The following is a 56,335-nucleotide window of genomic DNA, read 5'->3' as shown; positions in this document are numbered from 1 at the left end:
TTCGACATCAAGCCGGACGATGTCTACTGGTGCACCGCCGACATCGGCTGGATTACCGGTCACACCTATATTGCCTACGGCCCGACAGCTGTCGGCGCCACCCAGATCATTTTCGAAGGCGTGCCGACTTATCCTAACGCCGGCCGTTTCTGGGATATGGTGCAAAAGCACAAGGCCACCATTTTCTATACCGCACCGACCGCGATCCGTTCCCTGATCAAAGCTGCCGATGCCGACAAGAACGTGCATCCTTCGCAATACGATTTGTCGTCACTGCGCTTGCTGGGCACGGTGGGTGAGCCGATCAATCCGGAAGCCTGGATGTGGTACCACAAAAATATCGGCGGTGAGCGTTGCCCGATCGTCGACACCTTCTGGCAAACTGAAACCGGCGGCCACATGATCTCTCCGCTGCCAGGTGCTACGCCGCTGGTACCGGGATCCTGCACCTTGCCATTGCCGGGTATCCAAGCCGTGATCGTCGATGAAGCAGGGCAGGAACTGCCAGACGGCCACGGCGGCATCCTGGTCGTCAAGCGTCCGTGGCCATCGATGATCCGCGCCATCTGGAACAATCCAGAGCGTTTCAAGAGCGCCTACTTTCCGCCCGAGTTCGGCGGCAAGCTGTACCTCGCCGGCGACGGCGCGATCCGTAACAAGGATACCGGCTATTTCACCATTACCGGCCGTATCGACGATGTGCTGAACGTCTCCGGCCACCGCATGGGCACAATGGAAATCGAATCGGCGCTGGTCGCCAACCCGATCGTGGCCGAAGCCGCGGTAGTCGGCAAGCCGGATGAGACCACCGGCGAAGCCATCTGCGCCTTCGTCGTCCTCAAGCGCAGCCGCCCCACCGGCGACGAAGCCAAGAAGATCGCCAAGGAGCTGCGCGACTGGGTCGCCAAGGAAATCGGCCCGATCGCCAAGCCAAGGGAAATCCGCTTCGGCGACAACCTGCCGAAAACCCGTTCCGGCAAGATCATGCGGCGTTTGCTGCGAGTATTGGCGAAAGGCGAGGAAATCACTCAGGACATATCAACTCTGGAGAATCCAGCCATCCTGGATCAACTCAAGGAAGCGCAATAAGTGTTTTAACGGCGTATGCGACGAGTAGCCAGAACTAACCGAGGTCAGAGTGAACTTTCGGCATGTTTCACCGCCGAAACTTCACTCTGACCCCGCTTAGTGGGCCACGGAGCAGAAGTAGTAAAACGGAAAGAAACAAACCTGCGATAAGTGAATTGCCTTTCTCCGACCCCAGATCACTATGTCGTCAGTTCGCATCTTTAATGTTGCAATCACCTCTGAATAAGGCTTTTTACAGAAATTTCGATTTCTCCCCGATTTGTTGCTATAATACGCGGCTTCGTGAAAATCAAATCTCACGAAACGCTGTTGTAGTTGCAGGAGAGATGGATGAGTGGTTGAAGTCGCACGCCTGGAAAGCGTGTATAGGTTCATAGCCTATCCGGGGTTCGAATCCCCGTCTCTCCGCCAGGAACATGTTTTAAGAAGTCCAAAGAAGTCCAGAAACCCGCCTCAAGCCCAGTGCTGACGCGGGTTTTTTGTTCTATACTGTCTATAGATGTCTAACGACATCCACCTTTTTTGGGGGCATGCTTCGGGGCATGTCCCCACATCCAGCAATAGGATGCCCCCAAAATGCCGAAACTTGCGACTCCCTTGACCGATTTACAGGTAAAGAACGCCAAATCCAAAGCCAAACCTTACAAGCTGGCAGACGGAGGAGGGTTGTACCTTGAGGTGATGCCAACTGGCGCAAAGATCTGGCGCCTGAAGTATCGACAGGATAATGGTAAAGAGAACCGGTTGACCTTTGGTCCTTACCCAGAAACATCTTTGTCCAAAGCAAGAGACCAGCGAACTTCGGCACGCAAGTTGCTCAGTGATGGTGTCGACCCAGCGAAGGCGAGAGATGACAAAAACTGGTTGGCCGAAGAAAAAGCAGCGCACACCTTTGAGAAGGTGGCGCGAGAGTGGCACCAGAACAAAATCGCTTCATGGCACCCGAGTACAGCAAAAAATACATTGCACCGCCTGGAAGTAGATGTTTTCCCCGCAATTGGCAATAACCCGATCTCGGCCATTACGCATAAGGAGTTAATTGCGGCGTTGCGTAAAGTTGAGGCGCGCGGTGCCCATGAGATCGCGCATCGTATCAAAGCGATTTGCGCTCAGGTATTTAGGTACGCGATTCAATGCGGACTGACAGACCGAAATCCGGCTGCTGATATGACGGACGTGCTAAAGCCTGTGAGGAAGGGACATTTTGCTGCAATCAATGCCGATGATTTGCCCACCTTTCTTAAAGTGTTGAATGAAAACGAGGCGCGCATGCTAAAGCCTACGCGTATCGCCTTGCGATTAATGATGCTGCTGTTTGTTCGCACAAGTGAGCTAATTGAAACCCCCTGGAGCGAGATTAATCTAGAAACCGGCGAATGGGTCATTCCTTGGCAACGTATGAAGCGTGGCAAGCTAACTGTAAACCCTGACAAAACGAATCATCATGTGTGTCTCTCTACTCAAGCGCTTGCATTGCTAAGGGATCTGTACACAATCACAGGGGGTGGCGGGTACTTATTCCCGAACCAGCGCGATCATGAAAAGCCGATGAGCAAGAACGCCATATTGAAGGCACTTGAGCGGATGGGTTACAAAGGCAAGATGACCGGACACGGGTTTCGGGCGCTGGCCATGAGTACCATCAAGGAAAAGCTGGGCTACCGGCATGAGGTCGTTGATCGCCAGTTGGCACATGCTCAAAAAGACAAGGTTGCGAGTGCCTATGATCGCGCCCAATTTCTGGACGAACGCAAGGTAATGATGCAAGCTTGGGCTGATTATCTTGACCAACTGGCAAGCGGCGCGAAGGTTACGCCAATCCGGCTCGGAGCAGCCTAGCGATGAAATCGGCGTGACCCACATGAGCATGGAGCGGAAGACAACCACAACGGTAACGCGATCACTATCATTGAATCATGTAAGTGATTGATTATATTTACATATTTAATCAACCATGTTTCACTAGAAAGACTCAAAAATGGGCAAAATCAAGGCATAGGGCTACTGACAAGGGAGGGCATATGTCGGAATGGCAGCCTAAATGCGCCAATTAAGCTGCAAATGCCAGTCTGACAGTGTCACTTGATTTTTGTGTCGCCGGAATGGAGCGGTGCTATTTGCCCCCTAGACTACAGGCGACCGTGTATCCAATGCATGGCTGGTTCCTGTCGGCCTCTGCCGGTTCAGCCTGGCGTCCCGTGCTGGGTTTCGCTGGTGTTACTCCAGCAGTGATTGGGGGTATGTACGGTCACGGCCCACTTCGGTCCCTCATGATCTTGAGACGAAAGGTTTGCTACATGCAGTTTGAGTCTGTAGTGGCCCCCTAATCATGCAAAACTAGTGACTGGCATCCAGCTTTTTCTCTGATAAATCGTTCAATCAGGCACCTACTTGCCGAATCCAGTCGCGTATTGCAGTGCCTATACGTTCGATGTCCTGAAGCCCAAGCTCTCCGCTGTGCATGATGACGTTCCTCGAACGCTCTAAGGTCGCAATGATTTGTCGAACCCAATCTTGCGATTCAAGATGATTTTCAAAAAGGCCCCAATTCTGCCCTACGATTGCGGCCAAATCCCCGAACTCAGTGTAATTCAATGGATCATCGCCTCTAGGTGCGTGCCAGCGAACTTTTTCCTCTTCCGTCTGACGGGATTCCGCACGAGACCTGATTTTGTCAGACACTGACTTCTTCCACCAATCCTCCCCAATTTCCTCCAGAAGGCGCGTTGACACGAAATCTCGAACAGTATTTTCAAAAGCTGTGATAGCAATATAAACGGTTGCCATGCGCTTCGCCCGGCAAACAAGATCCTCCTCGATAAGTTCAATCGGGAGTCTCCGCGCCACGTCATGGTCAATATTGCTCGTCAGCGATAAGCGATCGATCCGGGGAGTTGAGTCGAGCGCATTCTCTGTCAGCAGACCTCGAAATGCAAATGAATACAAGTCAGAAGAGGTACTCATGGACCAATGTGTACCCTCAATGCTTGGAATATCGCGTCATAGACTGCAGGATCGCGAGATTCCGGTAAGTGAATATGGAAGTCGTAATGCAGCTTCATCGGCCCCGAAACATTTGCTGCAGGTAAAGCGGGAATTGGTTTTGGTGAATCCATTGACTTTTGATGCTCCAATGGGGCATCGGCGTGTGCAAGACCATGCGGTGGCGCTGTCCAATCTGCAAGTTCGCATAATGCCTTAAATGTCGCCGACATGAGACCGATCACATTATCCGACTTCTGGCCCTGCGTAAGAGTCTTGAGCTTATTTTTGATGTCTTCTGCAGATAGAAGATGCGCCTTCTTATTTATGGCGAACAGGTCTTCATACCCTTCGCGGATTGAATCTGCGAGAATCCGTCCCGATTCCCCTTGATCAAGATAGGCAAAATAGCGCTTAGTAGGCACTCCTGACTCATCCAAAAAACCAAGTGCCTTTAGCACGCCGATCACAAGTCTATCGTTACTGCTTGAGAAGCCAAGATCTGTCAAGAACTTGGTTGAAAATCGTTCTGGTGCTTTTGCACTCTGCAACGAGGTAAGGATCGATGCGAGATTCTTTGTTGTTGCTAGATACGAATTAGTAAGTGCCATTGAGGACCTTCCGCATGAATCGTTTTACCGCTTATCTAACACGGCGGATGATGAACAGATTAAATTTCGTAAAGAACATCGAGTGATTTTACTTGCTTATAGTAAAAACAGTCAGTTGTTTTTTGACCCACAGAACACCGCTTCGGCACAAAGGAGTTTATAGAAAAAATGGGCGTCTTAATGCGCCCATATCGGTTGATTTGCCACGCGCTCCTCGCACGGCGGTTCAAACAATTCCGGCAATGGTTGCAATTGGCCCAACAGCGGATAGTCGACACGCGCGCTAATTTTCAAAATTGATTTCTAATAGACAATTAATTGATCTTTGCGTAAGCTAGGCATGGCCTAGAGTTATCTCTTCTTTCACGTTTGAGAGCTCAGCAATTATGGTTATTGACGAATAATGAGAGGTGCTACAAGTTCCGGCGCAACCTGTTGTCGTAAGGGGCTGGGAAAAATTGGGGGCTGATCACGGAAAATTCGGAGAGCCACTATCAAATGACTTTATGTAGTTCATTGAGCCAAATTAGCACCTAAGGGAGACCATTTGAACTTGGCACTCGCGCGCGCAGTCGTCGTAACGATATTCCTCTATAGCTGCACCGTTTCTTCGTCGCTAGCTTTGGGCGTTCCCGTTGCAACCTCGGCCGGTACAACACTTACTCTCCCTAAGCAGGCAAAGAACACCGAACCTTCGGCGGTGTCCCCTACGTTGGTACAGCCAAACGCAACGTATAGAGTGCAAGAAAAACCAGAACAAGATCCGGAATCAAACGTTGAAAAGCGCCTAAGTGACATTTGGGGGGTGGTGAATTTCCTTGGTTATATCGCAGGTTTACTCGGAATTCTCATTACCATAACGGTTCTTTTTTTCAGTTTTAAATCCACTAAATCAGCAGTCGCAGAGGCGAAAATGGAGGCGCGGGAGTATCTTGAGGAGTGGATGAAGACGAACGGCGAGGAGCTTCTGCAAAAAGAGACCATTAAGGCTATTGAGCCACACTTGAACAAAGCATTGCAAGAGATACGGGATAAATCTACGGCCACGCTCGTCCAACTCGACGCCCACCTTCAGAAGACTGCTCAGCTAAATCAAAGTTTAGAGGCGTTGTCGGCTAGCAAAATAAACCTACAGGAGCCTGACGAAGCTTCTGTAACGGAAGTAGAATTGGCACCTGCTTCCGAGGCAGCAGCGGAAAAGACTGGGACACCTATTGTTGCATCCCCCCCTATGGTCCGGTCGAACGGTTCGAAGCCGTCAAAAATACGCGATGCCGTATCGCTACGTGGTGAGCGTCCAGCAGAAGCCATCGTAAAGCTAGAGGAAATAATCGAAAGTATGCAAGGCTCGGAATCACCTGAAGACATTGTGTTGATTATCGACGCGGAGACGGAACTTGCGCTTACATTTGACGGGCTGGACAATATAGACAAGGCAGCAGAATTTTATGATCGCGCAGTTAGAGAATATGCGGACACGAATACGAAGAAAGTGGCGATTGCAATTTCAAGAGCCGCTAGTCTAGCAACTCAGTTTTTTGAACGAATAGCAGACTATGAGCGGGTAATAAGTATCACAGAGGTCTACTTGCCGCTTTTCACGAGACTGGAACTTACAGGTCTTTCGGCTGTTCGAGCGATACGCTGTTTGAACGTGAAGTCCCGTTGCCTCTTCAATCTTTCTAATTATGAAGGCGTGTTAGCAACACATACTCAGTTTGAACAGATTTTCCCCGACAGAGACGGCGCGGCTACCTTCACTTCGGTGGCAACCACACTTGACCTATCAAAAGCTCGCGCTCTTGAATTCCTTTCGCGAACCGCAGAAGCTAAGAGTTACTTACTTGAGCTACTCAGTAAAAGTTCAAATAAGGTAGGTGTGAGACCTTCGAGGCAAATGAAACATCGGGTCGTAAGGTTGGAGTTCGCTTTGGCCAGATTGTATGAAAATGAGAAGAACTTCCCACAGGCCTTGGCATATTACGGAAACGTAATTGAAAACCAGTTGGAAGCCGAATCAGGCATTTCTTTAAAGCTACAGGCAATGCTTCACAAAGCAACTATATTGTCCGAATTGCAGTTGCGGAACGAAGAATTGACAACGTATGACGCAATAGTCGACTTATGGGAGAAGAGCGGGAGTTCAGACGTTTATGCGGTCTTCGCCGCAGCAGCACTGGTGAATAAGGCGATTGTGCTGTCAAGGCTGGAACGTACGGATGAAGCTTCAGCAGTGACCAATCGGGTATTGAACCTGTTTAGCACCAACACAGAACCAGAAGTGATAGAGCAGACAGCGAAAGCTGTGAGATTGAAGTCTCTCTTAGAACGCTAATTGCTGATGCCCTTTGATTTTGCTCCCGCTCACCCACTTCAAATGTGATCATTGGACGGAAAAGGTCGCGCCCCAGTTAACCTAGTCTTATGGAAGCCCCATCTCCTACCTGTTAGCAGCAAATGCTCGGCTTGGTAAACTGTTAGAGCGTCTAGGCATAGCGTGTCGAGCTGAAAGCTGCAATTTCATAGATCTGAGTTTTTTGCGAGACAAATCCGCACATGAGCTTGGCCACTAGCACGTTCCACAGAGAGGGAGGGGGCTTAAAAATTCCCCCGACGAAACCTCGCTGTTTGCCCTTGGCATAACTCTGCTCGACCTATTATTGGAGGTTGAGCAGTTGAAACCCGCATGGATAAAGGCTCTGCACAACCTACTCGACCTGCACGACACTTTTTGAGTAAAACGCTCCGGCAGAAAATAGAAGGGCAGATCACTTTCCCTCTTCCACTTATATTTATTTCTTCTTCTGACTTCTAAAAATTGGTTAAGAAGGTTGTGCAAGTCAAGCAGAGCTAAGCTGGGTACGGCTCTCCGCTACACGACCTCCTAGTAACTGGCTGGGGTAAGTCAAGCAGGTTGTGCGGATCGGGAGCAAAGGCCCAAGCCCAGGCAAGACCCGGCTTGCCGCTTTTTCATGCCTCCCTCCCTACTGTGCAAGGCGCTATTGCAGCTCCCAGTCGATTGGCTGCCCCATCACATCTTCAAAGTGTTTTCGGCATTCCGCCAACGGTGGAAATTCCCACACCCACACTCGCCGCTTGATCGTCTCACTGCCCGAGCCAAATCGGACGGGCTTGGCGACGGTGGCCTGCTTCGACTTCAAACCCGGTACTAGCTTTTTGAATCGGATGCCGATTTCGGTATCTGCTGCTTTTCGGTTGATTCCCTGCCTACCAGCTTTGCATAAATATTCCTCATATATCTCGTCTTTCTCAACCTGGCTTTGCCATTCGCCCATCTCACCAATCTGTAAGCCTCGCTTTAAGCAGTTAAACCAATATTGGTCAAACGAGTGAAGCCCTTGCAGTTTTTGTTCGAGCAGGGCTGTGGTCTTCGGAAAATCGCGCAGGTTAACTTTTGACAGATCATAGTGCTGCAGTAGGTAAAGCAGGGCCTCGCGTCCACCGTTGTTCATCTGGTCAATCATAGCTTTGAAGTAGGTGGCATCCTGCATTTTTCCCTCGCCAACATCAAACACACAAAAGCGGCGCTCGGATTCGCCAGCCGGAACGACCCAATCATTGTTGGAGCAAACAATCAGCCGGATATGGTTGGCAACCGTGATGACGTTCTGGCCTTTGTACTCGATTCGCATCGTTGGGCTCGTGGTCAAATCTTTGAGTACTCCTTCAGCGCTCTTATCACCTGCCCAAAATGCTTCCTCGCTAAGGACCAGAAATGCACTGGCAAGATGCGCGTTGAAACTACCGGTAAGATGCTTGCCGTTTGAGACTGTGACAAAGTGAGGACCGAACAGCGAGCCGAAAATTGTAGCGAACAAGCTCTTGCCAGTCCCCTGCTGGCCACGTAAGGCTAGAGCGACACCAGGCTTGTCGGCGGGTTGGTTGCCCGGCAGCTGCACGGCCTCAGCCATCCACGCTATCAGCCAATCGTACTTTGCTTGATCACCCTGACAGATATTGTCTCGGATATGTGCGAGATAGAGTTCACAATTGCCTTCCTTCGGTTTGACCGCGAAGCCCTTCCACAAGTTGTAATAACCCTGGATGAGTAGATGCTTCGGATCGAACACAATTCCTTTGGCATAAAGGCGGCAGCTAGGATGTTCCATCCAATAGTCAACCAGACGCTTGCCTCCTACTTTGCGCTTGCGACATAGTGTATGGATGTCATCCGACTGCGAAAACTGGATCTCCGGATGATCTGTGGCCGCACTCACGACCTCAGTCAAGATGACTGCCCGGCCTGACAAGTTGACGACCGCATGCTTGTTGTTCATCTCGATGATCAACTCATCCAAGGCAGTCTGTGCATGTTCGATTTCCTTCTCAAGCTTACCGATTCCTTTTTCGCGGGGCCTCTCACTAAGTCCATTTGCTGGGTGCATCAGTACTTCCACGATAATGTCGGGAGTGTGCCCTCCAACGAGCATCGCTTCAATAGCTCCGCAAACTGCCTCACTGCGTTTTCCCTTGACGGTTCCTTCCTGAATTGATTTCTTCATACTCGGGCTGATGTTTAGCCTCGTTAGTTGTGACTTAGCCTGCGCGGGCGTCATCGTAAGCACTGGTTTCCTTTGGCTCCCCCGTCCCCCCGTCGGGTTCGTTGCGTCGAACAGGAAGTCAAAATCCTCAAGCTTGTACGAACCATCATCTTGGTGCACGAGCACAGCAGGGCAGATAGCTCGGCCTTTTGCCAGCTTCGCCTCATTCGGGAAATTGGTTGTACCTGGCAGCCGCATCAAGTGTTCAAGGCTCCAGCAGTGATCTCCTCCCAAAGCATCGGCTAGTGCTTTGTTGTACCGCTCCAGCTCGGCGGCATTACCATTGACTGCAATAGGCTCGGCCAGCCGCCAGAAACACTGGTAACCATTGCCCGAATCAACCACCGCATTTGGCTTGAGTGGGAATGATTCAATAACCTGAAGAATACGCTTACGCTCTTCGTCAAGGACGTGGCCATCGCGCGGATCAATATCGGCACACAAACAAGACATGAAGCCAATATCCGTTTTTCCGGCCTTCCGATTTAGGTCTTGTTTCAGCGGATTCGGTGTGAAGTAAATATTCGTGAATTGGCCGTGCTGTTCGATGACGCTTTCCAGCTGAGCAATGGTGGCAACGTCGTGCGACCAGACGATAATTTTCCCGCTATCCGGAAAAATGGCGGCTATCTGAGCATAACCAGGAATGTCGTGAAACCAATCATTTAAAAATGCAATGCTGGGAGTCATACGCCCCCCTCTTGCAATGCTGGAAGCCCGGCATTATGGTTACAAAAATGCTGTAGTTTAGAAGCTGCCCCGGTTTTCAGTCCGGCTCGGGAAGCTTTGCATTGCATGCCGCTCCCGTTCATGGCATCCCCTTGCCCACATAAATGGGCTGGTGAATGCCACGGCGACTTTCAGCAATACGGTCCTCCAGCCACGCAGAAATTTCTGATTCAAGCCATCCGGCAGCGCGATCACCAAGTTTGATTGGGTGGGGGAATTCATTTCTGGCAGCTTTTGCATAAATGCTAGACCGACTCAAGCCAGTGATTCGGCGAACGTCGGAAATTCTGAGTATTGTTTCCATGGTGGCCCCTCACGCAGCAGATTTCGCTTCGAGATTGCGCCGCCAGTCAGCAGCGGTCTCCGTGGAAATAAGTGTGCGGCGTCCACATTTCATCAATGTAGGGCCTCTGCCTTCACGCAGCAATTTGTAGAGTAGGGCGCGGCTGATGTTGTGCGCTTTGCAGAAGGCCGGAATGTCAAACGCACCGCCGTGGAAGAATTGCGAGTTTTCCATCTATGAACTCCAAGATTGATAAGAGTACATAGATGATTACCTGTGACAGGGAACAACGATAAGCTACTTCCGTTCCTGTCTCGGCTGCGGCAATACGCCGTTGTTTCGAAGAATCGTACGCAACTGTTTGTCCGATAAATTGAAATTATATTTATCGATTAATTCGGAAACCAGCTTGCGATCCAACGTTCCATCCTGCTTGAGGCGGCGACCGGCTTCGATGACACGCTTATGCAGCGGTGCGGTCTTTTCTTTTCTTTTGTCGCCGCCTTTAGTGCCGCAGTGTTTCCGGTCACGCTTGTACTTGACTGCAATACTTATCACGACAGGAGTCATTTGCGACAAACTCGCCGTTGCGCTCTCAGCCCGAATGGCGGGTTCAGCATAAACGGCGAATTTTGGGTCATCTTGATGCGCGACTTGAGTAGTCGCGAGTTGCGCCTTCTCAATGGCTCGGTGAATATCATCGGCAAGCAGTTCCGTTTCGCCGCTTGTGATTTTGCCGCTTCCAGCTTTTTCGACCAGTTCGCAGCGTTGGTCGTTTGAAAGAGCAGCGATTGCACCTTCGTCCGATGTCGTCTTGACCGGTGAGGTTTTGGGTGGATTGGTACGGCTCATGGTTGCGCCCCTTGACGCGAATACCCTTGCAAAAAGAAAGCCGGGCCAGTCGGGCAAGGGAACCCGCTGTTCGCCCCATCGGGCTAGGCGCAGCGAAGTCGAAAACGAATCGCATAACACTTTATTGGACAATAACTTTTCTAAAACGCTCCGAGAAAAATTCGACAGGTAAGAAAATCAAGCGCACGCCATCAGCCATATCCAGCACATGCCCTTTCCGGCACGTCAGAAGCCAGCAGAATCGCTCACTTTAGGTGTCCGACGCACTGTTCTATGTCCACCGACGAAAGCGATTTGCAGGGCCTTGAAGGCCGTCCGCGCCACCAAAAAATTTCTCTGAGGAAATTCATATCCTGGATTCGACAAAAAAAATTTGCGTAGCCGCACGAGAGGTTCCGATTAATGTTCGCGACTAGGTACTAAAAGGACGATACCCCCCTTTTTTTGATAGCGCGGTTGCCCTGACATCGCCGACAAGGCGCTAGATCTCGCGCTCGACGTCAAGGATGCTCCGCCGTTAGCAATTATGAATGGGATGTTGGCGCAGCTAAAATGCCTGCCGTTTTGATCTTGAACATCGTAATTGACGTATACATGAGGAAGTGTGATGCCATTGAGAACGTTGACGATGGTTCCAATTCAAGTGCGCGGTACATCCATGCCAATGAGTAGAAAATCATTTTGGGGGCATGTTTGGGGGCACGGCAAAGTTTTAAATAGGTTAAATCCTTTGTTTATGCTGGTGTACGGCCATGATATGAATCCCCGTCTCGCCAAAGAGTCAGCTGCTTAGATAGTTATCTGGGATAGCAAGAAAAAAGCGCTTAATAATCAAATGGTTAGTTTGATTATTAAGCGCTTTTTTCTTTTGGCTGCTCGGATCTATGGGCGTTACCCATACAAATTCAATCTACTTTCTCTGGTTCGCGATTTGGAGGTCCGGTTCAAAATTTAATGTTTGATTCGTGATCAGTAGGCCACCAATCGCGGGTGCTGCTGCGAATTGACCACCGTGCCGGTCCGGTCTATCAGTGCGGACTAACGTTAGCCAATTCTAGCGGTGTTCACGTCGAACTCCTTGAGTGTCTACAATGCCGTTAGCGTAAGCGGGCAGTCTGCTTTCGCGATCGACCAGCTGGATCCGGCCAAAACCGGATGGTCACTCAGCGATGATTCACCGGTTGAATCCATAACTGAAAGCTGCCAGTCGCGCGCGTAGATCCATAGACTAAAAACATGTGCCCGACGTATCACGTTGCCCGATGCCATACACCCACCGCGCGAGGTGGAGCCAGTCAGCTCGCGCAAGGTATTATGATGCGAGACATGCCGGCAATCATGCTGATGACCAACCCAAATAATAAACAACGACGGGATCAGGGATGATCAAAAATTTCAATAAGTTGCTTCGGGCCGTCGAGGATAACCTAATGACGCCTGTACTAATTCAAAAGCTGCGGTTGTTAATGACGCTTGGCCGATCATTACCTAGGGCCGTCCGGGCGCAAGTACAAACGATGGTAGGCAATTTGCTCAATGGGTACCGGTACACAGCGAGCTGGCTGAATACACCTTGGTCAATACAAAGAGTTGTCCGTCGCGACGAGGCAAAGTGGCTCGCGTTTAATCGCTACCGGAAGAAATTTGCATTCTCTCGGCTGGAGCACGAACTGCTATACGCTGGTGAACATCCTGTGCGGTTCTCTCTGTCATTGATGGCCTTTGTCCTCGCAATCCAGATGCTCTTTCACGAATTGCCATCAGAATGGTTTGTCCCAAGTTGGACATCATGGCAAGCATCCGAACAATTGGCTCATTTTTCGACGCTATGGTCAGTACAAGCAACGCTGGCGGCGTTAGTTTATCCGATAGTCATTGCGTTCGTGACCGTCTTTCTCCAGAAAAGGCCAGCGGCTGAGGCTTTCGTTCACCTGTACGTGCTAGATACGGGAGCCTTAGCTGCTGGACTATCCTCACTTGCTTTGGTGGTGGTGATGGCAGTTCAATATATCCTCCTACCTTCGTATGGAACTTCATTTCTACCGATTTGGGTTGAGCTGGATGCGGCTTGGTTTTTGGTGAACGCAGCCCTAACAACCTATTTTCTGTACAGGACGGTTGAGTTCTTGCGCCCTGAAGTTCAGTTGAATGTCGTTCACCGCTACGCCATCAATGTTGCACTACCTCGGGACGTCATGCGCCTGAACGCCTTTCAAGTGCTTGCACAGGCACAGGCCAAGGGGTGGATTCCAGCCCCCAGCTATTTGGATGATAAAGTGCCAGAGGGACCAAAAATTCTGCTTAGTCGATTCGCATTCAACCACGGCGAAATTCAGGGCATGCTTCGTCTGACTGAGCCGGCGCGACTCACGAATGTTCGGCTTTGGCTTCTGCGGTGGGCTGTAATGTCATGGATGCGAGCAGCTTGCAGATGGCCCCGCCCAAAAGGCAATCAAGCATTTCTGCGAACAGATTGGCCGCTACTGACGGTTCCCATGACTCCGGGGGCCGAGTACCGTGAATCAACCCCTCTGGCACGAGTCGAATATGGCCCCGCCCTCTCCGGCTGGCTAAGGTTGCTATTGCGTTTGTCGTTCGTCTTCAAACCAACCAGGCGAGAAAGATTCGGTATTCGAGTCAAATCCATTCTCAATGAACTGGAGGCTGATGCCCGGGCTGCAGCAGGGAGGCCAGATGTAGAAGCGTTCGAGCGCGCATACGACACTTTGGTCACCTTGCATCAGCTACTACTTGGAGCTTCCCTAGCGAGGAGTGATGACGGCACTGTTGGCAGCTGGGCATTGTTACCGGACATACAGAGCTTCGCCGAACGAGCACTCTATCTTGGATGGGCCGACACCTATCGTTCCATTTTTCTTGCAGCAATTGGTACGATGGATGTTGATACTCGGCCTGTTCGCCGACTCTGTCACTTTGCACAACATATTGAAGGTGACGAGCTGCGCTCGTCCCCCGTGGAAATTCGAGAGAATGTCCTACTGTTGCCGCCATTGATGATGTATCAATTGGGCGGGTGGTGGATACAGAGGTTGGAAGAGCAGGGAGTCATGGAGCACGGCCATCACCGAATGGTCACACTTCGCGCTCCTCTTCACCGGGTCTACGAGGAGGTCGTCTCGACCTTCGTTGCTGGCTGGGAGAACGCGCGAACCACTATTGCCGACGTGCCCGATGCTTCAAAGGATTTCGAATGGGTATTGGCACCTACGATAAGTCGCCTAAACTCAACTCACGTTCAGGAAACCGCGCGAATGCTGCTCGCCGCCGTTGCTCGAGGTGACCGAATAGCCGCAGAGTGGTTGGTTGACGTGCTTTGTAAGTGGTGGGGCAGTCACCAGTACGAGCATGAACCCATTGCTCTGTATGGTAAAACGATCTACCTGACTCTGGAACATTTGAAGCTCAATTGGTCGAATTTGTCCGATATATTGGGCTTTACCGAACATGATATCGAGTGGAGTGGCGGCAACCTCAAGGCGTTGCAGAGAGGAGTGTTGGTCGCCGCGCTTAAGAATTTTTGGACTGACATACGGCTGCTCGTTGTGGAAATATTGCTTTTCTGGGCGGGGCAGGACAAGTCAGAATCGCTTGGCGACTCGCTTGCAATGGAAATCGCTGCAGGTATGCTTAACGGCAAACAGTGGCGGAGTGGTGGCACTCTCTCTGAGCCACTAAATGAACTCACGGCTGCCGAATTTCTCACAGCCAAGGTCCGCCAATATGCGGCCGGCGGCGAACGGCCAGGTGGGTACGTCGGGTTGCTCAGTCAGTTTGTGGAACGCATCAAGGACATGGAGCGACCAGAGATGGTTAGCTCGCGTGTCTACTCGTTTTCTGGCGCTGACGATGTGGCGTCGCTTCAGGAGCAACAGCTTGTCCTATTTGCCGTCATCTCAACTTCCGAATGGACGGCGAGTGAGTCGCTGCGACGTCAAGTCGATATCTGGATACCCCAGCAATATAAAAGCTTCGATATTCTTCGTCAGAGGGTGAAGGACTGGTTACAGCGCCTCGACCAAACTGAGGAGTTGTCGCCCAAAGTGCTATCAACACTACTCGAACGCACAGATAAGTCGCATGATGCTGTTCAAGGACGTGCGCGCGCGAAGCATGGCATAGAGTCATTGAGGGATTTGATGGAATCAAAGAGAGAAGACGCCTTGACGATGGCGCCTGTCGACCCTGAACGATTGAAGCAACTCGCGCGGTTCGCGTCCAGCAAGGGATTCAAGTCTGAATCAGGCGAGTTCCCATTGCAGTTGTTCAGTACGGTTAACTCCAGTGCCGATGGTTTGGAAGACTTCACGCTGACAATGCAGCAGGTCCGCAAGGGGGAGCTTACCAGCACCGAAATGGATCAGCGTGCAGGGAACGAAGATCAATTCTGGTCAGATACGATGGCGCGCCAAATCGGAGTCATAGTGCTTAACGACATACTCGTTGGCTCCAAGACGCGAGATTTGTTCGTACCTAACGCAGAAGCCTATTGGGTTGCGGTAAAGGCGGAAGCGGCGCGCGTTGTAGCGCAAGGAGGGCGCCCGATTCTGATGCTGGATAATGCGACGCGTCCCGAATGGGTTTGGCAGTGGCAGCATGCCGACTACGGGCGAGAGCACGCAAGGCCGGACGACTTACGTGTGCAGCGCTTCGAAGGGCGGGGTGATAGTTACATCTGCAACTTCAATGAAATCGAGGTTTATGTTGCTCCGCTTCCGTTTGGAGAGTCCATCCTGCTTGCACAAAATACCTTTAAAGCTGTCACTTTCAGGGAATTTGAAGAGGGATGTTTCGTAGACGTCTCTTACCTCGAACGCGATGACACTAAGCTTCTCGTTGATCTCAAATTGAAGATCTCTCGGAAGGTGGAACTTGGAGATGTTGACTCGATTCGACTGTTCTATTCGTCTAAACCTGATTCGAGCACTTCGGACAGCGATGCAGAGAAAAATAGAGAGCGCTGAAACGCCATGCCTAAAGTAACTCACTTGAAAGCTTGAGCAATGAAAGCATTTGCGCAGGTTTTTAATTCAATTTCCTAGGAATTCCGAGTAATCATTGGTATTTGTCCGATTCACTTTCTTCGGCGAAATTTAGACTAGGTGTGATGCCGGATATCTGACTGTTATGAATGACTCCACTTGGCTGGTCTCCAGTCAAACGGTCGCGCTGAGTGGCCGCTTACCCAAAGCAGTCTTTCGATTTACTCAGAAGCAGGCGTTCAACGAACAATTGACCGGCGTGTGAGCGCATCGGAGTCCAGCGACGTATGAGGCATCTTCATGGATTATGACGTCGCCTTTTTGCTCTATGCACTTTTCAGCTTGAGAAAGTTCCTGATTCTTGCCGTTTCAAATGGTACATTATTCACGCGGCATTGATGCTAAATGGGCTAAGGATGATGGCAATGACTGAATTCAGCGAAGATCGTTTTTTTGATGCCTATAAAACGATACGTAACAACTTTCGAAAATACGATACAACGGCCTTCATCAAGGGATGCTTTAACTATTTGCACCTCCCTGCAAAGAACGCGATGGAGCAACTTCAAAAGCACCCCTGGCTTGTTTTTCTTCTTATTAAATGGGTAATTTCAGACGAACAAAGTTTTGAATCGGGAAAAGCAATTCCTTCAAATTCAGACATTCGAAATGCCATTCAACGTATGTTAGATCTCGGAGGGAAAGCTCGCCTTCCCTCCGAGTTTGAACACCTCACACTTTTCTTACGAAGCCTCGCCTATCAGCAATTTATTTATCAGGAAGAATTCAGATTTAGTCATTTGGCCAGGCAATTTATTTTGTTCGTGGCACTACCACCGGATCACTTCATAAAAACAGAATTTCGCAACCTTACAGGTCTGAGTGTCGAAACGTTTTTAGAGCTCTCTCTTATGCTGTTCATGCGCTTTTCAGGAGAAGACGTTCACGCGATAGATCAAAATTTTTTCTCGCCGCTCATAAAAAAATATTCCATTCCTGAAATTAACATTTTTCTCCGAATTTTTTCTAAGCGGTTTTCAGATATCAAGGATCAAGTTAATGCCAGAAACCAAGGAAAAGTACTAGGAGAGGAATATTATGAACAAACGCCATTTCTCGCTTTCCCATTAATTGAAGACGGAATCAGATTTATTTGCTCGGAGCGCCACGTCCTGCTCCGGTGTATTGAGCATTTTATCTATGATCGTATGAGAGTTTGGGATGCACAGAAATTCATGAACGAGTTCGGCTACATTTTTGAGAGAAGTGTAGAAACGGCGATTCAACATACAAAGCTGTCATACACGACAGAAGCTGAATTGAGGGCGACTTTCGGCGACGATAAAAAATTGGTAGATTTCGTTATCACAGACGGCAATTCTAGCGTGTTTGTGGATGCGAAAGCGGTCGAGATGGCGTATCAAGGGAAGGTCGCCCACTTGTGTGAAGTAGTAGAAGATAAGGCTCAATCCATTTTCAAAGCGATCGAACAAGCGAATGAGGTAATGACGACTTTATCGAATTCAACCAATCCACACTTCGCAGTCCGCAACAAAAATTCTAATTATTTGATTGTCGTTACATACAAAGATCTTTATCTTGGGAATGGCGCAACCTTATACGAAGGAGTCGCTAAAGCTAGTTTAGACGCTATTCGTGCAAAATATGTTAATGGCGGAATTCCATTGGAGAATATGTATTTTCTGAATGTCGATGAATTTGAAATGTTCGCTGAAGCGGTAGCAAATGGTCGCATCGGCTTAGTTGAAGGTCTGGAGAAAGCAAAAGCAAATGATTTAAATCCACAAACAAGAAAATTTGGTTTTTCCCTTCACCTTGCGAGTTGGAACATCCCGATAGGTATACCGACGTATTTGCAAGATCGAGCGATGTTTGAAATAGATAAAATTAAGCCATTTCTTGAATGACCAAAAATCGGATTGACCACGATGGCCTGGATCTGGCCGATTTGCGACTTTCGGCTTTCGATATCAATCGGCATTCCTCAATTTATCGAAGTTACTGGCTGAGCCGCGAAACATCATTTTTTGCTTCTTCTCCTGGGATGATTGGGCGTCCGGTTCAAAATTTGAAGCCTGATTCGTAATCAGTAAGTCGCCAGTTCGAATCCGCGAGAACTGCATCGATCAAAGAGCTGGAGTAGCTTCCTTAGAAGCCGAATCTTTGTCGTTGCTTTGCCCAGCCAAGCGGCAAGTCATCCAGCATCTTGTCCAAAGTGATGCCCGTCGGCTGTCGCCCATCGAGAATCGCTTCTACAATATCTGGTGCCAGAAATGCCGATCGCAAAATTCGGCTCGCATACCGGTCATTTACGCCGCTTGCCGCTGCCAAATCAGTCAACTTGACCTTTTCTAGCGATATGAGTTGCTCATACCAGCTACGTCCGCGTGCAATCGCTTTGACAAGCGACTGGCTGATCCGCGAGGGTTTGTCTTTTGTTTCTTCCCCTGCCAGTATCAGGCGTACTTCAAGGCCACACCGGGCCAAGCGCGCATCGACTGTCAATACGATGGCGTTCTCGCTTGTGCGTGACTCCTCCTGGCCGAACACACAGTTGGACGTCACCGTACGCATCGGCAAGAGTGCATCCCGTAGGGAAGAGCTGTTGAGTGTGATATCGATGGTCTCGTCCTTGACCGTCACGCGCTTGACAATCGCTTGCAGAAACTGACGGCGGGTTGTTGGTGCCGCGGCAGGCCAGGCTTCGACATGCTTACACGCTGCTTGCATCAATGTATTCTGGTCATTGGCATCCAAGCCGTTTGATGCCAACGCATCGAGCAATGTTTGGTGCGAGGTGAGAAACAGATGAATTCGGGTGATGACGACATTTTCCAGATCCTGTGCCGGGATACGCACTGCCCGGCGATCCGCTGATGTCGCATTCGCACATCCTGGGTGCGACACGTAATAGCGATACCGTTTGCCACGCTTGACGGTATGGCTGGGTGTTAATCGCCGGTCATGACCATCGTAGGCCATTCCGACTAATAAACTAGGCTCCTTGGCACGTGACCCGGAGCGATGGCCTTGTACATTGTCCTGCATCTTTGCCTGTACCTTGTCCCACAGCGGCATTGGAATGATTGCCGCATGCTCTCCCGGATAATGCCGATCCCGATGCATCGTGTCACCGATATACAGTCGGTTCTGGAGCAGTTCATATAAGGCACCCCGCGAGTAGGGCTGTCCGCCGGAAGTCTTGCCGGTGCGACTGATCCGAATCTTGCTGAAATTTTTCTGCAAGTCTAACTCCGCCTTCAGCTTTGCCACGCAACCCAAAGCCAGATATTGCTCAAAGATGTGTACAACGTGCATCGCCTCGACTGGATTGACAATCAGCTTACGCTCCACGGCATCGTAGCCCACTGGCACTCGTCCACCCATCCACATACCTTTCTTCTTAGAAGCGGCAATCTTGTCGCGAATGCGTTCGCCAGTGACTTCGCGTTCAAACTGGGCAAACGATAGCAGCACATTTAACGTCAATCGTCCCATTGATGTCGTAGTATTGAACTGCTGGGTCACAGAGACGAACGAGACGTTTTTAGCATCGAATAAATCGACCATCTTGGCGAAGTCAGATAATGCACGGGTCAAGCGATCCACCTTGTAGACAACGATGGAATCAATTTTTCCCGCTTCAATATCTTGCATCAATGCTTGCAGGGCAGGGCGGGCCATGCTGCCGCCAGAAAAGCCACCATCGTCGTAACGGGTATCAAGCGTCAGCCAACCTTCATGGCGTTGGCTGAGAATATATGCTTCACACGCTTCTCGCTGCGCGTCGAGAGAATTGAAGGATTGTTCCAGTCCTTCTTCCGACGATTTGCGGGTATAGATGGCGCAGCGTAACGTTGAGGGGCGCTCATTGGCCATGGCTAACTTCCTTTGCCGGGTTGCTGCGAAGAATGCCGAAAAATCGCGGTCCTGACCAACGGCTGCCGGTGATCACCCGTGCAATCTCGGACAAGTTGGTATAGCGCTGGTCGCGATATGTGAAGCCGTCATCGATGACTTGCACTTCATGAGTTTGCCCGCCCCAGGCACGAATCAATCGTGTGCCTGGTTTGATCGATGGTTGAAACAGCAGAATCGGCTTCTTGCCTTCGTTGACATCGCTCGCCAGTTTTCTGAGGCGGGTGCGCGTACTCATTGCGAGCCCACCAAATGCCTGTTCCTGGATACGGTAGGCCAGACAATCAATGAGCAGCGATTTACGGGCACGAAAGGGTGGTGCACGTCCAAAGTGCTCGATCCACAATGAACGCAGCGCAACATTATCCAGGTCATTCAGCGCGTCGACGTGATGGGGATCGATTTTTAATGTGCCGGAACCAGAGGCTTGGCGAGAAGTGGCGAGTTTAGGCATATCATGTTCCTTTCCCCACCATTGACGCTCTGTGTGCACAGGAACGCAAGTCGTATACGAGGTGAATAGCTATGGACGATAGTATTGATGATGAACATCCGATAGAGGCGCAGATTGCGGCCGATCGTAAGGAGCGAAAACGTCAAGAAGCCGCCTGCCTTGCAGAAATCAAAGCCGTGCACGCTGCGGGTACGATTCTTGATATCGATACATCCGACGACAAGCTACCCCGTGTGGGCGGTTACTTATTGGTTCCGATAACTGGATCGATCCTGAAAACGTCGCCAAGTGGTGAGCCGATTGGCTGGTATCGTGAGGGCCAAAAAAGTGGTAAGCCGAACCAGCTTATGCCAGTCGCTCAGGACTTGGAAGCTGCCTACAAGGATTGGGAGAAGCAGCTGCGTTCCAGCGAGAGTCCCACCGAGCGCGCAGCCCATCGAGGCAAGAAAAGTGGAAAAATCCGGCGAGTAAACGGTCTTGCGCCACAAATTCTAGCGCTTGCTAAAAAGCTTGGGAGCGACGTAAAAAAACATCATATGGCCAAATATATTGCTAATGAGTTGAGTTGCACTGTTGACTATGTGCGCGAGGTATTGCGGGAAGATCGTAAAGCGAAAGAAGCAACAATTCCCAAGAAAAATGTGGTCTGAACTGAATAGAAATTCCCTGTTCCGTTTTGGGCGCACAGTATGGCTATCAGGCTGTCTCGATATTAATTTGAGCGCACCGATACGCATCTTATAGACAGCTTGTATCGGCTGCTCTCAAGGAGCTTGATATGAGCATCTGCACAGAACAAAGCGGACCGAGAATCGCGATTACTTTTCGCAATACCGCGGAACTCAAACCTGACCCGCAGAATCCGCGACAGCACAGCCGCAAACAAATCCGGCAAATCGCAGCCAGCATCAAAACCTTCGGGTTCAACGCACCAATTCTCATTGACGGCAGCGATCAAGTAATTGCAGGACATGGGCGTCTGCTGGCTTGCGAACATCTCGGAAAACACGAAGTGCCGACGATATGCCTGGAACATCTGACGCCAGCCCAGATCCGCGCGTTCATGATCGCTGATAACAAACTGACTGAAAACGCCACCTGGGATGATAAGTTGCTGGCTACGCAGTTGAAAGACCTGTCGCTGCTGGATCTGGATTTCAGTCTGGAAGTGACCGGCTTCGATACGGGGGGGATCGACTTCCGGATTGAAGGGCTCGAAACGGGCAATCCGAGCAAAACCGACGCCGCCGATCAAGTGCCCCCATTGTCGTCAGTCGCCGTCACTCAGGTCAGCGATGTTTGGCAATTAGACGAACATCGCATTCACTGCGGCAATGCCCTTGACCATGCTGCATACAGCCGGCTGATGGAGGATCGTCTCGCAGGTGTAGTGTTTTCCGATCCACCCTACAACGTTGCCATTGACGGCCATGTTGGCGGCAAGGGAAATATAAAACATCGCGAATTTTCAATGGCCTGCGGCGAAATGGATCAGGCCGAATTCACGCAATTCCTGACGACGAGCTGCGAACTGATGGCGCGCCACAGCAAAGCGGGCGCAATAAATTTTTTGTGTATGGATTGGCGGCACCTGATGGAAATGCTCACCGCCGGCAACGCCGTTTATACCGAGCTCAAGAATGTGTGTGTGTGGGCTAAAGATAGCGGCGGTATGGGCTCCATGTACCGGAGTCAGCACGAACTGGTCTTCGTGTTCAAGCACGGCACAGCACCACACACTAACAATGTCCAGTTAGGTAAATACGGACGTAACCGCACCAACATCTGGCGCTACCCCGGCGTCAATTCGTTTCAACGTACCGGCGACGAAGGCAATCTGTTGGCGTTGCACCCGACCGTCAAACCAGTGGCGATGGTGGTTGACGCACTCCTCGATTGCTCGGAGCGTGGCGACATCGTGTTGGATCCTTTTCTGGGCAGCGGCACCACACTGATGGCCGCAGAACGCACTGGTCGGGTCTGCTATGGCATTGAACTCGATGCATTGTACGTTGATACCGCCATTCGCCGCTGGCAAAACTATACTGGACAACAGGCGATCCATGCTACCAGCGGTCAATCCTTTGCCGAGCGGGAAGGAAATCAGGCAGCAATGCGCGAGGAGACCGATCGTGCCGCATAAGAAAACGGAAAAGGACCAAGACTATCCTGTCGGATATGGCAAACCGCCGACCGATACCCAATTCAAAAAAGGACAATCCGGCAATCCCAGTGGCCGGCCGAAGGGAAAGCGCAATGTCGCCACGGCATTGCAAGCGGCCTTGAATGAACGCGTCACTATTACAGAGAATGGGCAACGCAAATCGATCACCAAGCTGGAGGCGTCGATGAAGCAGGTCGTCAACCGCGCTGCAGCTGGTGAGTCGGTGGCCATCAAGCTATTGCTTCAGCTGTTTCCATTTCTGGACAATCAGATTGACGACAGTGGAGAGCGATCGGCAAACCCGGAAGCGGATCAGCAAGTGCTTGCCAATATCGTCAAACGGATGCAACAGGCGTCGATTGCGCCCACGCATGACCAGTCACTAAAAAAGGAGATCACAAAATGAGCCTGAATCTGACACCCGCCGAAAGGGCGGTTCTGCTTCGAAATGACTTGAGCGCGTTCATTCATCGCTGCTTCATCCAACTCAATCCCGAAACGCCGTATCAGCATAATTGGCGCATCGACCTGATCGCCGCAAAGTTAGACGCGTGTTTGCGTGGCGAGATCCGTCGTTTGATCATTAACGTGCCACCGCGTTCGCTCAAGTCGATTTGCGCATCGATTGCATTTCCAGCATGGGTTCTCGGCCATCTGCCGTCCGCACAGGTTCTCTGTGCAAGCTATGGTCAGGATCTGTCAGCCAAGCTCGCACTTGACTGCCGCAACGTCATGACAAGTGACTGGTACCGTGATGTATTCGAGACACGCTTAATGAGTGGTCGCCCATCTGCCTCCGATTTTTCTACGACCAAGCAGGGTGGACGCTTGGCGACGTCGGTCGGCGGCGTACTCACCGGACGGGGTGCCGATTTCATTATTATTGATGATCCTCTCAAACCGGACGAGGCGTTGTCTGATGTGCAACGCCAAACTGTCAATGCATGGTTCGACCATACCGTATTAAGTCGCCTAAATAACAAGAAGACAGGGCGCGTGATCATGATCATGCAACGTTTGCATCTGGACGACTTGGTTGGTCACGTCCTGGAGCAGGAAGGTTGGGAAGTGTTGTCCTTGCCCGCCATTGCGGAACAGGAAGAGTCGTTCGCGTTTGACACCTTATTCGGTGCGCGGACAGTTATCCGTCAAATCGGAGATGTGCTGCATCCCGAGCGTGAGCCGTTCGAGGTGTTGCAGCAAATTCGTGCCACTATCGGAGAATACAATTTTGCCGGCCAGTATCAGCAGTCACCTGTTCCGCGCGGCGGAGGCATGGTCAAAGAAGAGTGGCTGGTCTATGCCGCGCCGCATGAGTGGCCACAACAGTATGAGCAGATCGTTCAAAGCTGGGACACTGCTAGTAAGGAAACGGAATTAAGTGACTTTAGCGTGTGCACCACCTGGGGCATTTATCAGAAAAAGCGCTACCTGATCGATGTGTACCGAAAACGGATGGCCTTTCCGGAACTAAAGCGGTCTATTGTTGAACTGGCAAATCGGTATAAACCCAACGTTATCCTGATTGAAGACAAAGCGTCGGGGACACAATTGATCCAGGATCTACGGAACGACGGCCTCTCAAAAGTCAAAGGCATCGTCCCGAAAGGAGACAAGGTCATGCGGATGAATGCACAGACTGCGCAGTTTGAAGGTGGGTTTGTGGTGCTGCCTGAAAAAGCACACTGGCTGGATCCATATGTGACGGAATTGACGACCTTCCCAAAAGGGAAATTTGACGATCAAGTCGATTCGACATCGCAGGCGCTTGGCTGGATACAAACGGATGGCAATGAGCCGGGCATTCTGCGGTACTACAGGGAATTAGTCGAAAGTAAGGGGCGCGTGTAAATGTCGCGTTAATAATTTGCAAAATGGCACGTTAAAAGTGCACCAATCCGGGTTAATAGATAGAGCAGTTGTGCGCCGCCGCCATCGACATTGACGAACTGGTCCGGGCGCGCTACGACTTCGACGTCGTCGCCAGGCCTGATCCCAGATGGCACACAAAGTCAAAACAACATCACACCGCTGGCACGGTGAGGCAATTCAAATGATGGCGTCAGGATAATAATGACTCCTAGAAGTGGAGATTCAGCGGTCAATTCGCCGAACTGATTCACAGGATCTCACGCCGACCATAAAGCAATCGTGATCGCTATCGTATCTCAGGCTTTTTAGACCAAAACCACTTCACGCGCAGTTTCGCTCATGTCAAAAAAAAGACACCATGTAAGTTCCATCGATGCTTCCGCTACAGAACTAGAATGAGCCATCACACTATATCTACGATCCAGCACTGGTCGACTGAAGAGGTGACAGAGACCGAGCGAGTTGATTATTTTGCAGACGTGTTATCGTCTTCACTCTGTCCGATGCGTGTCGCAAGTCGAGCGAAGGGACCGTTCCGGGCGGAAATGCTTTCAAGTGAGCTTGGCTTGATAACGGTAATTCGACAAGGAGGCAGTGCACATCAGTCCCATCGAGGAAAAAAAGAAATTGCGCTTAGCACAGAGCGTAGCTATCACCTCCTTATCGCCCTTACTTCCGAAGTTGCTCTGACACATTGCGGCTTCACGTTCCTGAAGCCAGGTTCTGCTGTTATCACCGATTCCAATTTTCCCCATGATTTAGAATTTTTCTCCCCGTGGCGGATGATTCATTTGAAGCTTCCCGAACAGTGGCTGCGTCAATGGATTCCGGATCCAGCAGCGCTGACAGGCCGCCTAATTACTTCCGATTTTCGATGGGCAACGCCACTGCTGGCGTTCGCAACCCAACTCTCCCCTGAATTCGTGGTCCACGCCCCCCTACCGCAATCAGTCTTGTTGGATCATCTCGGCGCACTGCTGAGTCTTATCGCCGCTGATATTAGTGGGACGGTATCGTCCTTGGTGTCCTCCGTAAATCTTGCATTGAAGGCGCGTATTTGGGATCGCATTAAGCAGCGATGTGCTGAAACCACTCTTACGGGTGCTCAGATTGCGAGTGAGTTGGATATTCCCATTGCAGTATTGCATGCAACGCTTGGTGCCAGCAGCCAAACGTTTGGGAGTTTACTCATTGAAGCTCGTGTCACTCAAGCATCATGGATGTTGAAATCGCCTGTGTTCAAGAGCTTGACAACGACAGCCGTTGGACACCGAGTGGGTTTTACCAATTTGCGTCACTTCGCTCGAGCGTTCAAACGTCTTATTGGGCGCACGCCGTCACAGTTTCGCCTAGATCGTTAGAAGGATTTAATAATGGGATTTTCGTTGGAGATGAAAAAGGAAATTGATAGCCCGATTGCGATTGTAATTCTGTGGGTGGTCCGAAATTTTCATTTTGCAGATCATTAAGGAAGTCTCAGTGCTTACGTTGTTTTATAGATTTTGAGAGCAACTTCAAAAGCGGGGAGAAAGCATAAGTAGATCGTTATATTTGGAACTACCTAGGATTTTATATGCAAACCATTCTTGATAGACTTCCCCCCGTGGCACCTCTACGTATCATGATTGCCGACGATCATTGCGTCGTCCGTGCCGGTATCGCGTCGCTGCTGAACGATTTAGGCTATGTCGAAATCGTCGGACAGGCATCCAACGGACTAGAGGCAGTTGAGCAGTGGCGGAAGCATAAACCGGACATTACGCTGATGGATCTGAGGATGCCAGAAATGGGCGGGGTGGAGGCAATTACGCAGATCCGTGCCGAGAAGCGCGACGCATTGATTGTTATCCTGACGACGTTTGACGGAGACGAGGATGTTTTTCGGGGTATGCGTGCTGGCGCAAAAGGCTGTCTGCTCAAAGACACGACGCCAGAGGAGCTGATTTCATGTATCCGATGCGTTAGCTTTGGCCGAAGCTATATTCCGTCGTCGGTCGCAGAAAAACTAGCTAACCGACTAACCGGAGATGCGCTGACCGCTCGAGAAGCCGAGATTCTCAAGCACGTCGCAGATGGCGAGGCAAACAAGCTGATCGCATATCATCTCAACATCGCTCCTGGTACCGTAAAAAAATACTTGACCAGCATACTTTCGAAATTGGACGCAACAAGCAGGACTGGTGCCGTGTCGGTCGCCCGGCGGCGCGGACTAATCGAAAGTTAGATTTTGCGGCCATTTGCGCCACGCTAAGGCTCAGACATCATTGTCCGCCCCCAGTTACAGAGTACCCTACTTCGGCGAAGAATTGATCCGAGCCTGTCAACGCGTAGATAAGTGATCTAATATCAGACGGCGTGGAATTCTCACCTTCTTATCTGTTGAGCCACTTCGAGATTTATTTTTTACGAAGCTCCGTCGGTGTACGACCGGTCTGCCGTTTCAAAACTCTTGAAAAGTGCGCCGGGCTTGAGAAACCTGCACGGCGGCTGATCTCGGCAGTAGTCAATCGCCGGAATAAAGGCGATTCGAGCATCCGTAAAGCGACCGTTGCTCGCGCAGAAATCAAGGCAGCCCCAAAAGTTTGTTTGCCAGCAACCAGGCTACGGTGCAGAGTGCGAACAGAAATATGAAGCGCTGCGGCGACGTCGTCTGCTGTAAGTGTGGGTTCGGCGCATCGTTGACTGATACAGTCAAGGATCCGGGGACCAAGCGCCGTTTCACCGTGACTCGGTGCACTCTTATACCCTCCCATTTCCGCCGCTACGAGCGCGAGTAAGGTGCCAATTTGATCGACCAGAACGGAGTGTGGCACTGGCGAGTTGCTAACGAATTCGGTGGTCAATTGAACTACGAAAGACGTTAGCGCTCGGCTCCAGTTTGAATCACAGGGAATTCTGAGCCCGACAAGCGCATCTGGGGCGCTCAACCAACGTCTGATCCAGATAGCGGGGAGCCGTAAGTTGACTACTTTGTGGGGAGCAAAAAAATCAAGATTAAATCCATCGAGAGAGTTGGTAAAAAGTGCATCCCCTGGACCAAGCTTGGTGACGCCGCGATGATCGTAGTGCCAGGAGGAAGTCATGTTGATAAGGAGGTTGTAAGTGTGCTCTTCGGTACGGCTTACTTCTCGCGCCCCTCGAAGGGCACGATGGCAGCTACCAACCTGATTTACGAGCTGAATTGGTCCCATTGACACCAGTTTTGTTTCGGCTTGGAACAGGCCCGGATTCTCACCACATATAGTCAACGGAGTTAGCGCCGCTGATACGGTCTCCGACCAGAAGGCAAATCTTTGGGAAGGTTCCACCGAATCAGTTGACCAACGGTGAACAATAGATGGAGAAGTGAGTTCCATTTATAACTCCTGTTATGTGGCAGGCTCAGATGCTGGAATACGTACCCGGGCTCACAAAATTGCGAAGCAACCTGATGGGATCGGAGCGAGGTTGATGTTTTCCCGGTAATCAGATCAAGGATCTGTCTTAATTTGCTCACATGGCGTATGTACGTTTGAGCGCGCCTGATCCAATATAACAGAATCCTGATTATCCTTGATGTCAAATGAGTAATTATGTGGTGGCATATGCGATCCTTGTTTGTAGGTCCGTGGCTGGTACAAATGACTCATGTGACATTCTTCGCTTGGCTGCAGGGCACCGCTCAACGCGCGCAATGGCGAAACTAAATGCTATGGCGCTCTCTACCAAGGTTTCATGCCTTGACTTCGATCTGGAACATAAACAAAGCGATAAATGACGTCCATTTTCCACGGTAACTCTTACTTAGTTGGCGCTACGGAACGTCGGGCCATGCTTCGATTTATCTTATCTGAATCAAAAATAATCTGATTTTTCTGATGTGTATGCAATTCCCCCAGCTGGATAAAATTTGCATTCAGGGTCGGTACTGAGCACAACATCATGAGCTAAAAAAATCATGGTGGTGACTCCACGTTAGATGTCTGCAACATCCCCCCTTTTGGGGGTGTGTGAACATTGCAGTGGGGGATAAGCTAATACTCATACAAACTTCATCCACGATATTGCTCAAGTCAGGTTTCTAGGCAATAAAGTGAAAACGCGCTTTGAGTAAGAGAAGGATTAATCGGTTTGCGGTTTACAACGTCGTACCACCAAATTTTTGAATGAGGTTAGCGATGGACATTCGTTCCAATGCAACTGTCGGTAAGACATTCCCGAAGATTGCCAGTGGCGAAAGCATAGAGGTAGTCAAGATTCGAATCGCGCGAGCAAGTACGCAGTTTGTTGCTGTCGTCGGGGAGTTTAGAACTGCTGAAAAATTGTTGTCAGCCTGGGGCAATTGTTCCAACGATTATTTCGAATGCGATTTTGAAATCACGTTCTTGGATGGCTTCGTTTTTTGTGGTCGATATGAACTCTGGAAAAAATCCAAAACTCGTCCGTCGTTCAGCACCTTCGTCAAGAAGTCTCTGCTTGCGGCTCAATGTTTGGATTGCAGTACAAGCGAACTCTTATCGACTACCAATGAACTCGATGGTGAAGATGGGCGAGCAAATTTATCTGTGCCAATTCTAAGCAGATATGTAATCGACGGCACGTGATTTTGTGCCATTACGAGTTTTATTAAGGACTGGGATGGTCGTCTACCCTTCAGATAAGTCCAGAGCATGACGCATCGACGATCACTATCCATCTGATATTTTCATCGAAAGGATTTTTGATGGATGCTCATTGTCGTAGCGATTATGCCGAACGAACTGATCAAGAGTCTCGCAGGATCGCAACGGGAGTGGCTATGGAATTGCATATCGTCATCGATAGCGATAAAGACCTCGTAAGGCAGGTCTATCGACAGATCAAGGAAGCTATTCAAACAGGTCGATTGACGGCCGGCGAACAAGTACCTCCCTCACGGTTACTGGCGCAGCGATTGCACGTGTCCCGCAAGACCATATCGGCAGCCTATACGCGGCTGACCATGGATAAGTTGCTGGTCGGTCAGGTGGGGGCTGGGACTTTTGTCAATGCAGTAAATCAGCCGCAGCCAAATCAACGCCACTTTGCCGTCAAAGACTTGGCAGCCGGCGCCACTCTCAAAAATTGGTTGGGCCGTTCAACGGCCTCGCAGCCACCGGAGACGCGTGCCATTTATGATTTTGTCGGCGGTGGCGCTTCAAAAGGTCATCTTCCAATTGCGGAATGGCGTCAGTGCGTGTTGCACGGCTTGCGTAAAAGCAATGCTGACCGCGGACTTTATTCGGAGCCCGAAGGTTTGCCGGCACTGCGCGAAGCGATCGCCCACTATACGGCGTTTTCCCGGGGCGTTCAATGCGTACCCACTGATGTGCTAGTCACCACCGGTACACAACAGGCGATCGACTTGATTGCGCGCGTGTTGCTGGAGCCTGGAAGCACAGTGGCGATCGAGGATCCCGGCTATCCGCCGGCGCGCGTGACGTTTGCTAGCCAAGGTGCCTATATTGCCTGCATTCCGGTTGATGCAGAAGGAATGGTGGTTGAGCAAATACCTGATGGAACGCGCCTGATCTATGTCACACCGGCGCATCAATTTCCGCTCGGCATGCCGATGAGCTTGGCGCGTCGCAAGGCCTTGCTCAAGCGCGCCGGTGAGCTCGGCGCCATCATCATCGAAGACGACTATTACAGTGAATTTCGTTATATGGGGCGCCCCATAGACTCCTTGCAAAGTATGGATAGAGACGGTTTGGTGGCATTTGTTGGCACGTTTTCGAAGGTCATGCAACCTGAATTACGGATTGGTTATCTGATTGCGCCACCCGCAATACGGGAAGCGTTAATCGTCGCCAAGCGCCTATGCAATTCGCATGCTCCGACCATGATGCAATGGGCGCTAGTCAAGTTCATCAATGATGGTTATTTGCAAAAACATATTCGACGCTGCCATGCGATGTATGCCAGCCGTCGCGAAAAACTGTTGTCGCGTTTTGCCGACGATCTGGCGCCATGGCTGCGGGCGATTCCGGCAACGGCAGGTTTCCATCTGACCGCGTTGACGACTAGGGAGATCGACATCCCCTTGTTGCTCAAGCTGGCGCGTCGCGCCGATGTCGGCCTATATGCGACTGACGTCTTTTATCACATCGTACCACCGGTGCAGGGCTTGTTCTTCGGTTACGGGGCGATCGAAACGCTCGATATCGAGCCGGCGTTGGATCGCGTCAAGACGATTCTGACGGAAATTGCATGAGTTAACCAAGGTAGGGGAGTACGGTAGAAAATCATGACGGTGAATGTGGTTTGATATTTAGTTGAATGTGTGAAATTTGCTGTCATTTTTTTGATTAAACATTACTAGGGATTCAAAAAAAGAAAACTGTGTTTCGCTTTACTTCGCATGTCCTGCCATTGGCTATGTTATTACTGTGCGCCGCTGCTGGAGCTCAAGTGGTAACGCCTCAGCGCGAGCTGAAAAGTACACCCGCCGAAATGGTCGACACGCTCAATAGTGTTTTTGGCGAACATCACTCGCGCGCCATCCACGCCAAAGGTATAGTGCTGGAAGGTATTGTCCGTGACAAAGATAGTTGCTGACAGCGAGACCGCGCAAAAGAGCTTGGTGTTTATGCCAAACAATTTGCCTAAGGGCATCGAAATAGAAGACCAGGTGGCAAATGCACGTTCGAATGCCTACGCCGTTTCTTTCGGCCGTCGCCAATAAACTGCGTCAGCGGATAAAAAACGCCAGCCACATTGGCTGGCGTTTTTGTATAGCGTCTGGTAGAAGAAGAACCAAATTGCACCACTCAGGCTATGATTTTTCGTATTCACCGCTAACGATTAAGCTGCTGGCATCTTACGGAAACCGATAGAAAGGCGATTCCAACAGTTGATGGCATTGATCGCGAGGCTCAGATTGACCATTTCGGCATCGTTGAACTGACTGCGCAGCAGTTCGTAGTCGGCGTCCGGCGCGTGGGTCTGGGAGACCAACGTCAGCGATTCAGTCCAGGCCAACGCAGCGCGCTCCCGTTCCGTAAAAAATGGCGCTTCACGCCAGGCCGTAACGGCGTACAGGCGGCGCTCGGTTTCACCTGCCTTGCGGGCATCTGCAGTATGCATGTCAATGCAAAAGGCACAGCCATTGATTTGCGAGGCGCGCAGCTTGACCAAATCCAGCAGTGATGGTTCCAACCCCATCTTGGCGATTGCGCCTTCCAGGGCGATCATGGCTTTCAATGCGTCGGGGGATGCTTTGTAGAAATCGATACGGTTTTCCAAGATATTCTCCTTTGTGTGGTAGGAGATTGCATGATAAGAGTTCGCGTGCGCTGCCGGATAGCCAATTCGGGAGAAAAACGGGAGACCACTTAAAGCAACGATTTGCACTGTTTGTAGCGACGTGCTAAAACACGTGGCATTCCGGCAAGCAAATCATTAACCTGCATTGCGCATCGTACCTGGAGAAATTATGGAATTGCACATCGTTATCGATGGCGATAAAGATCTGGTAGAGCAGGTCTATCAACAGATCAGAGTGGCCATTCAAACCGGACGCCTGACGGTGGGTGAGCAGGTGCCTCCATCGCGCCTGCTGGCACAGCAGTTGCAGGTGTCGCGCAAGACCATTTCTGAAGCCTATACGCGGTTGACCATTGACAGGTTTCTGACCGGCGAAGTAGGCGTTGGAACGTTTGTCAATGCTGCAACTCGGTCACAGCCACGCCGTTTCGCCGCCAAGGATCTAGCCGCTAGCGCCACTCTCAAAAATTGGCTGAGCCGTTCGGTGCCGTTGCATCATCTGGAGCCGGAAATGCGTTCGGCTTTTGATTTCGTCGGCGGCGGCGCTTCAAAAAGCCATTTTCCAATTGCAGAATGGCGCCAGTGCATGCTGCATGGTTTGCGTAAAAGTCATGCAGACAGCGGATTTTATTCGGAGCCGGAAGGCTTGCCGACACTGCGCGAAGCGATCGCTCGCCATACGGCGTTTTCCCGGGGCGTGCAGTGTGTGCCGATGGATGTGCTAGTCACCAACGGCGCGCAGCAGGCGATCGACTTGATTGCGCGCGTGTTGCTGGATCCTGGTAGCACAGTGGCGATCGAGGATCCCGGCTATCCGCCGGCCCGCCTAATTTTTTCCAGCCAGGGCGCGAATGTGGTCTGCATTCCAGTTGATGCGGAAGGAATGGTGGTCGAGCTGATACCTGACGGCACGCGTCTGATCTATGTCACACCGGCGCATCAATTTCCGCTCGGCATGCCGATGAGCGCGGCACGCCGCAAGGCCTTGCTCAAGCGCGCCGGTGAGCTCGGCGCCATCATCATCGAAGACGATTACGACAGTGAATTTCGCTATGAGGGGCGACCGACCGATTCCTTGCAAAGTATGGATACAGACGGCTTGGTGGCATTTGTTGGCACGTTTTCGAAGGTCATGCTGCCGGAATTACGCGTTGGCTACCTGATTGCACCACCCTCAATACGAAAAGCGGTAACCATTGCCAAGCACCTGTGCGATTGGCACACGCCGACCATGATGCAATGGGCGCTGGCCAAGTTCATCGATGACGGTTATTTGCAAAAGCATATCCGGCGCTGCCATGCGATGTATGCCAGCCGTCGCGAAAAACTGCTGTCGCGCCTTGCCGGCGATCTAGCGCCGTGGCTACGGGCGATTCCAGCAACGGCAGGTTTCCATCTGACCGCATTGACGACTAGGGAGATTGATATTCCTTTGTTGCTCAAACTGGCGCGTCGTGCCGATGTCGGCCTATATGCGACTGACGTCTTTTATCACCTCGAAACACCGGTGCAGAGCTTGTTCTTCGGTTACGGGGCGATCGAAACGCTCGATATCGAGCCGGCGTTGGATCGCGTCAAGACGATTCTGACGGAAATTGCATGAGCTGGTTTAATGTGTCGGCAGGCTGTATGAGAAACCGAGTTGCAGGCTGGCGGCAATACGGTGGGCGACCAGTTTTATTTCCGTCGCAGTCTCGTTGGCGAGCAATCGGTCGGCTGTTTGTTCGAACAGCGCCAGCCAGTGATGGAAGTGCTCAGGTGTGATGCCGGTTAACGTCATATGTTTGTCGAAAACGTTACCTTGAAATTCATGCGTACCTAGCATCACGGTAGACCAGAACGACACCATCCGCTCCAGATGCGGTTGCCAGTTATCGCCGATGGCGCCGACAAATATCGGTTGCAATAGCGGATCTTGTCGAACTGCGTCGTAAAACTCAAGGACCAGTTGTCGGACTGCGGCTGAGTCAATATTATGTGTCATGGTTGTTTCCTGTCGTAATAGATTTTGCGCTGTGCAATATATGAGTGCTGATCCATAGCAGCGGAATCGTTAGTGAAAAGCACAACAAGCCGATGCCGGTCGCGATCTGGTCGTCGAGCAGATAACTGTTGCAAAGGCGTTGTGGCGAATCTTGATACTGTATGCCAATGATTGCCATCATGCCGCACAGATTGCCGATGAAGAAAATCTGGATGATCAGATTGGCGCGTCGTAAGCCGCTGGGAAGCAGCGTGCCGGCAATCAGCAACGCGAGAAATTTTAAAACATCAAACCGCGTCGACGTTACCGCACGTTCGACTGAGATAGGAATCATCCAGTAAGTGGCAATCAGCAATATCGCCAGCAAGCTGCACACCCCGTACTGGTCACATATGCGCCAATGTTGGCGGAGTATGGATAGATAAGCGCGCTCGGGCATAACTGCCTGCAAGAAGACCCCGGCGGCGATAAGCAACGGCATTTGAAGCAGCATATGCGATGCCATGCTACTTTCAAGCGAGGAGCGCGTGACGGCGCACAAAATAATTGATGCGATTGCTGCCAACATGCCGGCTGGTCGAAAGCGGCGCAGCAGGGGACGTAAGGCGCTATGCATCATTGTCCTTGTGGTGCCGTGCGCGATAGCGCCAGCGCTTGCGCCAACGCCTGATCAGGCATATCGAAATCAATAATGCGCGCCAACTGCGCAACCGGCGTCACGACATGAAACGCGGCGTTGTGTTGAAACTGCCCGAACGGGGCAGGCACCACGATAATGCCAAACGCGTCGAGCATGGCGCCACGCCGGCGGGCATCCGGGATTGCCGCGAAATCCCATATTGCTGGATCCGCGTGCAAGCTGGACGCGTAGCGTGCCAGTTCGTCAGGAGCGTCCGCGGCATCGAAGCTAATGCTCAGCAGCCGCACCCGATCTCCCAATTTTTTTTCCTGTATCGTATGTTGCAATTGTTGAAATTCCGTACCTAGCGCGGCGCACACAGCGTTGCAGCGCGTATAAATGAAGGCGACGATTGCAACCCGGCCGTCTTTTCGCAGTGCGTGCGCCAACCGGGTGACGGAGCCGGAGGCAAACTCGGCATCGGCATCAGGCAAGGTGCGCGGCTGGCGGGCGACGTCGATGCGGCGCAGGTCTTCGCTGGCAAAAGCTTGAAATCCGGCGGTGAGCTGGTAAATCGCCGCGAATCCTATGACTAGCATCAGCATCAATACCAATATGGTTTTGCGGGGCGCGGACATACCTGTCCTTATTGTTTGATTTTGGCGAGTTCGTCGTCGCCGGTCCACGGTGTGGTTCTGTCTTTGGTCTGATCGCGTACAGCTTTGACTTCGGCAGCGCTGACCGGCCCCGCCGCATTGCCGAAATTGGTGCGTACGTGGGTGAGTACTGCGGCAATTTCGGCATCGCTTAATTTTGCCTTGAAGGTTGGCATGGAACCGTTAAAGACACCGCTGCTGGTAGTCAGTTTTCCGCTAATTCCGTGCAACACGATGCTGATTGGCAGCGTCGCTTTTGCTGTTGCGCGTTGCGATAACGCCAATGGCGGAAATACGCCGGGCAAACCCATAGCGTTGGCCTGGTGGCAAGCGATGCAATTTGCCGCAAAAACCTGCGCCCCGTCGACCCGTCCACCTGAACCGCCGGCGGTGGCAGCCATTAGCTCGCTGCGCGCGCGATTGTCGCCAAAGGCCGGATTGTCGCTCGGGCGTCTGATCACGATATAGAAGATAGCCCAGACGAACAGGGCTAGCGCCAACAAGATCACGATGATCGGTATCGGCCGGTTGATTTCACTCGGGTCCGCATGCTCGCGTTTCTGGGCAGTGCTTGTTTCGTGGTCGTGACGCATGATGATATTCGAAAAGAGAAGTCAATCGGGCCGGCGGGTTAGTGCCGGCGAATGATGAATCGCCTGCGCGCAGCGATTATTTGGCGCCCGCCACGGGCACGATCGCCGGATACGTATGGTCGAGCGACAGCAGGTATTGCACTAGGTCCTGGGCTTCCGGCGTGGCAACGACGATCTTGCCTGCCGGTTTATAGCCGGCAGGTAGATTGACGACCTTGTCATTGGGATCCGCCTTGTCCTTGATTTCGAACAGGAAAGGATAGGACGGCATGATGCTACCTCGCGTGTAGGCCCGCGGTTGATACAGATGTCCTATTTGCCAGTCGTAACTCGGTTGGCGTGCGCCGATATTGAATAAGTCCGGTCCGGTGCGCATGGTGCCGAGTAAATGCGGATTGTCATAATAGTAATCCGCTGCTACCGAAGCACGACCCCAGCCACGTGAAAAATCGGGGCCTTGCGCTTTTGCCCGCGGCTGTTGCGAGTGGCAATACACGCAACCGTTCTTGATGTATTGTTCGCGTCCGCGCAGTTCGGCCGACGTATACGGTTTCAGCCCTTCGGGTGCTTGAACGTCGGCCAGTTGCATATACGGCACCACCACCAGCACCGAAGTAGCCAGCGCCAGCGTTACCATCGCGCCCGATAATAATTTGATTTCGTTTTCCATGTCGTTTTATGCTGGTGCTTGGTTTAAGGTGCGGGTGTGCAGCAGGGCGGCGCCGGTACGACGAGGGCCGTAGCGCAAGCTCATCACTACGAAGTGAAATGCGAAGACCAGATGGCCCAGCGTCATGATGGCGCCGCCCAATGAACGGCTCTTTAGGTACGGGATGGTGACGCGCACTGAATCAATGAAGGGATGATTGGCGTCGAGCATCAGCATGCCTTGTAACCATCCGCCTATGCTCAATCCAATGAAATAAATCGAGAAACCGACGACAACCAGCCAGAAATGCAAGGCGATTAATGCTGGGTAAGGCCATTCCCAAGCCATCACGCGCGGCATCACGAAATAAATCGAACCAAACATCACCATGCTGAAAAAACCGTACATGCCGAGATGCGCATGAGCGACTGTAAAGTGGGTGAAATGGGTGATGGTATTGATACTGCGCAAGGCTTCCAGCGACCCTTGCAGCGAGCTGAGCGTGTACATCATGCCGCCGAGCACGATGAAGCGCAGTGTCGCCGAATGGACCAGCATCCCGAAACGGCCTCGCATGGTCATGTGCTGGTTGATCGAAAAGGCGATCACCGGCACAATCATCATGACGCTTTGCACGATGGAAAGCGTAATCAGCCATGCCGGAACCGGGCCACCGATCAAATGGTGGCCGCCGACCTGGCCATAAAAGAAGGCCAGGGTCCAGAAGCCGAGCAGCGACAAGTTATACGATTGCACCGGTTTGCCAATGATTTTTGGCAGGAAGTAGTAGACCGAAGCCAATGCCATAGGGGTATAAAACAGGCCAAGCACGTTATGGCCGTACCACCAGTTCATCGTCGCTTGTTCAATGCCGTGATGCAATCCGGGAATGTTGGCGATGAAAAAAAGAATAGGGAACCAGAATAAGGCAGCGCCCATATACCAGATCGATACGTACAAATGACTGACCTTGCGATTTTGCAGCGTAAATACCAGAGGCAAACCGATCAGCAGGCCGCCTATGACAATCAATATATCCACCTGCCACGGAATTTCCAGCCATTCCAGGCCGTCGGAGATGCCGGCCGCAATGCAACCGACGCCCGCGATCAAGCCCGCATTCCATAATATGGCACCCAGTATGGCGAAACGTGCACCGATCAGTTCAGTCTTCAGTACGCGAGGCAGGATCCAGATGGCGGTACCAAGCGCAGCCATCGGCGCCCACCCATACGCGACGATATTCAAATGAATGGTGCGCAAACGACCGAAGGTGAGCCACGCCTGGTCGACCAAGAAATCCGGCTCGTGCAATTTGATCGAACTGGTCAAGCCGGCAAGCGATCCGACGATCAGCCAGATCACCGCGCTGGCAAAGAAGACGAAAACGACGAATGAACTTGAACTGTCGGCGGCGACGCGTTCTGCCAACTCTTTGCTCAGAGCTGCGGTTTGCGATGCAGTCAACGCCGGTGCGGAGCTTGCATCCTCGCTTTGCTGCTGCAATAGTGCGCGTTGCTTGGTACTGGCAGCCGGCTCTTCGATGGTGCCGATCTCGCCCTCTGAAAAAATAACCTTGGCTGCAGCTGGACTCGGGTCAAATAGCCGCTTTCGCAGCGACCAGATAAAAACAAATAATCCGACAATTGATAGCGTAAACGCGGATAGCAGAATGGCGACAGTATTCATGTTGAAGGTCTGGATGACAATTAGGTTAGGACATTTCGATCACCGGGTAAAAATCACGGTTCTCGCGTTGCGTGCGCTGATGCAGATTCTTTAGTACATGATTTTCTTTGTTGCGAAACCATCTGGATTTCCGATCAATCCAAACCGTATGGCTCGCAACAGCAAATAAGCGACGATTAGCATGGCGGCGGTAATACACGGCAGCGCCAGCACCTTGGCCGGAGCAACGCCTAACACTGCGCTGAAGAGCGATGCTGATATGTTCCAATTCATGATGGTATTTCCGATACGACGTCGCTGTGAAAATCGATGGAGAAAGTAATACTTCGCCACAAATAGTTGAACGATTATTTCGTAAACATCGTCGCATTTGCTGTCATTTCTAATGGTCTACGCGAATTCGCCAAAATTGGCCTCTTCATAGCCGTCGATATTATTTACCTTGATGGGGACGAGATCGATGGGAGAGAAGTCTGAGAAAGATATTCCCAGGCGGCTGGTTTCTGCATGTGACGACGCCGTAGCAGGTGCTAAATAGGCTTGGCATAGAGAGCGCTGAGCGATGGCAGAAGTAGACGCGAGCTAAAGGTGGGACTTCAGCGTGAGCGCGAATAAAAAATATGATTTTCCGATTTTTTATAAAAACAAATAATCTGCCTTGACAATATCTGACATGTCAGTTAAATTGAAGCCATCACGAAACGGAGGCTCAATTGAAACACTACACCGAAGATAATTACCACCCAACTACCAGCATCGGCTTTGCCTTGAGCCGGGCCAGGAACGAATTACAGATTGAAATGGATGCCGCGCTAAAGGAATTGGATATCACCATGCAGCAAATGGGTGTCATTTTATCGATGGCACGCAACATGGCCAGCACGCCATTCGAATTGAGCAAGTTGCTCAAGATCGATACCGGCCTCATGACACGCATGCTCGATAAGTTGGAAAAGCAAGGCCTGCTGGTCCGTTCGCGCAGCGTCGATGACCGCCGCAGCGTGAATCTGGAATTGACAGCTAAAGGCCGACAGACAGCGAAAAAAATCCCAACGATCGCACCGAATGTATTGAATCAGAGGTTGAAAAACTTCACGCCAGCCGAGTTCATCGAGTTTCACCGCTTGCTCGGAAAGTTTCTGGAGGGGTAACTCGCCCTTTTTTTAACAATTTAACTGACGAGTCAAATAATGGAAAACAAGATATATAGCAACCCAAAAGCCGCGCGCCATACGCACTTGTTATTGCCGCTGCTGATGGCAGCCTTGCTGTCTTCCTGCGCAAATTATTCCGGAATTAGTAGCGAAAAACACATCATCCAGCCGCAAGCCACGGAAGACGCGAAAAGCTTACCTGCCGAGCACGGCAACTGGCCTGCTGCAGATTGGGCCAACCAGTTCGGTGACCAGCAACTGTCCGACCTGATCGCTGAAGCGCTCAAGACTAATCCTTCTCTTGATGAAGCGCGCGCACGCGTTGCTTCCGCAGCGGCCTTCAGCGAAGAGGCCCGCGCCGCCACCTTGCCCAAGGTGGGAGCGGATTATTCTCTGAGTCGGCAACAATATTCCAGCACAGCACTGGTTCCTCCGCCGTATGCCGGTTCCTGGCAAACGGAAAACAAGGCGGTGTTGAGTGCCACGTATGATCTTGATTTGTGGGGAAAAAACAGCCAGGCACTGACTGCATCGGTATCGAAATTGCGGGCGGCCGAAGCCGAAAGCGAACAAGTCAAGTTGTCCCTGAGTTCCTCGATTGCGAGTGTCTATAACGAACTGGCGCGCCTGTATGCACTGCGGGAACTGGAGGAAGATGATGTGCGGCAATGGCAAGGCGTCGGCCACATTGCAGAACAGCGCATCGCTTCCGGCCTGGATACCGAAGTGGAACGGCAAACTGCGATCAACAAATTGGCATCGAGTAAAGCAGCGCTGACGGCGCTTGATGGACAGATACTTGACGCCCGTTATCAACTGGGCGCCTTGCTCGGTCAAGGTCCAGATCGCGGGCTGTCGATTCGTCGGCCAAATTTAGGTGCTGGCGACGTCGTCCGCTTGCCTGACCAATTGCCAGCCGACCTGGTGGCGAGGCGTCCCGATATCGTGGCGGCGCGCTGGCGTGTCGATGTCACTACTCATGACATCAAAAGCTCCAAAGCTAATTTCTACCCGAACATCAATTTAAGTGCGGCAATCGGTTTGGACGCATTCGGCTTCGGGCGCTTCCTGAGCGCCGCCAGCCGCACCGTGCAGGTCGGCCCGGCGATCCATCTGCCGATCTTCGACGGCGGCGCCTTGCGCGCCAAGCTCAAGGTCAGCTATGCGGACTTCGATCTCGCCGTCGCCAATTACAACCGTACGCTGGTTGCCGCCTTGTCCGATGTGGCGACGCAATTGTCTAGAATCCGCTCCAACGATGCGCAGCAGACCGACGCCCAGGTTGCGGTCCAGGCAGCCGACCGGGCTTATCAGCTGGCCGCCAGCCAGTACAAAGCAGGTCTGACGACGCAGTTGACGGTATATCAGGCACGTATCAACGCACTTTCCAGTCAGCAAAACCTGATCAACCTGCGCATGAATCGCCGGACCCAGCAAATCGCGCTGGCGGCAGCGCTGGGCGGCGGATTTGTCGATACGCACAATGCAGCGCTGATTGCTGCGTCCGACAGCTCACCACGGAAATCCCGGTAACTCTGAAATTCCGCATCCACTCAGTTTAATTTTCAACTTTTTAATGGTGCTCTCATGAACGTCAAAGATGACACAGACCTTGTAAAACCCGAAATTTCTCCAAAAACCAATGGCAAGCGCAATAAAATGCTTGCCTTGCTCGGCGGCGGTATCACGGTCGTCGCAGTCGGGTACGCGGCATATTACCTGGTGCATTCGCGTTATCACGAAGATACCGATGACGCTTATGTCGCCGGCAACCTGGTGCAGCTGACTCCGCAAGTGGCGGGATCGGTGATTGAAATCAATGCCGACGATACGCAAATTGTGAAAGCCGGCGATCCGGTCATCAGGCTCGATCCGGCTGATGCCAAGGTCGAACTGGTCAAGGCGGAGGCGGCGCTGGCCCAGACTGTGCAGCAAGTCAGCACTCTATACGTCAACAATGGCGTCTACCAGGCACAAATTGCACAACGCCAGGCCGACCTGGCCCGTGCTGAAGACGATCTGCGTCGCCGTAGTTCTGCCGAAGCCGGCGCCGTGTCGGCCGAGGACGTTGCCCATGCACGCGATGCTGTCAAGGTAGCGAAGGCGGCGCTGCAGGTAGCACTGGAACAATTGGCATCGAATCATGCCCAGACCGGCAGGTCGTCCATCGAGCAACATCCGAATGTGGCCAGCGCAGGCGCGAGACTCAGGGATGCTTATTTAGCCGATGCACGCACTACATTGCCCGCGCCTGTGACCGGTTATGTCGCCAAGCGTTCGGTGCAACTGGGGCAGCGCGTAGCTCCGGGTACGCCATTGATGGCGATTGTGCCGCTCGACGGTGTCTGGGTTGAAGCTAATTTCAAGGAAATCCAGGTAAAGCATGTTCGCATCGGGCAGCCGGTTACGCTAAGCGCGGATGTCTATGGTTCTAGCATTGCCTACCATGGCAAGGTGATCGGCTTTTCCGCCGGGACCGGCAGTGCTTTCTCGGCGCTGCCTGCGCAGAACGCTACCGGCAACTGGATCAAAGTGGTACAACGCCTGCCGGTCCGCATCCAGCTCGATCCTGCTGAATTGCGCGCACATCCTTTGCGCATTGGCCTTTCGATGCAAGTTGATGTCGATATCCACGATCAAAGCGGCTCGCAACTCGGCACCGCAAAGAATGCTTCGTACCAGACACATGTGTATGACGACTACGCTAAGCAGGCTGACGCAGAGATCGCGCAGATCGTCAGCAAAAATCGCATCGCCAACTAACCCGGCAGGCCAGACATGGACACTTCAAATACACCCAAGGAATTGCCTCCGCTCACCGGCGGTAAGCTGGTCCTGGCAACTTTCGCTGTGGCCCTGGCCACCTTCATGAATGTGTTGGATTCGTCGATTGCAAACGTGGCGATTCCAACCATTTCCGGTAATCTCGGCGTCTCCATCGACGAAGGCACCTGGGTCATTACGCTGTTCGCCGCTGCCAATGCGATCTCTATTCCATTGACCGGCTGGCTGACGCAGCGGGTCGGGCAGATACGTTTGTTCGTGTCAGCGATCCTGCTGTTCGTGCTGTCGTCATGGCTGTGCGGCATCGCACCGACGCTGCCGATCCTGCTGGCCGCACGTATCCTGCAAGGCGCCGTCGCTGGTCCCTTGATCCCATTGTCGCAATCGATCCTGTTGAGTTCCTATCCCAAAGCCAAGAGTTCGCTGGCGCTTTCATTGTGGGCCATGACCGCCACGGTCGGCCCGATCGCCGGACCCGCCTTGGGCGGCTGGATGACTGATCGTTATTCATGGTCCTGGATCTTCTACATCAATATTCCGGTCGGTATTTTTGCGGCGGCCGTGACCTGGTTCATCTATCGCACCCGCGAAACGCCGTCCAAGGCAATTCCTATCGACAAGGTGGGCCTGATGTCACTGATCGCCTGGGTCGCATCCTTGCAAATCATGTTGGACAAAGGCAAGGACCTGGATTGGTTTCAGTCGCCCGTGATCCTGGCCCTGGGCGCTTTCGCATTGGTTAGCTTCATCTTCTTTGTGATCTGGGAACTGACAGAAAAGAACCCGATCATCAACCTGAGGCTGTTTGCCGGCCGCAATTTCCTCGGTGGCACCGTCGCGATCTCCGTGGCCTACGGCGTATTCTTTGCCAACCTGGTGATCCTGCCGCAGTGGATACAGCAATATCTTGGCTATCGCTCGGTCGATGCCGGCATGGTCACCGCGCCGCTGGGCATCTTTGCCGTGATCCTGGCGCCGGTGATGGGGAAAGTGTTGCCGCGTTCAGATACACGGGTATTGGCGACGATGGCTTTTGTCGGGTTTGCCATCGTGTTCTTCATGCGCTCACTATACACGACTGAAGTCGACACTTGGACGCTGGTGCTACCGACTTTATTGCAGGGAATTCCTACCGCTTTATTCTTCGTGCCTTTGACCGCCATTATCCTGTCGGGACTGTCACCGGATAAAATTCCCGCGGCAGCGGGCTTGTCCAATTTCGTCCGGGTATTCTCCGGCGCGGCGGGCACTGCAATCGCAAGCACAGCCTGGAATAATCGGACCGTGCTACATCATGCTCGATTGACGGAGCAGGCAAGCGTGAATAATCCGGCTTTTACCGAATCCATTGCCAACTTGCAGAATACGCTGGGTCTGACAATGGACCAGGCATATGCAAGGTTCGAAAACAGTTTGAATGCACAGGCGACCATGCTCGGGATTAACGACATTTTCTGGATATCCGCAGTGATCTTTGTCTTGATCATTCCACTGATCTGGATTACCAAGCCAGTCAAAGGCGATGCATCGGCTGCTGCTGTTGCTGCACATTAAAGTGTTACCGGGATTGATCCTGGCCTCATACTCTTGCTAGGGTATGGGGCCGTTTCTTTATAGGAAGTACGTCGCGCCGGCGGTGGTTCTGTAGGCGAGAGGAGGGAAGTCAGAACAGTAGTATGTTGAACATTCGGTGATGCGACGCTTGCCGCAATTACCGAATGTGCAGGGGGAGAGCTGAGTGGAACGATAGCGAACCATGCTTGATGCACGATTCAAACCTTAGGCTGACGTGGTCCGAAGATGTTAACCAGGTTTCCCTCTGGATCGCGGATCATTGTCGAGCGGCGTTCGGCGGTCAATTGCTGATCAGCCCAGACTATCTCTACCTTGTTTTCAACCAGGAAAGCCGTCGTCTTGGACAAATCGTCGGATTCAAGTACCAGTGCTTTCCAGCCGAGCACGTTGAGATGGTCGGGTGGGTTGCTTCTGTCGACAGCTTGCTGCACCCCATTTGTCCGGGTAACCAGTTCCAGTCTCAGGCCGTTACTTTCAAGCATGGCAAAGTCCGCACCAACTATGTCGAAACTACCGCGTTCCGTTACGGTAAAGCCCAGCACGGTGTCGTACCAGTTGATCATGTTGTCCAGATCGCCGACGGCGAGCGCCAGGTTATATAGCCGCAAACTGCCTGCGACAGAGTTGTTGTTGCTCATTTGTTGTTCCTCGATAAAATATTTTTGTTGCGCGAAAAACGGCAGGTCTTTCAATGCGACCAGCCGTTGTTTTTTGCGCGATTAATCAGGCGTTTTGCGGAAACAGGGCGCGACGCGTTTCTTCGTCGAACTCCGCCTTCAGCGTCAATGTCTCCTTGAGAACTTGCGCACGTGCTGCGGCGGGACGGCCGGAGATTTCATCGACGACGCGCTTGACGTTAGGATAGTCGGAGAGGCCTTTTTCGCCAAGGATGTAACCTGCGAAATTGCCCCAGCCCCACAGGGCCATGTCGGCAATCGTGTATTCGTCGCCGGCCAGGTACTTCGACTTGGCCAGACGCTCATCCAGGACGCGGTAGTGGCGTTGCACTTCTTTCAGGTAGCGGTTGCGGGCATACGGCAGTTCTTCCGGTGCGTGATGCAGGAAGTGCACCGCCTGACCAGAGAACGGCGAGAGTCCGGTTGCCACGAATTCTAACCAGGACAGCATTGCGGCACGGCCAGTCGGTGTGGTCGGCAGGAACTTGCCGTGCTTCTCTGCGAGGTACAGTAGGATTGCATGGGAGTCGAACACTGTTACAGCGTCGTCGACGAGGGCTGGGACCTTGCCGTTCGGATTGATTGTCAGGAATTCAGGATGGTGTTGCTCACCTTTGAATGTATCTACGGCGATCAGTTCGAAAGGCGTTTGCAACTCTTCTAGCAGCAGGGCGGCTTTCATTGGATTTGGTGAGGGGTGAAAATAGAACTTAAGCATGATTATTCCTAAATAAAAAAAGAGACGAAAGCGATCACACTGAAAACAGCGCGATCAGATGCCGGCCAGCGCGCGTCTCACATCGCGCCGTCGGCCTAAAAAAAAGGGAGGGGTGCCGCGTCAGCATCGGCTGGCGCTAAGCTCGTTTATGCCAGTCGAGCACGGTTGTGCGGCGTCGAAAAATCCTGCACGGGGCCTAGCGGCACAACACCGGACGGATTCACCGAAGGATGGCCTTCATAGTAGTGCCGCTTGATATGCGTGAAATTGACCGTTTCGGCGATGCCCGGAATTTGATAAATATCTCGCGTGTACGCAGATAAATTCGGGTAGTCCGCAATGCGGCGCAGATTGCACTTGAAATGACCGACGTAGACGGCGTCAAAGCGGATCAGCGTGGTGAACAATCGGATATCTGCCTCGGTCACTTGGGCGCCGAGCAGGAAACGTCGGGTCTCTAAATGTTGCTCAAGCCAGTCCAGTGTTTCAAATAGGGGGACGACAGCTTCTTCGTAAGCTTTTTGGGTAGTGGCAAAACCAGCCTTGTATACGCCATTGTTCAATGTGTCATAAACCCGCGCGTTGATTGCGTCAATCTCCGGACGCGATGCGACTGGATAGAAGTCGCCGGGCGTGGCGCCTATACCTTCGAATGCAGTGTTCAGCATCCTGATGATTTCGGACGACTCGTTGCTGACGATAGTGTGCTGCTTGCGGTCCCATAGGATCGGCACCGTGACGCGACCGGTGTATTGCGGGGCGGCTGCGGCATAGATCTGATGCAGCAAGCGTGCGCCGTTGATGGCGTCAGGCACGACTCCAGGGCCGTCGGCAAATGTCCAGCCTTCTTGCCGCATCAGCCAATGGACGGTCGATACGCTGATCATCTCGTCCAAACCTTTCAGGGCGCGCATGATCAGGGTACGGTGCGCCCAAGGGCAAGCGAGGCTGACATAAAGGTGATAGCGACCGGCTTCCGCTTTGAAGCCGCCGATACCGCTTGGCCCGGTTGCACCGTCAGGAGTTATCCAGTTGCGAAAGGCGGCATCCTTGCGGACAAAGCGGCCACCGGTCGAGCTGGTATCGTACCACTGGTCTTGCCATTGGCCATTCACTAAAAGTCCCATGACTGTTACTCCTCTTAAATACTTTGATGGAAAGCTATGATTACTTCGACGACGGCGCATTGATGAACTGGACCAGCGCCTGGATGGTTTCCTGTGGCGCTTCTTCCATCAGCCAATGCCCCGATCCCTTGATAATCTTGCCTTGGACATTGGTCGCCACCAATTGCACCTGATTAACCAGGAATGCGCCGCTGGCCTTTTCACCCGCCAGAACCTGCACCGGCATGGTCAGAGGCGTTTTTGCAAAGCCAGCAAAATCTTCAGCGTCTTGCGGAAACGCATGGAAGTATTCGAAACCTGCGCGCATCCGTCCCGGTTGTCCGTAATTGGCAGCGTAGAGCTGGCGATCGGCCTCCGACACCGAATGCGTTGGATCTGCGGCAAAATCGTTCCAGAAATGTTCAAAGTAGATCCGCTCGCGTCCTGCCACCAGTTTCAGAGGCGTATCGCCGTAGAAATGGAAATGCCACTTATCTCGTAGCAGCCATACTTTTTGCCAATCGCCAACGCCGGGAAGGAAGGCATCCATCAAGGTCACGCTCTCGACCTCCTCCGGATACTGTGCCGCGTAGGCATATGCAACCATCAGGCCGATATCGTGGCCGACGATCTTGATCTTGCGATATCCCATCGCCTTAACCAATGCATGTACGTCTTGCGCCATGGTTTTTTTGTCATAGCCTGTATCAGGCACGGCAGATCCGCCTTCGCCTGGTAGGTCGGGGGCGATTACCACCCTGCGATCGGCCAGTTGCCCAATTAGCGGGATCCACATGTGGCTCGTCTCCGCGTAACCGTGTAGCAATACTACCGGCGTGTCCGTGCCTTGGCCTGCAACCAGATAGTGAAGCTTGACGCCGTTGGCATTGGTCGAACTCTCCTTGAACGGGGTGGTTTCGGCAGCTTGGGAGCCGGCCTGAAGTGTCGCCGACAGAACAAGGGCAGTGCCGAAAAGTCGTGCAATGCGATTGATGATGTTCATGATTTACTCCTGTAATGAATTACGTTCGTGAATAAGCGGCTGTGAATGGAACGGCTTTGTGGCATGTCTTGGAAGCATGGTAGACCCGCTGATCGGATTTGTCGTACGATGCTTTTCATGAACTCATTCGAAGGAGTTGCACATGTTGTCTGAAGAAGAATTGGCATTGCTGGAAGCTGTCCGCGAAAGCGGCAGTCTTTCCCGGGCAGCCGCCAAGCTGAGCAAGGCGCCGTCGACGGTGTCGCATACGGCGCGGCAACTGGAAACCAGATTCGATGCCTTGCTTTTTGATCGCCGCGGTTATCGAATGCAACTTACTCCTGCTGGGCTCCTGCTGGCAGAGGAAGCCGGCAGGCTGATGCAAGATGTCTCGCGTCTGACGCAGCGGGTGCGTCAGGTTGCCAGCGGCTGGGAGGACAGGTTGTGGATAGTCACCGATGAAATCCTGGAGTTTGAAACCTTGATCCCCGTCATTCGCGACTTTGACGCCCTGGAGTCGGGAGTCAAGTTGCGGCTGACTAATGAAGTACTCGGCGGCACTTGGGAAGCGCTACGCGATGGGCGAGCAGATCTGATCGTCGGCGCAACCAACGAGCCACCGGCGATTCCCTCGCTTAGCTGGTTCGAATTTGGCGTAATGGAATGGGTTTTTGCGGTATCGCCGCGCCATCCGCTGGCCAAGGTCAAGGGCGCTTTGGACAGGGCTGAAATCTCCAGGCACCGGTCAGTCGTCGTGGCAGATTCCTCGCGTCTGAGCAGCGGCCGTGCTTACGGCATTCTCGGCGGGCAAGCCGCGCTTGCTGTTCCAAGCATGCGCGCAAAGATTCTGGCTCAGCGAGAGGGCTTGGGTGTTGGGTGGCTGCCGCGTCAACGCATAGCGTCATTCCTCAAGAGCGGTGAGCTCATGGAAAAAAGCACCACCGATCCGCGTGAACCAAACGTACTGTACGTCGCCTGGCGCAGCGGCCATGAAGCACGTGCTCTGGAATGGTGGCTGGAGCAACTGCGGCAACCGCAGTTGTCCAAGCGCTTGATAGAGGGGATTGATAACCGGAATTGACGGTCGCAATTAAAATCTGTCTTGACAATATCTGATAAGTCAAATATATTCAAGTCACCATGAAAAACCAATTGAAACTCTATGCAGAGTCAAAAATTGACCAAGCCAGCAAGGCGGGCGCTTTCAAACCTGAGTCGGCGCGCACGGTGCGCGAAGTGATTTTGCTGGTCAATCGATTGCAGAAAGCGCTTTGGCATGCCGCCGAATTGACTTTGACAAAAGAGGACTTGAACGTTTCGCAATGGCTCATCTTGTCCGGCATAGCGCGCGGCGAGGGCGCTACGCTGACCGATTTTTCCAGGCTGCTGGCGCACGATGCCGGCGCATTGTCACGTTCCATCCATCTGCTCGCCGTCAGGGGATTGATCACCACCCATAGAAAGCCGCACGACCGTCGCAGTACGGAATTGCGGCTGAGTGAAGATGGTTTTGCGCTTGCGGAGAGCATCGAGGGGAAAATCACTCGTCTCGCGACCGTTCTCGGTGCAGCCCTAGGGGTTGCTGAGGTAGATCAGATTACATTGTTGATGGAACGGTCGATTCTTGCTTTGGAAGAAAAAACTCCCTACCTTCGAATCCATAGGCAAGTGCATTCGATCTGACGGCAGTCGTTTGCAGGCGATCTTCAAGGATGTCCATAACGTCGAAATCGAGCCGCTTTTAGATCTCATTGGCATTGGAAGCCGCCGGTCAACGTGTCGCGGTAGGACAGCGTATCCTTCAGTTCCTGGCTGGTCTGGCCGAGATCGTCGGAGGTCTTGCCGATTGTGACTGCTCCTGGCGCTTCCTTGACGTCTGGGCCAATGAAGGTGTTTTCCGAGATGGCTATATCCGGACAAAATACCTAAAAATCGACATCGCACGAGAGATAATGTGCCCGCGACGTACGTGCGGCGTGTACGCATTTCATACATGCGGACTGGATGCATGGTCTTCTTATGACTCTCGGTTCGACAAGTTTCTGTTCGCCTGGATATTCCGAACTCAGCGTGGAGATGACAAGCCTGCCGTTGCTTCATGACGTCGCAAGGAACGCTCGTGCCGATATCGTGCCATTAGCCTGGCGTTGAACAGAATAAGCCCCGAACTATCAAAGATCACCTTCAGGATTCCGAAGACAGGGAGCGCAAGCGTCATCCCCGGTATTCCGGCAAACGATCCGCCTAGAAGGATCATAAGGACCGCGATAGCCGGATGAATATGAAGACTCCTGCCAATCGTCATCGGCATGAAAACCAGGTCATCCAGCGAACGAACAGCTAAAAACAAGATGATCGTGTAGTAGAGAAATTGTGGTCGATCAGGAAATTCTGCTATGGCAATTATGCAAGCGCCGAGACCGGCGATGAGACCGCCAAGATAGGGAATCCACATTAAGATTGCAGAAATCCCGCCTAATAATATCGGAGCTGGAAATCCAATAATAGCCATGCCTATGGACAGTACGCACGTATCAAGGACGGTAAGCTGGAACAATCCACGAAAATAGGCCTTTGCCGCCTCGTCGATCTCATATAGCAAAACTAGCGTTGACTCGAAAAAGGCATTGGGTACCATTCTGGTAAGCAGTATATTTAATTTCTGCCCGTCCTTTAACAGGAAAAAGGTGAAGAAGGGGACCAAGACCATCGCTGGCGCCCAGCGCGACAGTGCAGCAATCGTCGGCGCGACAATCTGTGCGAGGCGGCCTTTGAAATTAATGATTTCATGGTCAAGCTTTCCAGTGAAATCGCTCGGCGCGAATCGCGCCAGGCGGAGGTCGGTTGCTGCGGCGACCTGATGCAGAAGTCGTAGGCTTCCGGCAACATAGCGTTCGGTGAATGCATGGTCCTGCAAAAAGAATGAACTGATCCCGGGAATGGCGAAAAGACAGGCCAAGGCTGCCGCCACGCAAAAACATGCAATTACGGCGCCGCTGGCCAGATCTGGACGTATTCCAATTCTGGTTAGCCAAAAATATACTGGTCGGAGCAGGTAATAAAGGACAAGCGCCAAGAGAAGAGGCACTACCAGCCAGAGCGCTACGCGAAACAGCAATAGTGTTAAACAGGTAGCCGCCATGGTGACCAGCGCGCCAAGCGGACTGCTGGAGTGGTGACGCCAAGCGTTGTGTGGTGGGTAATTCATCTTGGCGATTAGAGGTTGAGCGGTTGAGACTCATGGAGGGCGAGATCGTGAAGAATTCGTGCCAGCTGCCTTGCCATTTCCAGATTGATTTTTGACGCAATTGTGGCCTGCGTTTCAAGCAAACGCTGCAGATCAGACCGAAACAGGACCGCGAGTTGGCAGTTGCTACGCGCAAGTGCCTGAGCTTCGCGTGCTTCATCAAGAAGGAGAGCCAGAATCCCAAAGGAGTCGCCGGCTTCCATATTGGTGAGCATATAATCGCCATCGGGAAGCGGTCGTTGAAGCGTCACTGTTCCATCCAGTACGAAATAGATGGCTTGACCGTCTTCACCTTTGTCAAAAATAATCTCGCCTCTGACGTAGGTGCGGTGATGTAACACCGAATTGAGATTTTTCAATTCCTGGACGTTTAGCGTCGATAATAATTTTATTGCACTGTATGAATGCCGTTCTCTGGAATGCAAGAAATTTAGCAGGTTAGAAAAAATCATCGTTAAAATCTCCGAATCAATACAGCGCAGCGGAGGCGCGGGTTTTCTGAGCGCATCCAAAATTCGCTTCCATATTTTTTCGAGATACCGAAGAGTCCGGGGGAAAGCCGCGTACCAACGAATGCAAGCTGGAAAAATGTCCTTGGAAACAGCGTTCTTTTGCTATCGAGAATCTCGTTTTGCGTTGTCTTTGGAAATCCGACCAGCATATGCAAATAGATGATCGATGATTAATGCGACAAAGCTACGTGCTGTCTTTCTTCTCCATCTGTTTTGTCGATGGTCGGTTGTACCGACATCCCCACTCTCAACTGCCCGATGGCTTTTTGTCCTGGGGACAGATTTATGCGAAGCGGTAATCGTTGCACGATCTTGGTGAAATTGCCGGTGGCATTGTGTGGCGCAATTGGCGAGAACGATACGTCGCTAGCTGGCCCCAGGCTCGTGACACGGCCGGTCAGAATTACACCGGGCAAGGCATCGACCTTTATTCTTACTGCTTGTCCGGGATGAACACCGACCAACTGGGTTTCGCGATAGTTGGCCTCGATATAGAGCGAATCCAGAGGTACTAAGGCCAATAGCGGATTGCCCACGGTAACGTAGGAACCAACACGCACGGAGCGCCGCGCTACTGTGCCGGCTACTGGAGCAGAGATGCGCGTGTAGGACAGATTAAGCTGCGCGCTGGAAAGTGCAGCGTTGGCACGCGCCAGTGCGGCCTGGGCCTTTTTGAGGTCAGCCCGCAAGACGTTAACCTGTTGACGTGCAGCTCCTTGCGCGGCCTGGTCGCGCTGGCGTGTAGCCTGCTGGATGCGTAATTGTGCGTCGGCTTGCTGTGCTTCCTGCAAGGTGCCAGAGCCATCCTTGGCCAGGTTGCGATAACGTTGGAGATTGGCTTGCGCCAGCGCGATGGAGGCATCATCTGCTACTACTGCGGCATCGGCCTGTTGAATCACGTTGGCCTGCTGCAAGAGATGAGCATTGATGCTTTCGACGCTTGCCTGAGCCGAATTTATCTCTGCATTTGCCGCGGCGACCATTACTTGCACATCTCGATCGTCAATTTCAGCCAGCAATTGACCGGCTCGAACGGTTTCATTGTCCTCCACCAGTACTTTAGCAATCTGCCCCGCGACACGCGGTGCCACCAGTGTGAAATCCGCTTGCACATAGGCGTCGTCTGTATATTGTTTCTCAGCGTCGCTTTCGTGTCGGTTCAGTAGATACACTGCTCCTACGACGACCGCTATCAACATGATTGCGCTAAGAAATCTTACTGTTTTTGGAAGCGCCATAATCTATCCTTTGTTCAAGATGGAGTCTGCACCCGGTTTAAACACAGCACCAGTGGGATAAGCAACAATGCAATCGCACCCAGCATCAGATAGCTATCTGATGCTGCGAGGATGAAAGCCTGTTCCCTTACAGCATTTGCAAGTCCGTTGGTGACCAGGGGAAAATTGCCGGTGCTGTGTCCGACGTGGTCGAGCAGCATATCGCTATGAAAGCGTTCACGCAGCGTCAGAAAATGGGTAACTATTGCGCCGCCAAGCAACGAGCCGAATGCACGCAATGTGTTGATAATGCCCGCTACATAAGGTCCCTCCAGCGGTTGAACTACACTGGTGCATAAAAAAAGCAATGAGACAACCGCCATTGGTTGACCACAAGCCTCTAACATTTGCACCATGAGAAACTGCGACCAGATCCAATCGCTTGACAGTCGGGTTGCTAGGAAGCAGGCTAGCGCAATCAGTGCTAAGCCCAACACAAATACATGTCGCGCATCGATCCACTTCTGATACAGCAGCAACGCCACCAAAGAACCAAGTACCGGCTGAGGCAGTGCGACAATCAATCCGACAGGTGCAATTTGCAAGTTGCGATAGTCCCACACACGTTCCAGGTGCATCGCGGGCAACAGCGAGCCGGATAGCATGATCATCAACATGATGACAAAGGCGGTGAAGCCTAATCCGAGATTACGTTTGCCTAGTAGCTGCGGCTTAATAAAGGGTGATGGGTGGTACCATTCAGTGAGTAGGTAAATGCCAATGACAGCGGCGCCACCTCCGACTAGCCAGAGAATCAGATCCGAGCGCCACCAATCAAGTCGGGCGCCGCGGTCCAAGCCCGTACCCAGCATGGTCAGCCCTACGCATGCGCATACCAGTCCAAACCAGTTGGCCTGACGCAAACGTCCGAGAAGAGCTGGATCCTGCGGCAATCCCCAGCCTACCATCAACATCACCGCCAGAGAGAGCGGCAGTGTCTGCCAATAAATCAGTCTCCAGTCGAACCAGACATCGGACCATTGGCCAGCTACCCAGAATGCAAGATTAGGTGGGAAGGTGGCAGTCAACGCATACATCGCCAAACCATACAGGCGAATAGATAAAGGAAGAAAGCGCAACGCGGCCATCATCAAGACCGGAATCAACATGCCGCCAGCCAATCCTTGTATTGCTCGCAAAGTCACCAGCAGAGACAGGTCGTGGATCTCTGGCATTACCAGGTTGAGTAGCGCATACGTTGCCACCATACAGATGTGGAAACGGCGCAACGAAAAGGTGACCGCCAACCAGCAGGAGATGGGCATCGCCACCAATTCGCCCACAGTGTAGGCGGTAGTCAGCCAAGCGCCGTCGTCAGCTCCCAGCCCCAACGCTGCGCGCGTGTCTGTTAATGCGATGGCTCCCACACGGTTACCCAATCCAGACATCAGCGCAGCGAGTAATATCCCCGACAGGCCTACCATCAAGCGCAGGCTGAGCGTCGTAGCGATTTGGCCACTCGCAGGTGCGGTTGGCGCAGACCCTGAAGGGGAGGCGACAGACAGAGCCGCGTTCATGTTGCGCCTCGAGAATGCGCAGCTTGATCCACGCGAGCACCGTCAGTCCATCCTCCTCCCAAGGCTTTGTACAACACGACCATCGCCACCGCCATGCCGGTAGAGCTTTCGTCTAGCTCGATCTGGCTGGATAAAACCGAGCGTTGGGCAATAAGCACTGTCAGGTATGTCGACGCGCCTTCTTGGTAACGTCGCAATGCGAACGTATAAGCGCGTTGATTCTGCTCGAATGCCTGCTTCAGCTGGTTGTTGCGCCATTGTTCGGCTGAATAAGCGTTCAATGCATTGTCGATCTCATGCCAGGCACGCAGGACAGTTTGTTGGAATTCAATAGCCGCTTCTTGCTGGCGCGCCTTGGTCAGCGCCAACGAACTCTTCAGGCGGCCACCTTCAAAGATAGGCAGATGCAGTGTCGGCCCAATCGAAAAATTACGTGATGACCAGTTGCCGAATTTACTTTCCTCCAGAGACTGCAGTCCCAAGCTGCCAGTCAACTCGATGCGCGGATAGAAGTCAGCTTCTGCTACACCGATGTCCGCCGTTGCGGCATGCAGCGCAGCTTCGGCTTGCAAAATGTCCGGCCGCCGCCTTGCCAATTCTGAAGGCAGTCCCACCGGCACTTCTCCCGGCAAAGCCGGCACGCCGCTTTTGATAGGCGTGACGTTTAGCACCGCATTCAATGCACGCGGCTGCTCAGCAAGTAGCAGCGCCAGTGCGTTCATCAAAGCATCCCGTTGCTGCTGTAACCTGGGTATGAGCGCACTGATGGTGGCCAATTGTGCCGTGGCCGCGGCAGCATCGAAGCGAGTGGCGACGCCATTGGCCTCGCGGCTGCGCGTAAGTTCTAGCGTGCGTTCGGCAATGTCACGGTTTTGTCCGACGATGACTAGTTGAGTTTGAACCCCGCGCAATAACAGGTAACTGCGGGCGATATCAGTCTCCAAGGCTACTCGCGCGCCTTCACGGCGAAAGATAGTTGCCTGCGCACGGGCCTTGGCGGACTCCTCAATCCGATGCTGATGTCCCCACAAATCTATTTCCCAACTGACATCGAAACCGCCTTCGTATAAATTGTAAGGGACGTCGTTGGCGCCGATCTTATCCAACAGCCCGTTAGCACTGAGTGCTTGGCGCGCATAATCGGCGGATACACTTACGTGGGGCAATCCAGCGGCGCCGGCAATGCCCAACTGGGCTCGACTCTGCAAGATGCGCGTAGCAGCAACCTGCAAATCAAGATTGCTTTGCTGCCCGCGAATTTCCAAGGTGTTGAGGGCCTCATCGTTAAAAATCCTCCACCATGCGCTATCGATCTTGGTTGGCGTGGTCTGACTTGGCAATCCATTGGCATTCGGGGTGATAAAAGCGGCGGTGGGCGTCGCCACCTCAGGACGGTGAAAATCCGGGCCCGTTGTACATCCGGCGATCAGCGCAAAAACAGCCAGCGCGGTAAAGTGGCGGTGGATCAGTGGCATTTCGACCCCGCCTGCGAAAGAATGCCCAGCGACGAGGTCGCTATGGCCGCAATATCCGATTCTTGCAGATCGACGAGCGGAATGGCAGTGTCGGCGATGTTGAACATTTTCTTCCTATTTGGAGGTGAGTCCAGTATCGATAATTACCGGCCTGACTAGTGGATAAAATGGATCCCGGTCATACCAAGCATGATTGCCAATGCCGCTCCGGCAGAGAGAGCAATGCCTACCTTCGCGTATCGATCTGCCAGGAGACGACGGACGCCGTGCCCGAGAGCGACAATTCGACAGCCCAACACCAAGTGGGACAACACCAGGAACACGCCAAGATAGTAGTGCGGTACCAGGCGGATATTCCAAGCATCTTGAATCAAACCGGTTGGTGCGCCGGTAGCGAAATCCCAGTCTGTAAGAATGTGTGCGAAGCGACGAGCGAAGATAAATACCGAATTCATGTGTGCCAGTATGAAGAACACCAGATAAGCGCCAGATGCTATCTGCAGTGTCCGGAAAAAATCGGCTGGCCGCAAAGTGTGGATGCGCAGAAGACCGAGTCCCGAAACGACTTGAAAAAAGAAAAGAAAAACTATCATCGGTTCAATCAGCCGAGCGCGGTAGATCATGCGAAACATGTCCATTACATGGCGATGTGTCTCCTCGCTGAGTAACCCGGCAAGGTGGTTCAATAGGTGCATCGTTAAAAATAGCACGATGATGCAAAGCGCACTGATCCCGTGCATTATGCGTAGGCGTGGCGACGCAGTGACGGCACCGACCGGAGTTCCTTTCGCACGTCTCATGGAAATGATGCTGTAAAAGGCAATGAGTGCCCAGCCGATTATCCATAAGGTGGTATCGGCTATCGGATCGCCAGCCATGTACAGTAGCACTCCCGTTGCGGTGTAAATTGGTGGCGTTGCCACAGCCAGGAGAGCCAATCGCTTAGCGATCACTTGAGATAGATCAGGCTGGGCGATACGTCCCAGTTTTAGGCTGGCAAAAAAGCCATATGATGGAACGGAAAATGCCAGTGCCAGCATGAGCACCGGCGATAAGGACGGGCCGTCTGTGACAAGGCTGAAATTGAATCCCTTCAAGAAAAACGGATAGAAAAGTGCAAGCATGGCAGGTGCTACGAACAACGAGCCACTTCCGAGCGACGATCGATCCAGAATTCCCGAGCCAGTGTGCATAGCATTTGCGAAGTAGAGGGTATTGCTTCAGATGATAAAAGACTTGTGCTGCAAAACAGGTAGCCAATTTGGATGAAAATGAGGGGGCCAACGGACATAAATGGAAATGTAGCCCCCCGTGTTATTTG

At 52.2% G+C, this 56,335-nt stretch carries 48 protein-coding genes, 1 tRNA gene and 1 pseudogene; 23 read left to right on the top strand and 27 right to left on the bottom strand.

From position 1 onward, the window contains the following. From BM205_RS19875 to BM205_RS19865, 3 genes are all read left to right on the top strand, one after another. A partial coding sequence (locus BM205_RS19875) for an AMP-binding protein (RefSeq protein ID WP_139227337.1) occupies positions 1–1,089 on the top strand: 1,089 nt, incomplete at its 5' end. 320 nt (positions 1,090–1,409) lie between these two features. Next, a tRNA-Ser gene (locus BM205_RS19870) sits at positions 1,410–1,500 on the top strand. Positions 1,501–1,665: 165 nt separating this feature from the next. Further along, complete coding sequence (locus tag BM205_RS19865) at positions 1,666–2,928, top strand: tyrosine-type recombinase/integrase (protein ID WP_092416598.1); 1,263 nt, start codon at positions 1,666–1,668, stop codon at positions 2,926–2,928. A 540-nt stretch (positions 2,929–3,468) separates the two neighbouring features. On the opposite strand, the gene BM205_RS19860 is transcribed toward BM205_RS19865, so the two are convergent. Both BM205_RS19860 and BM205_RS19855 read right to left on the bottom strand, forming a co-directional pair. Further along, positions 3,469–4,053, bottom strand: coding sequence for a Swt1 family HEPN domain-containing protein (locus BM205_RS19860; protein WP_175511333.1), 585 nt, complete (start codon positions 4,051–4,053; stop codon positions 3,469–3,471). Beyond that, on the bottom strand, positions 4,050–4,682 hold the full coding sequence (locus tag BM205_RS19855) for a DUF5343 domain-containing protein (protein WP_092416597.1): 633 nt from the start codon (positions 4,680–4,682) through the stop codon (positions 4,050–4,052). Before BM205_RS19855 ends, BM205_RS19860 begins: the two co-directional genes overlap by 4 nt. A 547-nt stretch (positions 4,683–5,229) precedes the next feature. Here BM205_RS19855 and BM205_RS19850 point away from each other — a divergent pair. Next, positions 5,230–7,017, top strand: coding sequence for a tetratricopeptide repeat protein (locus tag BM205_RS19850; protein WP_092416596.1), 1,788 nt, complete (start codon positions 5,230–5,232; stop codon positions 7,015–7,017). A 664-nt stretch (positions 7,018–7,681) separates the two neighbouring features. On the opposite strand, the gene BM205_RS19845 is transcribed toward BM205_RS19850, so the two are convergent. The 4 genes from BM205_RS19845 to BM205_RS19830 all read right to left on the bottom strand — a co-directional run bounded on the left by BM205_RS19845 (position 7,682) and on the right by BM205_RS19830 (position 11,108). Further along, positions 7,682–9,934 carry a DUF5906 domain-containing protein gene (locus BM205_RS19845; protein ID WP_092416595.1) on the bottom strand — a complete coding sequence of 751 codons (2,253 nt, stop codon included), beginning with the start codon at positions 9,932–9,934 and terminating at the stop codon, positions 7,682–7,684. Positions 9,935–10,052: 118 nt separating this feature from the next. After that, a complete protein-coding gene (locus BM205_RS19840; protein WP_092416594.1) occupies positions 10,053–10,277 on the bottom strand; it encodes a helix-turn-helix transcriptional regulator in 225 nt (74 codons plus the stop codon). Positions 10,278–10,286: 9 nt separating this feature from the next. Then, positions 10,287–10,490 (bottom strand): hypothetical protein, encoded by a 204-nt coding sequence (locus tag BM205_RS19835; protein WP_092416593.1) that lies wholly within the window; start codon positions 10,488–10,490, stop codon positions 10,287–10,289. 63 nt (positions 10,491–10,553) lie between these two features. Then, the gene (locus tag BM205_RS19830; RefSeq protein WP_092416592.1) at positions 10,554–11,108 is read right to left on the bottom strand and encodes a hypothetical protein; all 555 of its coding nucleotides are present in this window, start codon (positions 11,106–11,108) and stop codon (positions 10,554–10,556) included. 1,382 nt (positions 11,109–12,490) lie between these two features. Between BM205_RS19830 and BM205_RS19825 the strand changes: the two genes are divergently transcribed. After that, a complete protein-coding gene (locus tag BM205_RS19825; RefSeq protein WP_092416591.1) occupies positions 12,491–16,090 on the top strand; it encodes a hypothetical protein in 3,600 nt (1,199 codons plus the stop codon). A gap of 443 nt (positions 16,091–16,533) precedes the next feature. After that, a complete protein-coding gene (locus BM205_RS19820) occupies positions 16,534–18,036 on the top strand; it encodes a GapS1 family protein (protein WP_139227333.1) in 1,503 nt (500 codons plus the stop codon). A 241-nt stretch (positions 18,037–18,277) separates the two neighbouring features. On the opposite strand, the gene BM205_RS19810 is transcribed toward BM205_RS19820, so the two are convergent. Together BM205_RS19810 and BM205_RS19805 are read right to left on the bottom strand one after the other, a co-directional pair. Next, a complete protein-coding gene (locus tag BM205_RS19810) occupies positions 18,278–20,008 on the bottom strand; it encodes a recombinase family protein (RefSeq protein WP_092416588.1) in 1,731 nt (576 codons plus the stop codon). After that, positions 19,998–20,501, bottom strand: coding sequence for a DUF2924 domain-containing protein (locus BM205_RS19805; RefSeq protein ID WP_092416587.1), 504 nt, complete (start codon positions 20,499–20,501; stop codon positions 19,998–20,000). The genes BM205_RS19810 and BM205_RS19805 overlap by 11 nt, the downstream gene beginning before the upstream one ends. Before the next feature lie 71 nt (positions 20,502–20,572). On the opposite strand from BM205_RS19805, the gene BM205_RS19800 reads away from it, so the two are divergent. The 7 genes and pseudogenes from BM205_RS19800 to BM205_RS19775 all read left to right on the top strand — a co-directional run bounded on the left by BM205_RS19800 (position 20,573) and on the right by BM205_RS19775 (position 26,761). Next, positions 20,573–21,151: a hypothetical protein gene (locus BM205_RS19800; RefSeq protein ID WP_092416586.1), complete on the top strand. Its 579-nt coding sequence runs from the start codon at positions 20,573–20,575 to the stop codon at positions 21,149–21,151. A gap of 128 nt (positions 21,152–21,279) precedes the next feature. Then, a pseudogene (locus tag BM205_RS24790) lies at positions 21,280–21,528 on the top strand (ParB/Srx family N-terminal domain-containing protein); the annotation flags it as partial. A gap of 36 nt (positions 21,529–21,564) precedes the next feature. Beyond that, positions 21,565–22,644, top strand: a complete 1,080-nt coding sequence (locus tag BM205_RS19795) for a DNA-methyltransferase (protein ID WP_254783968.1) — start codon at positions 21,565–21,567, stop codon at positions 22,642–22,644. Beyond that, positions 22,634–23,071, top strand: a complete 438-nt coding sequence (locus BM205_RS24360; protein ID WP_092416584.1) for a DUF5681 domain-containing protein — start codon at positions 22,634–22,636, stop codon at positions 23,069–23,071. The genes BM205_RS19795 and BM205_RS24360 overlap by 11 nt, the downstream gene beginning before the upstream one ends. Continuing rightward, complete coding sequence (gene terL, locus BM205_RS19785) at positions 23,068–24,516, top strand: phage terminase large subunit (protein WP_092416583.1); 1,449 nt, start codon at positions 23,068–23,070, stop codon at positions 24,514–24,516. The genes BM205_RS24360 and terL overlap by 4 nt, the downstream gene beginning before the upstream one ends. Before the next feature lie 416 nt (positions 24,517–24,932). Then, the gene (locus tag BM205_RS19780) at positions 24,933–25,898 is read left to right on the top strand and encodes a helix-turn-helix transcriptional regulator (RefSeq protein WP_092416582.1); all 966 of its coding nucleotides are present in this window, start codon (positions 24,933–24,935) and stop codon (positions 25,896–25,898) included. 212 nt (positions 25,899–26,110) lie between these two features. Beyond that, positions 26,111–26,761 carry a response regulator gene (locus BM205_RS19775; RefSeq protein WP_092416581.1) on the top strand — a complete coding sequence of 217 codons (651 nt, stop codon included), beginning with the start codon at positions 26,111–26,113 and terminating at the stop codon, positions 26,759–26,761. A 172-nt stretch (positions 26,762–26,933) separates the two neighbouring features. Here the strand turns inward: BM205_RS19775 and BM205_RS19770 are convergent, their stop codons facing one another. Next, positions 26,934–27,893: an AraC family transcriptional regulator gene (locus BM205_RS19770; RefSeq protein ID WP_092416580.1), complete on the bottom strand. Its 960-nt coding sequence runs from the start codon at positions 27,891–27,893 to the stop codon at positions 26,934–26,936. Positions 27,894–28,694: 801 nt separating this feature from the next. On the opposite strand from BM205_RS19770, the gene BM205_RS19765 reads away from it, so the two are divergent. The 3 genes from BM205_RS19765 to BM205_RS24355 all read left to right on the top strand — a co-directional run bounded on the left by BM205_RS19765 (position 28,695) and on the right by BM205_RS24355 (position 31,092). Further along, entirely contained in the window at positions 28,695–29,120 is a 426-nt protein-coding gene (locus tag BM205_RS19765) for a hypothetical protein (protein ID WP_092416579.1), read from the top strand. Between the two features lie 194 nt (positions 29,121–29,314). Beyond that, positions 29,315–30,748, top strand: a complete 1,434-nt coding sequence (locus tag BM205_RS19760; RefSeq protein WP_092416578.1) for a MocR-like pyridoxine biosynthesis transcription factor PdxR — start codon at positions 29,315–29,317, stop codon at positions 30,746–30,748. Positions 30,749–30,945: 197 nt separating this feature from the next. Further along, positions 30,946–31,092 (top strand): hypothetical protein, encoded by a 147-nt coding sequence (locus BM205_RS24355; protein ID WP_175511332.1) that lies wholly within the window; start codon positions 30,946–30,948, stop codon positions 31,090–31,092. A 246-nt stretch (positions 31,093–31,338) separates the two neighbouring features. Here the strand turns inward: BM205_RS24355 and BM205_RS19755 are convergent, their stop codons facing one another. Then, the gene (locus tag BM205_RS19755; protein WP_092416577.1) at positions 31,339–31,779 is read right to left on the bottom strand and encodes a carboxymuconolactone decarboxylase family protein; all 441 of its coding nucleotides are present in this window, start codon (positions 31,777–31,779) and stop codon (positions 31,339–31,341) included. Positions 31,780–31,969: 190 nt separating this feature from the next. Here BM205_RS19755 and BM205_RS19750 point away from each other — a divergent pair, with 190 nt between their 5' ends. Continuing rightward, the gene (locus tag BM205_RS19750; protein WP_092416576.1) at positions 31,970–33,403 is read left to right on the top strand and encodes a MocR-like pyridoxine biosynthesis transcription factor PdxR; all 1,434 of its coding nucleotides are present in this window, start codon (positions 31,970–31,972) and stop codon (positions 33,401–33,403) included. Between the two features lie 6 nt (positions 33,404–33,409). Here BM205_RS19750 and BM205_RS19745 read toward each other — a convergent pair whose 3' ends face one another. From BM205_RS19745 to BM205_RS19715, 7 genes are all read right to left on the bottom strand, one after another. After that, positions 33,410–33,784 carry a group III truncated hemoglobin gene (locus BM205_RS19745; RefSeq protein ID WP_092416575.1) on the bottom strand — a complete coding sequence of 125 codons (375 nt, stop codon included), beginning with the start codon at positions 33,782–33,784 and terminating at the stop codon, positions 33,410–33,412. Beyond that, a complete protein-coding gene (locus BM205_RS19740; RefSeq protein ID WP_092416574.1) occupies positions 33,774–34,289 on the bottom strand; it encodes a hypothetical protein in 516 nt (171 codons plus the stop codon). The genes BM205_RS19745 and BM205_RS19740 overlap by 11 nt, the downstream gene beginning before the upstream one ends. 110 nt (positions 34,290–34,399) lie before the next feature. Beyond that, positions 34,400–35,041, bottom strand: coding sequence for an SCO family protein (locus tag BM205_RS19735; RefSeq protein WP_092416573.1), 642 nt, complete (start codon positions 35,039–35,041; stop codon positions 34,400–34,402). 8 nt (positions 35,042–35,049) lie between these two features. Further along, positions 35,050–35,652 (bottom strand): c-type cytochrome, encoded by a 603-nt coding sequence (locus BM205_RS19730; protein WP_092416572.1) that lies wholly within the window; start codon positions 35,650–35,652, stop codon positions 35,050–35,052. A gap of 76 nt (positions 35,653–35,728) precedes the next feature. Further along, positions 35,729–36,322, bottom strand: a complete 594-nt coding sequence (locus BM205_RS19725; protein WP_092416571.1) for a cbb3-type cytochrome c oxidase subunit II — start codon at positions 36,320–36,322, stop codon at positions 35,729–35,731. Between the two features lie 6 nt (positions 36,323–36,328). Next, the gene (locus BM205_RS19720; protein ID WP_092416570.1) at positions 36,329–37,990 is read right to left on the bottom strand and encodes a cbb3-type cytochrome c oxidase subunit I; all 1,662 of its coding nucleotides are present in this window, start codon (positions 37,988–37,990) and stop codon (positions 36,329–36,331) included. Between the two features lie 90 nt (positions 37,991–38,080). Then, positions 38,081–38,263 (bottom strand): hypothetical protein, encoded by a 183-nt coding sequence (locus tag BM205_RS19715; RefSeq protein ID WP_092416569.1) that lies wholly within the window; start codon positions 38,261–38,263, stop codon positions 38,081–38,083. A gap of 440 nt (positions 38,264–38,703) precedes the next feature. Between BM205_RS19715 and BM205_RS19710 the strand changes: the two genes are divergently transcribed. From BM205_RS19710 to BM205_RS19695, 4 genes are read left to right on the top strand one after another with little or no spacing between them, the layout of a single operon-like run. Further along, the gene (locus BM205_RS19710) at positions 38,704–39,141 is read left to right on the top strand and encodes a MarR family winged helix-turn-helix transcriptional regulator (RefSeq protein WP_092416568.1); all 438 of its coding nucleotides are present in this window, start codon (positions 38,704–38,706) and stop codon (positions 39,139–39,141) included. Positions 39,142–39,180: 39 nt separating this feature from the next. Further along, entirely contained in the window at positions 39,181–40,677 is a 1,497-nt protein-coding gene (locus BM205_RS19705; RefSeq protein ID WP_092416567.1) for an efflux transporter outer membrane subunit, read from the top strand. Positions 40,678–40,731: 54 nt separating this feature from the next. Beyond that, positions 40,732–41,907, top strand: a complete 1,176-nt coding sequence (locus tag BM205_RS19700; RefSeq protein WP_092416566.1) for an HlyD/EmrA/EmrK family protein — start codon at positions 40,732–40,734, stop codon at positions 41,905–41,907. A 15-nt stretch (positions 41,908–41,922) separates the two neighbouring features. Further along, a complete protein-coding gene (locus BM205_RS19695) occupies positions 41,923–43,482 on the top strand; it encodes a DHA2 family efflux MFS transporter permease subunit (RefSeq protein ID WP_092416565.1) in 1,560 nt (519 codons plus the stop codon). 218 nt (positions 43,483–43,700) lie between these two features. Here the strand turns inward: BM205_RS19695 and BM205_RS19690 are convergent, their stop codons facing one another. The 4 genes from BM205_RS19690 to BM205_RS19675 form a co-directional block, all read right to left on the bottom strand. Next, positions 43,701–44,141 carry a VOC family protein gene (locus BM205_RS19690; protein ID WP_092416602.1) on the bottom strand — a complete coding sequence of 147 codons (441 nt, stop codon included), beginning with the start codon at positions 44,139–44,141 and terminating at the stop codon, positions 43,701–43,703. An 85-nt stretch (positions 44,142–44,226) separates the two neighbouring features. Next, positions 44,227–44,898 (bottom strand): glutathione S-transferase family protein, encoded by a 672-nt coding sequence (locus BM205_RS19685; RefSeq protein WP_092416564.1) that lies wholly within the window; start codon positions 44,896–44,898, stop codon positions 44,227–44,229. A gap of 146 nt (positions 44,899–45,044) precedes the next feature. Further along, positions 45,045–46,025, bottom strand: a complete 981-nt coding sequence (locus BM205_RS19680) for a glutathione S-transferase family protein (RefSeq protein ID WP_092416563.1) — start codon at positions 46,023–46,025, stop codon at positions 45,045–45,047. A gap of 40 nt (positions 46,026–46,065) precedes the next feature. Beyond that, positions 46,066–47,007, bottom strand: coding sequence for an alpha/beta fold hydrolase (locus BM205_RS19675; protein WP_092416562.1), 942 nt, complete (start codon positions 47,005–47,007; stop codon positions 46,066–46,068). A gap of 142 nt (positions 47,008–47,149) precedes the next feature. Here BM205_RS19675 and BM205_RS19670 point away from each other — a divergent pair, with 142 nt between their 5' ends. Next, the gene (locus BM205_RS19670; protein ID WP_092416561.1) at positions 47,150–48,067 is read left to right on the top strand and encodes a LysR family transcriptional regulator; all 918 of its coding nucleotides are present in this window, start codon (positions 47,150–47,152) and stop codon (positions 48,065–48,067) included. A gap of 59 nt (positions 48,068–48,126) precedes the next feature. Continuing rightward, positions 48,127–48,669: a MarR family winged helix-turn-helix transcriptional regulator gene (locus tag BM205_RS19665; protein WP_092416560.1), complete on the top strand. Its 543-nt coding sequence runs from the start codon at positions 48,127–48,129 to the stop codon at positions 48,667–48,669. A 382-nt stretch (positions 48,670–49,051) separates the two neighbouring features. Here the strand turns inward: BM205_RS19665 and BM205_RS19660 are convergent, their stop codons facing one another. From BM205_RS19660 to BM205_RS19635, 6 genes are all read right to left on the bottom strand, one after another. Further along, positions 49,052–50,194: an AI-2E family transporter gene (locus BM205_RS19660; protein ID WP_092416559.1), complete on the bottom strand. Its 1,143-nt coding sequence runs from the start codon at positions 50,192–50,194 to the stop codon at positions 49,052–49,054. A gap of 8 nt (positions 50,195–50,202) precedes the next feature. Next, positions 50,203–50,745, bottom strand: a complete 543-nt coding sequence (locus BM205_RS19655) for a cyclic nucleotide-binding domain-containing protein (protein WP_139227331.1) — start codon at positions 50,743–50,745, stop codon at positions 50,203–50,205. A gap of 170 nt (positions 50,746–50,915) precedes the next feature. After that, entirely contained in the window at positions 50,916–51,917 is a 1,002-nt protein-coding gene (locus BM205_RS19650; RefSeq protein WP_254783967.1) for an HlyD family secretion protein, read from the bottom strand. A gap of 80 nt (positions 51,918–51,997) precedes the next feature. Further along, on the bottom strand, positions 51,998–53,539 hold the full coding sequence (locus BM205_RS19645) for an MFS transporter (protein WP_092416556.1): 1,542 nt from the start codon (positions 53,537–53,539) through the stop codon (positions 51,998–52,000). Continuing rightward, on the bottom strand, positions 53,536–55,014 hold the full coding sequence (locus BM205_RS19640; protein WP_092416555.1) for an efflux transporter outer membrane subunit: 1,479 nt from the start codon (positions 55,012–55,014) through the stop codon (positions 53,536–53,538). Before BM205_RS19640 ends, BM205_RS19645 begins: the two co-directional genes overlap by 4 nt. A 155-nt stretch (positions 55,015–55,169) precedes the next feature. Next, a complete protein-coding gene (locus BM205_RS19635) occupies positions 55,170–56,138 on the bottom strand; it encodes a hypothetical protein (protein WP_139227329.1) in 969 nt (322 codons plus the stop codon). Between the last annotated feature and the right edge of the window lie 197 nt (positions 56,139–56,335).

It is taken from the genome of Collimonas sp. OK307 (assembly GCF_900113705.1).
Lineage (GTDB): Bacteria > Pseudomonadota > Gammaproteobacteria > Burkholderiales > Burkholderiaceae_D > Collimonas.
The sequence above is the reverse complement of the archived record's forward strand: the minus strand, read 5'-3'. Positions and strand labels throughout refer to the sequence as shown.

Bases quoted from the DNA above. Each gene is read 5' to 3' on its own strand.
- BM205_RS19810 (WP_092416588.1), bottom strand. From the start codon at position 20,008: ATGGCCAATGAGCGCCCCTCAACGTTACGCTGCGCCATCTATACCCGC.
- BM205_RS19860 (WP_175511333.1), bottom strand. From the start codon at position 4,053: ATGAGTACCTCTTCTGACTTGTATTCATTTGCATTTCGAGGTCTGCTG.
- BM205_RS19855 (WP_092416597.1), bottom strand. From the start codon at position 4,682: ATGGCACTTACTAATTCGTATCTAGCAACAACAAAGAATCTCGCATCG.
- BM205_RS19645 (WP_092416556.1), bottom strand. From the start codon at position 53,539: ATGAACGCGGCTCTGTCTGTCGCCTCCCCTTCAGGGTCTGCGCCAACC.
- BM205_RS19865 (WP_092416598.1), top strand. From the start codon at position 1,666: ATGCCGAAACTTGCGACTCCCTTGACCGATTTACAGGTAAAGAACGCC.
- BM205_RS19845 (WP_092416595.1), bottom strand. From the start codon at position 9,934: ATGACTCCCAGCATTGCATTTTTAAATGATTGGTTTCACGACATTCCT.
- BM205_RS19825 (WP_092416591.1), top strand. From the start codon at position 12,491: ATGATCAAAAATTTCAATAAGTTGCTTCGGGCCGTCGAGGATAACCTA.
- BM205_RS19765 (WP_092416579.1), top strand. From the start codon at position 28,695: ATGGACATTCGTTCCAATGCAACTGTCGGTAAGACATTCCCGAAGATT.
- BM205_RS19680 (WP_092416563.1), bottom strand. From the start codon at position 46,025: ATGGGACTTTTAGTGAATGGCCAATGGCAAGACCAGTGGTACGATACC.
- BM205_RS19800 (WP_092416586.1), top strand. From the start codon at position 20,573: ATGGACGATAGTATTGATGATGAACATCCGATAGAGGCGCAGATTGCG.
- BM205_RS19840 (WP_092416594.1), bottom strand. From the start codon at position 10,277: ATGGAAACAATACTCAGAATTTCCGACGTTCGCCGAATCACTGGCTTG.
- BM205_RS19835 (WP_092416593.1), bottom strand. From the start codon at position 10,490: ATGGAAAACTCGCAATTCTTCCACGGCGGTGCGTTTGACATTCCGGCC.
- BM205_RS19770 (WP_092416580.1), bottom strand. From the start codon at position 27,893: ATGGAACTCACTTCTCCATCTATTGTTCACCGTTGGTCAACTGATTCG.
- BM205_RS19670 (WP_092416561.1), top strand. From the start codon at position 47,150: ATGTTGTCTGAAGAAGAATTGGCATTGCTGGAAGCTGTCCGCGAAAGC.
- BM205_RS19795 (WP_254783968.1), top strand. From the start codon at position 21,565: ATGATCGCTGATAACAAACTGACTGAAAACGCCACCTGGGATGATAAG.
- BM205_RS19685 (WP_092416564.1), bottom strand. From the start codon at position 44,898: ATGCTTAAGTTCTATTTTCACCCCTCACCAAATCCAATGAAAGCCGCC.
- BM205_RS19700 (WP_092416566.1), top strand. From the start codon at position 40,732: ATGAACGTCAAAGATGACACAGACCTTGTAAAACCCGAAATTTCTCCA.
- BM205_RS19660 (WP_092416559.1), bottom strand. From the start codon at position 50,194: ATGAATTACCCACCACACAACGCTTGGCGTCACCACTCCAGCAGTCCG.
- BM205_RS19740 (WP_092416574.1), bottom strand. From the start codon at position 34,289: ATGGCATCGCATATGCTGCTTCAAATGCCGTTGCTTATCGCCGCCGGG.
- BM205_RS19775 (WP_092416581.1), top strand. From the start codon at position 26,111: ATGCAAACCATTCTTGATAGACTTCCCCCCGTGGCACCTCTACGTATC.
- BM205_RS19760 (WP_092416578.1), top strand. From the start codon at position 29,315: ATGGAATTGCATATCGTCATCGATAGCGATAAAGACCTCGTAAGGCAG.
- terL (WP_092416583.1), top strand. From the start codon at position 23,068: ATGAGCCTGAATCTGACACCCGCCGAAAGGGCGGTTCTGCTTCGAAAT.
- BM205_RS19780 (WP_092416582.1), top strand. From the start codon at position 24,933: ATGAGCCATCACACTATATCTACGATCCAGCACTGGTCGACTGAAGAG.
- BM205_RS19735 (WP_092416573.1), bottom strand. From the start codon at position 35,041: ATGTCCGCGCCCCGCAAAACCATATTGGTATTGATGCTGATGCTAGTC.
- BM205_RS19750 (WP_092416576.1), top strand. From the start codon at position 31,970: ATGGAATTGCACATCGTTATCGATGGCGATAAAGATCTGGTAGAGCAG.
- BM205_RS19715 (WP_092416569.1), bottom strand. From the start codon at position 38,263: ATGAATTGGAACATATCAGCATCGCTCTTCAGCGCAGTGTTAGGCGTT.
- BM205_RS19665 (WP_092416560.1), top strand. From the start codon at position 48,127: ATGAAAAACCAATTGAAACTCTATGCAGAGTCAAAAATTGACCAAGCC.
- BM205_RS19820 (WP_139227333.1), top strand. From the start codon at position 16,534: ATGACTGAATTCAGCGAAGATCGTTTTTTTGATGCCTATAAAACGATA.
- BM205_RS19695 (WP_092416565.1), top strand. From the start codon at position 41,923: ATGGACACTTCAAATACACCCAAGGAATTGCCTCCGCTCACCGGCGGT.
- BM205_RS19730 (WP_092416572.1), bottom strand. From the start codon at position 35,652: ATGCGTCACGACCACGAAACAAGCACTGCCCAGAAACGCGAGCATGCG.
- BM205_RS19725 (WP_092416571.1), bottom strand. From the start codon at position 36,322: ATGGAAAACGAAATCAAATTATTATCGGGCGCGATGGTAACGCTGGCG.
- BM205_RS19635 (WP_139227329.1), bottom strand. From the start codon at position 56,138: ATGCTTGCACTTTTCTATCCGTTTTTCTTGAAGGGATTCAATTTCAGC.
- BM205_RS19720 (WP_092416570.1), bottom strand. From the start codon at position 37,990: ATGAATACTGTCGCCATTCTGCTATCCGCGTTTACGCTATCAATTGTC.
- BM205_RS19690 (WP_092416602.1), bottom strand. From the start codon at position 44,141: ATGAGCAACAACAACTCTGTCGCAGGCAGTTTGCGGCTATATAACCTG.
- BM205_RS19805 (WP_092416587.1), bottom strand. From the start codon at position 20,501: ATGCCTAAACTCGCCACTTCTCGCCAAGCCTCTGGTTCCGGCACATTA.
- BM205_RS19705 (WP_092416567.1), top strand. From the start codon at position 39,181: ATGGAAAACAAGATATATAGCAACCCAAAAGCCGCGCGCCATACGCAC.
- BM205_RS19830 (WP_092416592.1), bottom strand. From the start codon at position 11,108: ATGAGCCGTACCAATCCACCCAAAACCTCACCGGTCAAGACGACATCG.
- BM205_RS19745 (WP_092416575.1), bottom strand. From the start codon at position 33,784: ATGACACATAATATTGACTCAGCCGCAGTCCGACAACTGGTCCTTGAG.
- BM205_RS19675 (WP_092416562.1), bottom strand. From the start codon at position 47,007: ATGAACATCATCAATCGCATTGCACGACTTTTCGGCACTGCCCTTGTT.
- BM205_RS19640 (WP_092416555.1), bottom strand. From the start codon at position 55,014: ATGCCACTGATCCACCGCCACTTTACCGCGCTGGCTGTTTTTGCGCTG.